42 protein-coding genes and 1 pseudogene are annotated in these 42,755 nt (G+C 73.7%); 29 read left to right on the forward strand and 14 right to left on the reverse strand.

Annotated features, from left to right (window positions below):
* Positions 1–133: 133 nt before the first annotated feature.
* Together ACLQ24_RS14870 and ACLQ24_RS14875 are read left to right on the forward strand one after the other, a co-directional pair.
* Positions 134–319, forward strand: coding sequence for a hypothetical protein (locus tag ACLQ24_RS14870; RefSeq protein ID WP_425892077.1), 186 nt, complete (start codon positions 134–136; stop codon positions 317–319).
* The gene (locus ACLQ24_RS14875; protein WP_425892079.1) at positions 277–1,341 is read left to right on the forward strand and encodes a low temperature requirement protein A; all 1,065 of its coding nucleotides are present in this window, start codon (positions 277–279) and stop codon (positions 1,339–1,341) included. The genes ACLQ24_RS14870 and ACLQ24_RS14875 overlap by 43 nt, the downstream gene beginning before the upstream one ends.
* 12 nt (positions 1,342–1,353) lie before the next feature.
* On the opposite strand, the gene ACLQ24_RS14880 is transcribed toward ACLQ24_RS14875, so the two are convergent.
* The gene (locus ACLQ24_RS14880; RefSeq protein WP_425892080.1) at positions 1,354–2,181 is read right to left on the reverse strand and encodes a hypothetical protein; all 828 of its coding nucleotides are present in this window, start codon (positions 2,179–2,181) and stop codon (positions 1,354–1,356) included.
* A gap of 229 nt (positions 2,182–2,410) precedes the next feature.
* Between ACLQ24_RS14880 and ACLQ24_RS14885 the strand changes: the two genes are divergently transcribed.
* The gene (locus tag ACLQ24_RS14885; RefSeq protein WP_425892082.1) at positions 2,411–2,617 is read left to right on the forward strand and encodes a hypothetical protein; all 207 of its coding nucleotides are present in this window, start codon (positions 2,411–2,413) and stop codon (positions 2,615–2,617) included.
* A gap of 357 nt (positions 2,618–2,974) precedes the next feature.
* Here ACLQ24_RS14885 and ACLQ24_RS14890 read toward each other — a convergent pair whose 3' ends face one another.
* The 4 genes from ACLQ24_RS14890 to ACLQ24_RS14905 all read right to left on the reverse strand — a co-directional run bounded on the left by ACLQ24_RS14890 (position 2,975) and on the right by ACLQ24_RS14905 (position 11,185).
* Positions 2,975–4,483 carry a hypothetical protein gene (locus ACLQ24_RS14890; protein ID WP_425892084.1) on the reverse strand — a complete coding sequence of 503 codons (1,509 nt, stop codon included), beginning with the start codon at positions 4,481–4,483 and terminating at the stop codon, positions 2,975–2,977.
* A gap of 175 nt (positions 4,484–4,658) precedes the next feature.
* Positions 4,659–6,755, reverse strand: a complete 2,097-nt coding sequence (locus tag ACLQ24_RS14895; RefSeq protein WP_425892085.1) for an amino acid transporter — start codon at positions 6,753–6,755, stop codon at positions 4,659–4,661.
* A 625-nt stretch (positions 6,756–7,380) separates the two neighbouring features.
* Entirely contained in the window at positions 7,381–8,151 is a 771-nt protein-coding gene (locus ACLQ24_RS14900; protein ID WP_425892087.1) for a DUF5995 family protein, read from the reverse strand.
* Between the two features lie 133 nt (positions 8,152–8,284).
* Entirely contained in the window at positions 8,285–11,185 is a 2,901-nt protein-coding gene (locus tag ACLQ24_RS14905; protein ID WP_425892088.1) for a helix-turn-helix transcriptional regulator, read from the reverse strand.
* A 192-nt stretch (positions 11,186–11,377) separates the two neighbouring features.
* Here ACLQ24_RS14905 and ACLQ24_RS14910 point away from each other — a divergent pair, with 192 nt between their 5' ends.
* Together ACLQ24_RS14910 and ACLQ24_RS14915 are read left to right on the forward strand one after the other, a co-directional pair.
* Positions 11,378–13,480, forward strand: a complete 2,103-nt coding sequence (locus ACLQ24_RS14910) for an AAA family ATPase (RefSeq protein ID WP_425892090.1) — start codon at positions 11,378–11,380, stop codon at positions 13,478–13,480.
* Between the two features lie 54 nt (positions 13,481–13,534).
* The gene (locus ACLQ24_RS14915) at positions 13,535–13,771 is read left to right on the forward strand and encodes a hypothetical protein (RefSeq protein WP_425892092.1); all 237 of its coding nucleotides are present in this window, start codon (positions 13,535–13,537) and stop codon (positions 13,769–13,771) included.
* Positions 13,772–14,047: 276 nt separating this feature from the next.
* Here the strand turns inward: ACLQ24_RS14915 and ACLQ24_RS14920 are convergent, their stop codons facing one another.
* The 4 genes from ACLQ24_RS14920 to ACLQ24_RS14935 all read right to left on the reverse strand — a co-directional run bounded on the left by ACLQ24_RS14920 (position 14,048) and on the right by ACLQ24_RS14935 (position 17,506).
* Positions 14,048–14,614 (reverse strand): dienelactone hydrolase family protein, encoded by a 567-nt coding sequence (locus tag ACLQ24_RS14920; RefSeq protein ID WP_425892094.1) that lies wholly within the window; start codon positions 14,612–14,614, stop codon positions 14,048–14,050.
* 55 nt (positions 14,615–14,669) lie between these two features.
* A complete protein-coding gene (locus ACLQ24_RS14925; protein WP_425892096.1) occupies positions 14,670–15,779 on the reverse strand; it encodes a nucleotide disphospho-sugar-binding domain-containing protein in 1,110 nt (369 codons plus the stop codon).
* Positions 15,780–15,833: 54 nt separating this feature from the next.
* On the reverse strand, positions 15,834–17,141 hold the full coding sequence (gene paaK, locus ACLQ24_RS14930; RefSeq protein ID WP_425892098.1) for a phenylacetate--CoA ligase PaaK: 1,308 nt from the start codon (positions 17,139–17,141) through the stop codon (positions 15,834–15,836).
* Between the two features lie 77 nt (positions 17,142–17,218).
* Positions 17,219–17,506, reverse strand: a complete 288-nt coding sequence (locus tag ACLQ24_RS14935) for a hypothetical protein (protein WP_425892100.1) — start codon at positions 17,504–17,506, stop codon at positions 17,219–17,221.
* A gap of 39 nt (positions 17,507–17,545) precedes the next feature.
* Here ACLQ24_RS14935 and ACLQ24_RS14940 point away from each other — a divergent pair, with 39 nt between their 5' ends.
* The 6 genes and pseudogenes from ACLQ24_RS14940 to ACLQ24_RS14965 all read left to right on the forward strand — a co-directional run bounded on the left by ACLQ24_RS14940 (position 17,546) and on the right by ACLQ24_RS14965 (position 22,402).
* Positions 17,546–18,022: a fluoride efflux transporter FluC gene (locus ACLQ24_RS14940; RefSeq protein WP_425892101.1), complete on the forward strand. Its 477-nt coding sequence runs from the start codon at positions 17,546–17,548 to the stop codon at positions 18,020–18,022.
* 70 nt (positions 18,023–18,092) lie between these two features.
* Positions 18,093–18,455: a fluoride efflux transporter CrcB gene (gene crcB / locus ACLQ24_RS14945; protein ID WP_425892103.1), complete on the forward strand. Its 363-nt coding sequence runs from the start codon at positions 18,093–18,095 to the stop codon at positions 18,453–18,455.
* Positions 18,456–18,547: 92 nt separating this feature from the next.
* Positions 18,548–19,072 carry a PadR family transcriptional regulator gene (locus ACLQ24_RS14950; protein ID WP_425892105.1) on the forward strand — a complete coding sequence of 175 codons (525 nt, stop codon included), beginning with the start codon at positions 18,548–18,550 and terminating at the stop codon, positions 19,070–19,072.
* Positions 19,069–19,362, forward strand: a pseudogene (locus ACLQ24_RS14955) (ATP-binding cassette domain-containing protein); the annotation flags it as partial. The gene ACLQ24_RS14950 and the pseudogene ACLQ24_RS14955, both read left to right, overlap by 4 nt.
* Positions 19,363–19,558: 196 nt before the next feature.
* Positions 19,559–21,721 carry an RNA polymerase recycling motor ATPase HelR gene (gene helR, locus ACLQ24_RS14960; protein ID WP_425892107.1) on the forward strand — a complete coding sequence of 721 codons (2,163 nt, stop codon included), beginning with the start codon at positions 19,559–19,561 and terminating at the stop codon, positions 21,719–21,721.
* Between the two features lie 18 nt (positions 21,722–21,739).
* Positions 21,740–22,402: a hypothetical protein gene (locus ACLQ24_RS14965; protein ID WP_425892109.1), complete on the forward strand. Its 663-nt coding sequence runs from the start codon at positions 21,740–21,742 to the stop codon at positions 22,400–22,402.
* A gap of 67 nt (positions 22,403–22,469) precedes the next feature.
* On the opposite strand, the gene ACLQ24_RS14970 is transcribed toward ACLQ24_RS14965, so the two are convergent.
* Positions 22,470–23,366 (reverse strand): aldo/keto reductase, encoded by an 897-nt coding sequence (locus ACLQ24_RS14970; protein WP_425892110.1) that lies wholly within the window; start codon positions 23,364–23,366, stop codon positions 22,470–22,472.
* A 73-nt stretch (positions 23,367–23,439) separates the two neighbouring features.
* Positions 23,440–24,738, reverse strand: a complete 1,299-nt coding sequence (locus ACLQ24_RS14975; protein ID WP_425892112.1) for an MFS transporter — start codon at positions 24,736–24,738, stop codon at positions 23,440–23,442.
* A gap of 106 nt (positions 24,739–24,844) precedes the next feature.
* Between ACLQ24_RS14975 and ACLQ24_RS14980 the strand changes: the two genes are divergently transcribed.
* A complete protein-coding gene (locus ACLQ24_RS14980) occupies positions 24,845–25,294 on the forward strand; it encodes a substrate-binding domain-containing protein (protein WP_425892114.1) in 450 nt (149 codons plus the stop codon).
* 76 nt (positions 25,295–25,370) lie between these two features.
* Positions 25,371–26,072 (forward strand): alpha/beta hydrolase, encoded by a 702-nt coding sequence (locus ACLQ24_RS14985; RefSeq protein WP_425892115.1) that lies wholly within the window; start codon positions 25,371–25,373, stop codon positions 26,070–26,072.
* 18 nt (positions 26,073–26,090) lie between these two features.
* Here the strand turns inward: ACLQ24_RS14985 and ACLQ24_RS14990 are convergent, their stop codons facing one another.
* Both ACLQ24_RS14990 and ACLQ24_RS14995 read right to left on the reverse strand, forming a co-directional pair.
* Positions 26,091–27,212 carry an FUSC family protein gene (locus tag ACLQ24_RS14990; RefSeq protein WP_425892117.1) on the reverse strand — a complete coding sequence of 374 codons (1,122 nt, stop codon included), beginning with the start codon at positions 27,210–27,212 and terminating at the stop codon, positions 26,091–26,093.
* 190 nt (positions 27,213–27,402) lie between these two features.
* Positions 27,403–27,585, reverse strand: coding sequence for a hypothetical protein (locus tag ACLQ24_RS14995; RefSeq protein WP_425892118.1), 183 nt, complete (start codon positions 27,583–27,585; stop codon positions 27,403–27,405).
* Between the two features lie 106 nt (positions 27,586–27,691).
* Here ACLQ24_RS14995 and ACLQ24_RS15000 point away from each other — a divergent pair, with 106 nt between their 5' ends.
* The 16 genes from ACLQ24_RS15000 (at position 27,692) to ACLQ24_RS15075 (ending at position 42,113) form a co-directional block, all read left to right on the forward strand.
* On the forward strand, positions 27,692–28,498 hold the full coding sequence (locus tag ACLQ24_RS15000) for an LppM family (lipo)protein (RefSeq protein ID WP_425892120.1): 807 nt from the start codon (positions 27,692–27,694) through the stop codon (positions 28,496–28,498).
* A 147-nt stretch (positions 28,499–28,645) separates the two neighbouring features.
* Positions 28,646–28,981, forward strand: a complete 336-nt coding sequence (locus ACLQ24_RS15005; protein WP_425892121.1) for a hypothetical protein — start codon at positions 28,646–28,648, stop codon at positions 28,979–28,981.
* A 12-nt stretch (positions 28,982–28,993) separates the two neighbouring features.
* Positions 28,994–29,602: a glycine zipper family protein gene (locus ACLQ24_RS15010; protein ID WP_425892123.1), complete on the forward strand. Its 609-nt coding sequence runs from the start codon at positions 28,994–28,996 to the stop codon at positions 29,600–29,602.
* On the forward strand, positions 29,599–30,297 hold the full coding sequence (locus tag ACLQ24_RS15015; RefSeq protein WP_425892125.1) for a carboxypeptidase-like regulatory domain-containing protein: 699 nt from the start codon (positions 29,599–29,601) through the stop codon (positions 30,295–30,297). The genes ACLQ24_RS15010 and ACLQ24_RS15015 overlap by 4 nt, the downstream gene beginning before the upstream one ends.
* Positions 30,298–30,320: 23 nt before the next feature.
* A complete protein-coding gene (locus tag ACLQ24_RS15020) occupies positions 30,321–31,604 on the forward strand; it encodes a phage tail sheath family protein (RefSeq protein WP_425892126.1) in 1,284 nt (427 codons plus the stop codon).
* A 1-nt stretch (position 31,605) separates the two neighbouring features.
* On the forward strand, positions 31,606–32,088 hold the full coding sequence (locus tag ACLQ24_RS15025; protein WP_425892128.1) for a phage tail protein: 483 nt from the start codon (positions 31,606–31,608) through the stop codon (positions 32,086–32,088).
* Positions 32,063–33,394 carry a hypothetical protein gene (locus ACLQ24_RS15030; protein ID WP_425892130.1) on the forward strand — a complete coding sequence of 444 codons (1,332 nt, stop codon included), beginning with the start codon at positions 32,063–32,065 and terminating at the stop codon, positions 33,392–33,394. The genes ACLQ24_RS15025 and ACLQ24_RS15030 overlap by 26 nt, the downstream gene beginning before the upstream one ends.
* Positions 33,394–34,284, forward strand: a complete 891-nt coding sequence (locus tag ACLQ24_RS15035; protein WP_425892132.1) for a hypothetical protein — start codon at positions 33,394–33,396, stop codon at positions 34,282–34,284. Before ACLQ24_RS15030 ends, ACLQ24_RS15035 begins: the two co-directional genes overlap by 1 nt.
* Positions 34,281–35,873 (forward strand): phage baseplate assembly protein V, encoded by a 1,593-nt coding sequence (locus ACLQ24_RS15040; RefSeq protein WP_425892133.1) that lies wholly within the window; start codon positions 34,281–34,283, stop codon positions 35,871–35,873. Before ACLQ24_RS15035 ends, ACLQ24_RS15040 begins: the two co-directional genes overlap by 4 nt.
* Entirely contained in the window at positions 35,873–36,211 is a 339-nt protein-coding gene (locus ACLQ24_RS15045) for a hypothetical protein (protein ID WP_425892135.1), read from the forward strand. The genes ACLQ24_RS15040 and ACLQ24_RS15045 overlap by 1 nt, the downstream gene beginning before the upstream one ends.
* Entirely contained in the window at positions 36,208–36,639 is a 432-nt protein-coding gene (locus ACLQ24_RS15050) for a GPW/gp25 family protein (RefSeq protein ID WP_425892137.1), read from the forward strand. The genes ACLQ24_RS15045 and ACLQ24_RS15050 overlap by 4 nt, the downstream gene beginning before the upstream one ends.
* Positions 36,636–39,281: a putative baseplate assembly protein gene (locus ACLQ24_RS15055; RefSeq protein ID WP_425892138.1), complete on the forward strand. Its 2,646-nt coding sequence runs from the start codon at positions 36,636–36,638 to the stop codon at positions 39,279–39,281. Before ACLQ24_RS15050 ends, ACLQ24_RS15055 begins: the two co-directional genes overlap by 4 nt.
* Complete coding sequence (locus ACLQ24_RS15060; RefSeq protein WP_425892139.1) at positions 39,262–39,804, forward strand: phage tail protein; 543 nt, start codon at positions 39,262–39,264, stop codon at positions 39,802–39,804. The genes ACLQ24_RS15055 and ACLQ24_RS15060 overlap by 20 nt, the downstream gene beginning before the upstream one ends.
* A gap of 9 nt (positions 39,805–39,813) precedes the next feature.
* The gene (locus ACLQ24_RS15065; protein WP_425892140.1) at positions 39,814–40,746 is read left to right on the forward strand and encodes a hypothetical protein; all 933 of its coding nucleotides are present in this window, start codon (positions 39,814–39,816) and stop codon (positions 40,744–40,746) included.
* A complete protein-coding gene (locus tag ACLQ24_RS15070) occupies positions 40,743–41,201 on the forward strand; it encodes a hypothetical protein (protein WP_425892141.1) in 459 nt (152 codons plus the stop codon). Before ACLQ24_RS15065 ends, ACLQ24_RS15070 begins: the two co-directional genes overlap by 4 nt.
* Positions 41,202–41,264: 63 nt before the next feature.
* The gene (locus ACLQ24_RS15075) at positions 41,265–42,113 is read left to right on the forward strand and encodes a hypothetical protein (RefSeq protein ID WP_425892143.1); all 849 of its coding nucleotides are present in this window, start codon (positions 41,265–41,267) and stop codon (positions 42,111–42,113) included.
* Positions 42,114–42,152: 39 nt separating this feature from the next.
* Here ACLQ24_RS15075 and ACLQ24_RS15080 read toward each other — a convergent pair whose 3' ends face one another.
* Complete coding sequence (locus tag ACLQ24_RS15080; RefSeq protein ID WP_425892144.1) at positions 42,153–42,482, reverse strand: DUF6807 family protein; 330 nt, start codon at positions 42,480–42,482, stop codon at positions 42,153–42,155.
* Between the last annotated feature and the right edge of the window lie 273 nt (positions 42,483–42,755).

Here is a 42,755-nt window from a genome sequence, read left to right on the forward strand (position 1 = left end):
CCACCGACCCCGCTCGTGACGAACCCGCCACGCCGAAACCCACCCACGATCAGCCACGCGCGGAATGCAGGGCTAGCGTCGGTCGAGGTGGACCGGACGGTCCGCCGAGTCCACCGGCACCGCAGGAGCGAGCGTGCACCTCCCAGCGCCGGAGCCCGGGCCGGACAGGGCAGCCCGACCACCGGTACGCGACCCGGAGTCCCCCCGCCGGGTGACGCTGCTCGAACTCTTCTTCGACCTGGTGTACGTGGTGGCGCTCGCGCTCATCTCGCGGGCATGGTCACCCAGCTCGACTGGCACCGCGCCGGACAGGCGTTGATCCTGCTGGCCGCCGTTCGGTGGACGTGGGCGATCACCACCCTCGTCACCGACCTGTACGACCCGGAACGAACCGAGATCAAGCTGCTGATCTCCGCCGTCATGTTCGGCGCCCTGCTGATGACCACCGCGATCCCGGAGGCGTTCGGCGCACACGGCATCGTCTTCGCCGGCACGTACGTGGCCATCCACCTCGGGCGCGGGCTGTTCCTGATACCGGCCGTACGCCGCCAACCGCAGACCCAGCGCAGGGCGCTGCGCATCTTCGCCTGGTTCGCCGTGTCGGCGAACCCCTGGATCATCGGCGCGTTCGTCACCGGCGACGGCCGGATGGCGTGCTGGGCCGTCGCGCTGGCCATCGACTACATCGGCTTCCGGCTGGCGTACCCGGTCCCCGGCCTCGGGGTGGTGCCCGAGCCGCAGCGCAACGTCACGGCCGAGCACCTCTCCGAGCGGTACCAGCAGTTCTTCACCATCGCTCTCGGCGACGCCATCCTGACCATCGGCACCATGTTCAATCTGGCGTACACCAGGGCGCCGAACATCGCCTCGTTCGCGGTGGCGTTCGTGACCACCCTGCTGCTCTGGCGGATCTACGTCCACAAGTCCGGCCAACTGCTGCCGTCGGCCATCAAGATGTCCGGGGCGCCGAGCAAGTTCCTGCTCACCGCGCCGTACACCCACCTGCTGATGATCGCCGGGGTGGTGACCACCGCCTCCGGGATCGACCTGGTGCTGCACGACCACCCCGGTCGTCCGCCGCCGGCCTGGGTGGCGGTGATCCTCGGCGGCCCGGCGCTGTTCCTGGTGGGCCGGTCCTCGTTCGAGTACGAGGTGTTCAGCCGGGTGTCGCCGTCACGGGCCGGTGGCCTCCTCGCTCTGCTGACGATCTCGCCCGCCGCGATGTACCTGCCACCGTTGGCCGCCTCGTTCGGTGCGATGGTGGTGCTGGCCGGCGTCGCCTACGCGGACTACCGCCGCAGTCGCGGCAAGCCGCCGGAGTCCCCCGCACCGCCGCACTGAACCGGCGGCCGGTCACACCAACGCGCCCGCGTACCCCCGGGCCTGTAGCCGCTGTCCGGCGGTGTCGCCGAGGCGAACCTGGAGGCCCAGCGGCACGGCGGCCCGGCGGACGTCGTCGACGTGCAGCGAGCCGTGCCGGTCCACGGTGAGCACCGGCGGCTCCTCCAGCTCGCCGACCGGCGCGTGGAAGGAGAGCAGGGTCACCGAGGTGGTGAGGTAACCCGGGTAGGCGGCACGGGCCACCGCCTCGTCCGGGTGGGCGAGCACCACCAGGTCGTCGAGGTGGGCGAAGTCGGCGGCGAGCGCGCCGGCCTTCCAGTGCGGCGGCTCGTCGGCGGCCCCGGTGTGGTGCCGGGACCGGTTCGCGGACGTGATGTAGAGGTGGTCGGTGCCGGAATCGGCGAGCGCCCGCTCGAAGAACGAGTTGGACGGGCAGGTGAGACCGGGAGCGATGACCTGGGCGGTACGCAGGCCGCAGTCGACCTGGGTCAGGTGCTCGGGCAACCGCTCGGCGGCGGGCCCGCGGAAGCCGAACGGCCCGCCCCCGTAGAGGGCGTCCATCAGGGCCCGCACCCGGCCGACCGGCAACCGCGGCGAGATGCGGGACCAGTCGAACATCCCCGGGATCCGCCCGATCACGGTGGTGATGCTGCCGACCTGGTGAGCCGCACGGCCCTTGGCCAGGTTGACCCGGCGTACGGTGACCGGGTCCGGGCGGGCCACGAGGGCGTAGACGTTGGCGAACGCCACCGCGACGACCGCGCCGCCGGCGAGCGCGCGGGCGGCGACCGCCACGTCCTCGGGGCGGTCGATGTAGAGCGACGGTGTCGGGACGTCCATGGGTCCTCCTCGGCGGGCCGTGAGGCAGTTCTACGTCCGCTGCCCGCCGCGGCGGCCGGTCGGTCGGCGATCCGATAGCCGCCCGGCGATACGTGGTGCGGGCGGCCGATGCCGGCATCGGCCGGACGGACGATGCGATGGGGGCGCCCCGCGGTCACCGTTAGCCGCGCGATGCGATTGGGTACAACGCCTGCACCTCAGATCCACCACATTCCTTCAGGAGGCAGCGATGCGCGGCACCTCGATACTCGGAGTCATCGTCGTGATCTGGCTGGTGATCGGCGCGATCGCCGGCGGTCAGCGCGGGTACTACCGCGGCGACGACACCAACTGCGCCGAGGCAGGCACGATCCTGGTCACGATCGTGGCCGGACCGCTGAACTACATCGGGGCCAACCCCAAGGTCGACTGCAAGCTGCCCGAGCCGTCCAAGTAGGACCGAAGCCGTCCAACGGCCCGCGCCCGTGTGGGGCGCGGGCCGTTCGGTGTCCGGGGTTACCGGGTCGATCCCTCCGGCGTCCGGGTCACATGCCAGGAGCAGATCGAACAGACGGTATGACCACGAGCGGCAGGCAGTCCACCGGCATTCGGCCGTACAGGGACCGGAACGAGATCGTGCGGTGCCGGCGTCGGCCCGCGCGGGTGGTGGGGATCGACACCCCGCCTACGCCGTCCTAGGAGGCTGGTTCGGAGGTGCGGCGGCAGGTACAGGCAAGGCGCACGGGACGAGCACGCCCGCCCGGACGCTGTCCGGGCGGGCGGATGTGCTCAGGACGGATGACGCTGTCGGGCCTCAGCGGAAGCAGTGGGCGATGGGTACGGCGCTGCCCTCGCAGTTGGTCGGCTCGTTCTCGACGACGACGCTCTCATCGTCGAGCTTGACCTGGGCGTGCTGCGCGAAGATGCCGCCCGGCTTCACCGTGGCCGCGTTGTGGGTGACCTTGCTCGTGTAGAGCGCCACCGAACCCGCGGAGGCGTAGATGCCCCCGCCCTTGGACGTCGCGCCGACCGCCTCGTTGCCGGTCACGTCGCTGCCGCGCACGAGCACGTTGGACTTCTCGGCGTAGATGCCGGCCCCGATGCCGTGCGTGGTGTTGCCGGCGACCACGCTGTCGTCGAGGGGCAGCAGACCCTTGACGGTCGAGATCCCGCCGCCGTTGACGGTGGAGGTGTTGCCGCGAATGGTCATCTTGCGCATCACCAGCACCGCGTCGGAGTTGGCGGCGCCGCCGCCGACCTGTGCGGTGTTGTTCAGCAACTCGGTGTCGTACACCTTGGTCCGGGCCGAGAAGCTGGCCAGGCCGCCGCCCTGCCCGGCGCTGTTCTCGGCGAGCGTGCTGGTGTCCACGTCCGCCGCGCCCCGGTAGTTGCCGAGCCCGCCGCCGTACCCGTTGGCGCTGTTGTGGCGGAACTCCGAACGCTTGAGCGTCAGCACACCGCCGTTGAGCAGGCCCCCGCCCTTGCCCGCGGCGCCCGAGGCGCTGTTGCCGATGAACGTGGAGTCGGTGACCACCATGTTGCCGTCGTTGAAGATGCCACCGCCGCCGCCCTCGGGCGACAGCGACGTGCTCTGGGTGACGGTGACCCGTTCCACCACCGCCGTCGCGCCGTGCACGACGTGCACGCTGCCGCCCTCGATGGCCGAGCGACCGTTGTGCAGCTCGACGTCGCGCAGGGTCAGCTCGCCGCCGTCACGGACGGTGAAGAAGCGGAACGCCTCGGCCTGGGCGTCCCGGGCGATGGTCGCGCCGGCGCCGTCGATGGTGATGGGCTGGTAGATCACCGGCAGGCCGGCCGTGTCGTCGGCCGGGTTGTGCGGCGGGGCGTCGGCGTCCCCGGGGGTCTCTGCGGCGTCGGCCTGCTCACGGGCGTCACGAATCCCACCGTCGTACTGGTCGGTCTCGTGGAACGCCTCGGTCAGCGTGTACCGGCACCGGGGCGCGAGCCGCAGCTCCCCGCCGCCCTCCGCATTGGCCGTCACCAGCGCGGCCACCAGCTTCGCCGCGTCGCAGGGCACCTCGACCACGCCCCGCTTGCCGGTTCCCGGCGTCTGTGGCCGGGCCCGCTCGGCGTCGTCCCCGCCGCGCTCCGGGGTGGACCGGTCTCCGGACCGCCGGTCGTCGTCGCGATCGGCCGCGGAGTTCAACCTCCCGAGGACCGGGAGGGAGAGGTCACGGTCGGCGGCGGCGGCGACGCCGGCCGCCCCCACCACCAGGCTCCCCGCCAGCAGCCCGCCGGCTAAGAACCATCGGGACCGCCGTCGGGGTCGGGCTGGGCGGTCTCCTGGTCGGTACGTGGACATCCGGTGCCTGCCTTCCTGCGTATGTGCCATGACCACGCCACATCCGGGCGCGGGGGGCCGGACGTGCCGCCGACCACCAGAGGTCACGATATGACCGCAATACGGACAAGAAGGCGTGAACGTGAATAGTGCTGCCATTCATCTTCTTCGCCACCGTCGGCACCGGAGGGCGCGGTTACCCGCCGACGTGGATCCCGGGCCGACGCAGGGGGTCCGGCTCGGTACGGCGAATGATCTCCCGGACCACCGGCGGAGTGTCCCCCCGGCCGAGGATCAGGTAGCGCAGCAGGTGCGCGATCGGGCTGCCCTCCGACCACTCGAAGTGCGCGTGCGGGCGTACGCCGGTCGCGTCCCGCAGCGCCAGCAGGATCGCGGCGATCGCGTTCGGCGCGGCCGGGCTGCTGGCCCGCAGCACCCGGAAGCCAGCCACCTCGACGCCGTGCACCCGCAGCACCTGGCTGAACCCCGACGGGTCCACCACGTCGATCTCCAGGAAGAGCACGTCCGCCGCCCCGGGCACCGGGTTCATCCCCCGCTGCGCCCGCTCCTTGACCGTGTACTCCTTCATCGAGCCGCTCTGCCGCTTGTTCGCGATCAGGTGCAGCTGCCCGTCGTGGGCCAGCGACTCGGCGACGAACCGGCGGGCCGGCTCGTCGAACTCGATCCGCTCGGCGCGCAGCTCGGTGGTCCGGGTGATCCGGGAGATCAGCGACACCGCGATGATGCCGAGGATGAACAGCGCCGAGATGGTGATCCCGTCCGGCTGCTCGACGACGTTCTCCACCAGCGCGTACAGCAGCACCAGCGTCAGCACGGTGAAGCCGACGGCCCCGACGCGGTGGCGACGCCCGATCGCGGAGATGGTCACCGCCACCGCGCCGGAGACCATCATCGCCAGGATGCCCGTGGCGTACGCACCGGCCTGGGCGTTGACGTCGGCGCGGAAGGCGATCGTGATGGCGACGCTGACGACGGTGTAGACGATCACCACGGGGCGGACAGCCCGGGCCCACTCCGGAGCCATGCCGTACGAGGGCAGGTAGCGGGGCACGATGTTGATCAACCCCGCCATGGCCGACGCGCCGGCGAACCAGAGGATGAACACGCTGCTCACGTCGTAGACGGTGCCGAACACCTCACCGAGATAGGTGTGCGCGAAAAAGGCCAGCGCCCGCCCGTTCGCCGCCCCGCCCGGCCGGAACTCGGCGGCCGGCACGAGCGCCGTGGTCACGAACGTGGTCGCGATGAGGTACACCGACATGATCAGCGCGGCGGTCGTGAGCAACCGCCGGGTGTTGCGGATCCGGGCGGCCAGCCGGGCCTGCCGGTCCGGTCCGTCGGCCGCCACCAGGGGCATCATGCTGACGCCGGTCTCGAAACCGGACAGCCCCAGTACCAGCAGCGGGAACGCCAACACGGCGGTGAGCAGCACGTGGCCCGGTCCACCGCCGCTCGCCGTCAGCGCCGCCGTCCAGTCCGACACGATGGCGGGATCACCGACGATCCGGACCACCGCGACCACCACGATCACCGCGTTGAGCACGAGGAACACCGCCACCAGCGGGATCGCGACCACCACTGCCTCACGGAAACCGAGCAGGAACACCCCCCCGAGGACCAGCAGCAGCGCGACGGTGACCAGCACCGGGGCCGCCCGACCGTGCAGGGCGTCCGGCAGGTACGGGTTCTCCAGCAGGTGCACGGTGGCGTCGGCTGAGGACAGGGTGATCGTGATGATCCACGAGGTGGCCACGAACCCGAGCAGCACGAGTACGAAGATCTTGCCCCGCCAGAACGGCAGCAGTCGCTCCAGCATCGCCACCGAGCCCTGCCCGTGCGGGCTCTCCTGGGCCACCCGCCGGTACATGGGCAACATGCCGAACAGGGTCAGCGCGACGATCAGCAGGGTCGCCAGCGGGGACAGCGCGCCGGCGGCCACCGCCGCGATGCCCGGCAGGTACGACAGGGTGGAGAAGTAGTCCACTCCGGTCAGGCACATCACCTGCCACCAGGCGTGCGTGCGGTTCTCCCCCTCGGCCGTCTCCGGGCCCGGCGGCTGCACCTGGTGCTCGAACAGCCACCGGCGCAGCGGGCTGGCCGGGGGCGCGGAGCGGGCCGGACTGTCCACGCGCTCGGGCACCACGACACCCTGGCGACCACCATGGTGCGGCCGGGCCGGGTCGCGGGCGGCGCGCAGCGCCGGGTCCGGCCCGGTCGGCGTGTGGCGTCGTCCGCCCCAGCGTCGCGGTTTCGCCCGGTGCTCGTCAGCCATCGCCCGTCCCACCCTCGCAGGTCCTGATCCGACCGTAGGTGCCAGCCGACAGCCCGAGCGGCGGAACCGGGTAGCTGGATGCCCTGCTCAGGGCAAGTCCGCGCCGGTGGGCGGCCACAGCGGGGCCGCCGCCTCGACGCTGACCGACGGGCGACGGCGTTCGCCACCGGTCGCCCGGGCCGGTGGACGACACGCGGCGGCGATGCGGGTAGGGGCTGCTCTCATCGCGCACCCGGCCGGGCGGCAGGCCGCGAAACCGGGCCGCCCGGGCGCAGAGGGCCGGGCGGCGCGGGACGAGGTCGGGCGGCGGGACGGCGCCGGGCCAGGACGGTCATGGCGCGGGCGTACCCGGAACGGGCCGGCCGACACCCCCGGATGTTCCGTGCCCGCCGCCTACCGGCGTCCCCTGACGTTCCGCGCCCGCCGCTCCCCCGTCGCCGGCCGGCACCCCCCGGGCCGGCCAACGACGGCAGACGGTCGACACCCCCCCCGGGCCGACCGGCTGACTCCCGGCCGCCGCCGGTGGGAACCGGCCGGCTGCGCGGGCAGGTGGAGCGGGCGGGGCGGAATGCGTCCCCGCGCTCCGCCGCCCCCACGGGCGGAGCGCGGGAACCCCCCGTCCCGGCTACTGCAGGAACGCCCCGAGGGGCGAGAGCAGCAACCGTCCGAGCGCCGCGGCGTTGTCGTCCAGCCGCGTACGCTCACACTCGCGGGCGTCCGGATCGTGCCGGCACCGCCAGATCTTCTGCGCGTTCCGCCAGGCGACATCGCGGGTGTACTCGACCAGTTCCCCCTGGTACCAGTCGTCGATGTCGCCGTTGAGCATGTCAATGAGCAGCTGCCACCGCTCCAGGTAACCCCGACGCAGACCGGGGATCTTGTCCGCGAAGATGTTGTTGATCTCGAGGTAGTCGTGGTGCTGGTCGGTGCCGTCGACCGGCTCCGACTCCAGGTGGTCGAACGTCGTCACCAACGCGAACGGCAGGTCGAAGTTGATGTGCGCGTTCACACCTGCCGCCGCCGACGGCAGGGGGCGCGCGTCGGGCCCGCGCATCCGCTCGAACAGACACGACCAGGCCTTCGGCGTGCCCGGGCTGGAGTCGGTCCAGAGCCGCAGGGCGTCGAAGTAGCGGGCCGCGAACTCGACGTCCAGGCGGGAGAGGAACGCCGGATCGACGAAACGGTCGTCGTACAGGCCGTCCAGCACACTGCTGGTGATCGTCAGGTAGAGCTTGTTGAAGTCGGCGAGCGGGCAGCTCGCCTCCAGCGGAGGCAACCGCACCAGCATGTCCTGGAGTTTCGTGAGATGGTCGACCACCGCCGGCACGTCCGCCGGGTGATCGGCGAGCAGGTCGGCGATGTCCCGGTGCACGGGCCCCCAGACGGGTTCGGTCATCTCTCCTCCATGATGGTCGTGGCGCCCCGGCGCCGTCGACGGGGCACAGCCTCTCAGCTGGCAGCCGCCGCCGGGATCAGTAGAACGACGTATCCCCGGCGCACACCGGCGCCGGGGATACGTAGGGGTGTCGTCAGCCGCGCGCGTTGCGCAGGTGGATCGCGCTGGCCTGCACACGGGTACGGACCTGCAGTTTGTCGAAGATGTGCGACACGTGCACGCCGATGGTCCGCTCGCTGATGAACAGCCGCTGCCCGATCTCCCGGTTGGTCAACCCCTCGGCGACGAGCGCGAGCACCTCCCGCTCCCGCGCGGTGAGGGTCGCCAACTCGTCGTCGGGCAGCTCGACCGACCCGGTGACGCGCGTGCCGTCGGCGGTGTCCCGTTCCTCAAGGGACACCCGGGCGCGCCCGGCCAGCTCCCGGATCTCCGAGGTCAGCGGCACCGCGCCCAACCCCTGCGCCACCCGGTACGCCTCCCGGAGCAGCTTGCCCGCAGTGGCCACCCGGCTACGCCGGGCCAGCAGGGCCTCGGCCTGGCGCAGCCGGGAGTACGCCGCCGGGTAGGGGTGGTTACGTCGGTCCCACTCGGCGACCGAGGCGGCCCACAGCTCCGGATCACTACTGTCGAGGCGGCTCACCTCGGCGGCGCACAACGCCAGGAAACCGTCCACCACCGATCGCACCGGCCGGGCCGCGGACGCGCTCTTGCGCGCGACCCGCTCGGCCACATCACGCAGGCGACGTGCCGCCGTCGGGTCCACGTCGACGGTGCGGCTGGCGTGTGCCTCCGCCTCGGCGCGCAGCCCGTGCCACACCAGCGCGGACAGGATCGTCACGTCGTCCGAACGGCTCTCGGTCAGGCCCCGCTGGACGGCCTGCCGCGCCACGTCGTGCCGGCCCTCCCACATCGACAGCCCGGCGCGCAGCGTGAGCAGCGGAATGACGTGCCGCGCCCCGCCGCCGGCCAGCACGGTCGCCACCGCTTCGAGATCCCGGTCGGCGGCGGCGATGTCGCCGTAACCCACCGACAGCCGGCAGCGGGCCAACAGCAGCTCGACGGCGTCCGCGCCGGACGGCCGGTGCCGCAGCGCGGCGGCGACCACCTTCTCCGCCTCGGCCCACTGCCCCACCCGGAACAGCCCGTTCGTGGCGATGGCCAGCAGTCGGGTCTCCCAGGTACGCCCCAGACCCAGCTCGGCGACCCGCTCGGCGCCCCGACGGGCCACCACCACGCCCTCTTCGAGGATGTTGAGTGGCCCGGTCAACAACTCCGCCAGGTGCAGGTACGCACAGGCCACGTCCTCCGGCTGGCCGGCGCGTTCGGCGGTCTCGAGGGCTTGGCGCATCACCGCCAACCCGGCGTCCGGGTCCTCCAGGTACGCGTCGCTGAAACCGAGCGCCGAGCTGGCCAGCACCACCTCGGTCGTCGAACCCTCCACCTCGGCGGCCAACGCCAGCGCCTCCCGGGCGCGCCGGCCCGCGTCGGCATACCGACCCAGGTGCAGCAGCAGCTCGGCGAGTCGCGCGGCGGCGGTGGCCCGGTCCCGCGGCGAGCAGTCCGCCGCGTCCAACGCCCGCTCGTACTCCTTCTCCGCGAGGGCGGAGCGGCCCGCGGCGGCCAGGTAGCGCGCCCGGCGGATGTGTAGCGAGCATTTCGGCCCGCCACCCCGGACCGCGGCCAGCTCCTCCAGCAGCGCCAACGCGCGGGCGTGCTCCCCGCAGTGGTGGGCGGCCTCGGCCGCGTTGCCGAGCAGCTCCACCCGGTCCATCTCCGACGAGCCGGAGTCACCGGCCAGCTGCAACGCGGCCGTCCAGTGGCGGTGCGCCTCGGCGTACCCGTGCAGTCGCTCGGCCTCCTGCGCGGCGCCCACCGCGGCGGGCAACGCCCGGGCGGGCTCGCCGGCCAGCCGCCAGTGGTACGCCAGCCGGGCCTGGTGCAGCTCTCCCGGCGCTGCGGTCAGCGCCTCGGCGTAGCGGCGGTGCAGCCCGGAGCGCTCGGCCGGCAGCAGCTCGTGCGCCAGCACCTCGGCGACGAGCCGGTGCCGCAGCCGGTAGCCGTCGTCGGCGCCGACCAGCAGTCGGTGCGCCACGGCGGCACGGGCGGCGTCGATCAGCTCGTCCTCCGGCAGGCGCAGCACCTCGGCCAGCAGCCAGTGCTGCACGGGCTCGACACCGGCGGCCACGGCGTGCACCACGGCGTGCGCGTGTTGCGGCAGCGCGTCGACCCGGTCGAGGAAGATCTCGCGCAGCGTCTCGGACAGCCCGTCCCGCCCGTCGCGCAGGTCGCGGGCCAACTCCTCGATGACGAACGGGTTGCCGCCGCTGCGCTGCCAGACCTGCTCGGCCGCCTCGGCGGGCAACGCCCGGCCGACCACCGCGGCGGCGAGCTGCTCGGTGTCGGCACGGTCCAGCGGGGACAGGTCGAGCACCCGCACCGTCCGCAGCCGGCGCAGCTCCGTGAGGACCCGGCGCAGCGGGTGCGCGCCCTGCAACGATTCGGCGCGTACCGCGGCCAGCACCGAGAGTTGCAGGTCACCGAGGCCGGCGAGCAGGTAGAGCAGGAGTTGTCGGGTGCTGCGGTCGACCCACTGGAGGTCGTCCAGGATCAGCACCAGCGGTCGCCCCTCGGCGATCAGGTGCAGCCCTCGGGAGACGCGTTCCAGCAGGGTGCCCGCGCCCTCCGGACCACCGGTCTCGTCGGCGAACACCTGCAACAGCCCGCGCACCGCCGAGGAGGTGCGCGCCTGTGCGGAGGACAGGTCGGCGTCGAAGCGTCGCAGCGCCTGTAGCAACGGATGCAGCGGCGAGGCGTCGCCGATGTCCAGACAACTGCCGGTCAGGACCAGCGCGCCCGTCTCGCGCAGTCGGACGCCGATCTCGCCGAGGAGACGGGTCTTGCCCACACCGCTCTCGCCGGTCAGGAAGACGGCGGCCGTCTGTCCCTGTGCCACGTCACCGATCAGCGCCGACCGAACCGTCTGCACCAGCTCGGCCCGGCCCACGAGCGGTGCGGTGTCCACATCGCTGGCCATGCAACGCAGCCTAATCACACGCCCCCGACCGTTCTACGGCCATCTGCCGCTTGTGGTACCTCTCGCGTCGACATTGCGACTAAAGGTTGCGTGTGGCCGACATACGTCGTTCTGCCGATCCCCCGTCAGCCCAGGAATGCCAATCTCCGAGGGTCGTCAGCCCATCACCTGGGAAGGACGGGTGTGCCACCCATGGTCACTATCGTCGCGGACACAACGCGGACCGACCGCCCACACTGGCCGGTGCCCGAGGAACGACGGACAGTCACCGTGCTCTTCGTCGACATCGTCGGCTCCACCGCGCTGGTCGACCAGCTCGACCCGGAGGACATCCGTGCCCTGCAACGGGCCTACTTCGAACGGGTCGCCGCCGTGCTGCGCCGCTGGCACGGTGTGGTCGAGAAGTACGTCGGCGACGCGGTGATGGCACTGTTCGGGGCACGGCACTCCGACGGCTTCGACGCGTACCGGGCGGTGCGGGCGGGGCTGGAGATCCAGGCCGCGCTGGACCGCCAGCCGATCCTCGGCGACATCACCCTGCGGGTACGCGTCGGCATCGCCACCGGTGAGGCGGTGGTCGAGCTGGGTGAGGCGGTCAGCGGCGGCCACGGCGTGGCCAGCGGCGCGGTGATCACCACCGCGGCCCGCCTGCAGGGCTACGCCGCACCGGGTGGCGTCGCGCTGTGCGCGGCCACCGCGCGGGCCACCGCCGGCCTCATCGCCCAGCGTCAACTCGCGCCGATGCCGGTGGCCGGCCGGTTGGCGCCAATGCCCGTGTGGCACGCCACCGGTGTGACGCGCCCCAGCGCCGACCGGCACGACGGCCCGTTGATCGGACGTCGCCGCGAACTGGCCGGCATCGGCGACCAGGTGATGCGGGCCCTGCACGAGCACGAACCGCGCTGGGTCTCCCTCGTCGGCCCGGGCGGCAGCGGCCGCAGCCGACTGCTGCACGAGCTGAGCCGGACGCCGCGCACGGTGGACGGGGTGCCGGTGCGCTGGTGCGTGGTGGGCTGCCCGCCGTACCCCGATCAGGTGCTCGCGCCGGTCGCCGAGCTGGTCCGCGTCATGGCGGGCATCCGGCCGGGCGACGGCCCGGCGGCGGCCCACGACCGGCTGGTCGACGCCCTGACGCCGCTGTACGCGCCCGATCACCTCGCGGAGGCGGTGCTGGCGCTTCGGCGGCTGCTGACGGCCCCGGACGCCTCGGCCGAGGCGCTGGCCGTCGCGATCTGCCGGGATACCCTGCTGCGGCTGGCCGCTCACCGACCGCTGGTCGTTGCCGTGGACGATGTGGACCGTGCAGCCCCGGCCGTACACCGCTTCCTGCACGACCTGTTCGCCGCAGCCACGGTGCGCGGCGTGCCCCTGGCCGTGCTGACCGTGCACCAGCCGCAGTGGGCCGACACCCGACCCGGGCCGGCCCGGCGGGTGCCGATCCGGCCGCTGGCCACGGTGCAGTCCGGGCAGCTGCTGCGCCACCTGCTGACCCGCGCCGGGCAGCCGGTGGCCCTGGTCGACCGGCTGCTGCCGCTGGTCGGTGGTCGACCCGGGCACGCCGCCGCGTACGTGGCGTCGATCCTGGCGGGGGCGGACCCGGCGACGCTGCCCGAGCCGGTACGTCGCAGCACCGGCGCCGAGCTGGACCGGTTCGACGGCGAGCGCCGGGCGGTGCTGATGGCCGCCGGCACCCTCACGGGTGTGCTCTCCGGCCCGGCCATCGACCGGGCGCTCGGTTGGCTGCCGGGGCGGTCCACTCCCCTGCTGCGTGCCCTCGTCGTCGCCGGGCTGCTGCGCGACGACCGCGCCAGCGGGTACGCGTTCGTCGCGCCGGCGCTGCGTCAGGTCGCCGCCGAGCGCCTTCCCCACGCGATGCGCGCCGTGCTCACTCGGCGGGCCGCCGCGATGCCGGCCGCCGACGCCACCAGCGACCTCCGCGCCCGCCCGGCGGTGTCGCCACCCGCCGGTCGGCTCGCGGCGCAGCGGCGCGTCCGCACCCTCGCGGGGCCGGCCACGCCCGCCGCGCGGACATCCGACCGCGCGTCAACCCTCCGCCGCCTGCTCCGCACACCCTCGACGGCTCCCCCGCCCGCCGTGCCGACCCGCCCGGTCGGCCGCGCGCCGCTCCCCCGTCGACTGCGAGCGGTCACGGCCGCGGGTGACGTGCCGCCGACCAGGACGGGCGCGCCCATGCCCGTCGGCCGGACCCGGACGTCGATCCGCACCGGCGGCGCGGACGCCGGGACCCGATTACCGGTGCCGTTCCCGGCGGGCGACCTGGCCGTCCCAGCCTGACGGCGGCAGCGCAGGCGTAGGCGGCCGGCGGCAGCGTGGGCCAGCGTGGCCTCGGTGGCTGACGCCCTGGAGCGTCTGCGCGTGGCGACCACCGAGCACATGGCCCTGGAAGAGTCCGAGATCCTGCCGCTGGCGCAGCGCTACGTCACCGCGGCCGAGTGGGCGAAGCTCGGTGAGCACGGATTGAGCGACACCCCCAAGAAGGACCTGCCGCTGATCTTCGGCATGGCGATGTACGACGGCGACCCCGCAGTGATCAAGGCGGTGCTCGCCTTGGACACTTTCCGTTAGCTGCGAACGGAAACTGTCCAAAATCTCGCGAAAATCGACCACGCCGACGAGGGGGCGGCGTGGTTCCGGGCGCCAACCACCGCCGGCGAGCTGGGGGGACGGCGGGCGACGGGCGACGCGGCGGACGCTGAGCCGGGGCCAGCGTGGGGCAGGGACGCCACCGAGACCGCGTGCCAGCGCCGGGCAGCGACGCCGCCGACCCGGGACCAACACAGGGCACGAGCCCGAGGCCAACGCCGGGCAGCGACGCCGCCGAGACCGCAGGCCAGCGCGCGGTCAGGTATCGGCCAGGAAGGCCAGCACGCGGGGCCAGGCGGCCGCAGCGGCGTCCGGGGCGTACTCGGTGAGGGCCGGGTCGGTGAACAGGTGGCCCACGCCGGAGTAGCGGAACACCGTCAGGTCGACGCCGGCGGCGGTCATCGTCCGCTGCCAGTCGTCGACCTCGTCCGGCGCGTCGTACGGGTCCGGGTCGGCGACGTGCAACTGCACCGGCAACCCGGGCCGGGCCGCGTCGGGCGCGCCACCGGTCCCGTGCAGCAGGAGCAGGCCGGCGGCGTCGGGACGCTCGGCGAGCAGCGCTCCCGCGACGCCGGCGCCCATTGAGAAACCGGCGAGGACCGTCGGCGGCGGCAGGTCGCGCAGCGCCGCGCGGGCCCGGTCGAGCACCACCTCGTGGCCGATCTTGTCGAGCAGCGCGAAGCCCTCCTCGACGGTGTCGGCGGCGGGCACGCCGTACAGGTCGGGGGTGGTGACCTGGTGCCCGGCGGCGCGCAACCGGTCGGCGGCGGCACGGACGGCGGGCCGCAGCCCGTACACGGAGTGGAACAGCACGACGTGTCGCATCCGGTCATCGTGCCGCAGTCGGGCCGCCGACCGGCGGGGGCTCGCGGGGGCGGGGTCAGACCAGCGCCGCGAGCCGGGCCACCAGGGCCACCGGCGGGGGCGTCGCGGCGATCTCCTGGCTGACCTGCACGGCGGCGGTACGCAGGGTCTCGTCGGTGAGTAGCCGGGTCAGCGTGTGCGCGGTGATGTCGGCGGGGCGGGACGCGAGGCCCGCGCCCCGGCGGGCCACCAGTTCGGCGTTGTGCCGCCGGTCCCCCGGCCCGACGGTGGCCAGTTGCGGCAGTCCGGCGGCGAGGGCGCCGAGCGCGCTGCCCGCTCCGCCGTGGTGGACCAGCGCCGCGCTCGCCGGCAACGCCTCGTCGAGCGGGATCCAGTCGACCACCCGGACGTTGGCGGGCAGCGGCCGGGCGGTCGTACGCCGATCCGGTCGGACCAGCACGATCTCGGCGTCCACCCCGGGCGCGACCGCGACCACGGCGGGCATCGGGCCCCGGTCGCCGGGGCCGGTGAGGGTGCTGCGGGTGACCAGGATCCGGGGTCGCCGACCCGGCTCGCGCAGCCAGGCCGGCAGCTCACCGCCGCCCACGTAGGAGGTGTGGCGCATCGGCCAGCCCTCCTGGCTGACGATGCTGGGCGGCGCGACGGCGAGGGCGGCGGCCGGGGCGGGCAGCTCGGTCAGGCCGTGCCGGCGCAGCGCGGCGCCGAGTCGGGCGACGGTGGCGCGGACCAGTTCCCGGCCGTCGAAGAGGCTGTTCTCCTGCCGCACGGCCGGCACGCCGAGCCGCGCGGCGGCCACCGCGCCGGCGACCGCAAACGGCTCGTGCAGGACCAGGTCCGGTTGCCATTGCGCGGCCAGCCTGACGACGGGATCGGTGAGCTGGTCGTTGAGCGCGCCGAAGAGCAGACCCGCACCCCGGGTGCCCGCGGTTCCCGCCAGCTCGGCGCGGGCGACCAGCGGATGGCGGGGGAAGACCCGCAGCGCGATCCGGCCGAAGGCGAAGCCCGGTGCGATGTCGTGTACGGCCAGGCCGGCGTCGGCGGCCGCCAGGCCACCGCCGCCCGTGGCCACCAGCACGTCGTGGCCGGCGTCGCGCAACGCGACCGCCAGCGGCACCAGCGGGAAGGCGTGCCCGACCAGCTGGGCGGAGACCACCAGCACACGCATGGCGGCGATCCTATGTCGACACCAGCGGTTCCGACGTCCCGCCGATCGGACGGGTCAGCCGGCCCGCCGCTGGTCGACGATGCGGCGCATCTTGCCCATCGACCGCTCCACCGCGTCCGGGGCGAGCACGTCCACCGCCACGCTCACCCCGATCGTGTTCTTCACCAGCTCCACCAGGGTCACGCCGGCCCGCTCGGCGGCGTCCACGGCCGCGTCGGCGCGCCGCTCGACCCGCACGGTGAGGGTGTCCAGCCGGCCCCGCCGGTCGAGGACGCACTGGAAGTGCGGCGAAAGCTGCGGCGTACGCAGGATCAGCTCCTCGATCTGCGTGGGGAAGACGTTCACCCCCCGCACGATCATCATGTCGTCCGTCCGGCCGGTGATCTTCTCGATCCGCCGCATGGGACGCGCGGTGCCGGGCAGCAGCCGGGTGAGATCGCGCGTGCGGTAGCGGACCACCGGCATCGCCTGCTTGGTCAGCGAGGTGAGCACCAGCTCGCCCTGCTCGCCGTCGGGCAGCACCGCGCCGGTGACCGGGTCGATGATCTCCGGGTAGAAGTGGTCCTCCCAGAGGTGCAGCCCGTCCTTGGTCTCGACGCACTCGGTGGCCACGCCGGGGCCCATCACCTCGGAGAGTCCGTAGATGTCCAGCGCGTGGATGTCCAGACGCTGCTCCATCTCGCGGCGCATGTCCTCGGTCCACGGCTCCGCGCCGAAGATGCCGACCCGCAGCGAGGTGCTCCGTGGGTCGACGCCCTGCCGCCGCATCTCGTCGATGATGGCGAGCATGTAGCTGGGTGTGACCATGATGATCTCGGGTTCGAAGTCGCGGATCAGCAGCACCTGCCGCTCGGTCATGCCGCCCGAGACGGGGATGACCGTGCAGCCCAACTCCTCGGCGCCGTAGTGGGCGCCGAGGCCACCGGTGAAGAGCCCATAGCCGTACGCGACGTGCACCCGGTCTCCGGGTCGTCCGCCGGAGGCGCGGATGGACCGGGCCATCAGCCGGGCCCAGGTCCGCAGGTCGTCGCGGGTGTAGCCGACCACGGTGGGTCGCCCGGTGGTGCCGGAGGAGGCGTGCAGTCGGGCGACCTGCTCCCGGGGTACGGCGAACATGCCGAACGGGTAGTTGTCGCGCAGCTCCGCCTTGCCGGTGAACGGGAAGCTGGCCAGGTCGGCGAGGTCGCGGCAGTCGTCGGGGTGCGCCCCGACGGCGTCGAAGGCCCGGCGGTAGTGCGGCACGTTGTCGTACGCGTGCCCCAACGACCAGCGCAGTCGCTCGCGTTGCAGGGCGCGCAGCTCGTCGACGTCGGCGCGCTCGATCGGCTCCAGCTCCTCCGGTGAAGGGGTGCGGTCCTGCATCGCGTGCCTCCTTGGTGCGGCGGTCCCGGTAGGGCTGCCGGTACCGTACGCCCGCAGCCGTGCGGCTGACGCGCCGATCAACGCACGGCTGGCAGCCGGTGCAGGGCGTCAACCAGCGGCGCCAACTCGGGGGTGGCCTGCGCCTCGGCGAGCGCGTCGGTGAGCACCCGGTCGTGGGTGGGCCGGGCGCGGTCCGCCCTCACCGCCGCCGGCTTTGCCGAGGTCGGCACGGTCTGGCGAGGCGGCACGGACGCCGCCGTCGCAGCCATCCGCTGACCCGGCCGGGCCCGGACGCCACCGCCGATGAGCCGGGCCCGGACGCCACCGCCGGTAGCCGCGCCCGGACGCCACCGCCGGTGACCCATGCGCGGACGCCACCGTCGGCGGCAGTACGCTGGGAACCCGTGGCAGAGCCGCTGGACCCGCGCACCGACCCCGACGTCGACCTCCGGGTTCCTGCCGACCCGGGCGAGCTGGCCGCGCACCCCGCGACGATCCTCGCCACCATCGCGGCCGGCGGCCTGCTCGGTGCGCTGGGCCGCGCCGGCCTGCAACAGCTCGCCCCGCACGGGCCGGCCGGCTTCCCGTGGGCGACCTTCGGCGTCAACACGTCCGGCTGCCTGTTGATCGGCGCGCTGATGGCGGTGCTCGGGCACCTCGGCGGCGGGCACCCCCTGGCCCGCCCGTTTCTCGGCGTCGGGATTCTGGGTGGCTTCACCACGTTCTCCACCTACGTGGTCGACATCCAGCAGGCGCTGGTCGCGGGCGCTCCGGGCACCGCGCTGGCCTACCTTGCCGCGACGCTGCTCGGGGCGCTCGTCGCGGTCGGGCTGGGCGACACCGTCACCACCCGCCTGCTGCGCCGCGAGGCGGCCCGATGACCGCCCGACTGGCACGCGGGCGGAGCGACCCGATGACCGCCCGCCTACTCAACGACGACGGTACGGCCCGATGACAGTCCTGTTCATCGCGCTCGGCGCGGCTGTCGGCGCTCCGCTGCGCTATCTCACCGACCGGGCCGTGCAGTCCCGGCACACCTCGGCCTTCCCCTGGGGCACCTTGACCGTCAACGTGGTCGGCTCGCTGCTGCTCGGCGTCCTCGTCGGCGTACCGGTGGGCGCGGCGGTGAGCGCGCTGCTCGGGACCGGGTTCTGTGGGGCGCTGACCACCTACTCGACGTTCAGCTACGAGACGCTGCGGCTGACCAGGGGCGGCCACCGGCTGCTCGCGCTGGCCAACGTGGCGGGCAGCGTCGCCGCTGGGCTCGCCGCGGCCAGCGCCGGCTACGTCCTGGCCCGCGCCCTGACGGGCTGACCTCGACCTCACCGGCGCGCCCCGGACCAGGGGCCGCACCCGCATACTCTCAGGGTATATACGCGAGGTATACCCCAGTGCAGTCTCCCGGCATGAGCGTGCCACTGACCCTGCTCGGACTCCTCGAACGAGAGCCCAGCCACGGATACGACCTGAAGCGCGACTACGACGCCTTCTTCGGCCGAGGCAAGCCACTGCCGTTCGGCCAGGTCTACTCCACCCTCAGCCGCCTGGCCCGCGATGGCGAGGTGGTGATCAGCGACGTCGCACCCGGCTCCGGCCCCGACCGCAAGCGCTACGTCATCACCGATGTCGGCGCGACCGAGGTCGAGCAGTGGCTGACCCAGCCGGTCGACCCGGAGCCGCACCTGCAGACGGTCCTCTTCGCCAAGGTCGTTCTCGCGCTGATGCTGGACCGGCCGGCCGCCGGTTACCTCGACACCCAGCGCAGCGCGCACCTGCACCGGATGCGCGAGCTGACCGAGGTCAAACGCTCCGGCACCCTGGTCGACGTGCTGCTCGCCCACCACGGCCTGCACCACCTGGAGGCAGACCTCCGGTGGATCGAGATGACCGGCGCCCGCCTGGACGCCCTGCGCAAGGAGGTGCGACCATGAGCGTCGTCATCGAGGGCCGCGACGTGACGTTCGCGTTCGGCCAGACGCCCGCCCTGCGCGGCGCGAGTGTCTCCGTCGAGGACGGGGAGATCCTCGCCGTCATGGGCCCCAGCGGCTCGGGCAAGTCCACTCTGCTGCACTGCCTGGCCGGCATCCTCGTGCCCGACTCCGGCGAGGTGCTCTTCGACGGCGGGCGGATCGACACCATGTCCGAGAGCGGGCGCAGCGGTCTGCGCCGCGACCGCTTCGGCTTCGTGTTCCAGTTCGGCCAGCTCGTCCCCGAGCTCACCGGACACTCCGACCTGCGCTGGGCCGGGCGCACCGACACGATGGATATCGTCTACGCCGAACGCAAGCCCTGAGGACGGGGACCACCCTCCCGCCATATCCAACATATACCGCATGGGGGGACTTGCGGCAAGGCCCCCGGCGTACCGCAGAATGGCCCGTCCAAGGCCATGACCTGCGGAAACGGGAGCCATGAAAATGAACGTGTCGTCGGCGGCGGCCAGCGTGTTCGACCTCCCCGAGAACCGTGCCGCCAAGGCCGACCCGGCACTCGTCGCCCGCGACGAGCAACACTTCGCCGTGATCGCGGCGAGCCTTCAGCGGTCGATCGCCGACCTGTCCGACCGCCTCGACGCCGAGCGCCGGGCACCCGCCGGCAAGGGTCGCCAGGCGGTCGTCCGGGACGAGGAGGTCCGCCGGTTGAGCGCTCGCCTGCGCGCCCTGCGCCGGTTCGGTCTGGACCTGTGCCTCGGCCGCATCGTCCACGCGGACGACCCCGAGCCCGTCTACATCGGACGATTCGGCCTCACCGACGACGACGGTCGCCGGCTGTTGCTCGACTGGCGCTCCCCCGCGGCCGAGCCGTTCTTCGGAGCGACGCACGCCAACCCGATGGGCCTGGTGAGCCGACGCCGGTACCGCTGGACCCTCGGCCGGATCAGCGACTACTGGGACGAGGTGTTCACCCCGGACGGGTTCGAGGGGCACGCCGCGCTCGACGACCAGTCGGCGTTCATCGCCAGCCTCGGCGGCAACCGGTCGGCCCGGATGCGCGACGTGCTCGGCACCATCCAGGCCGACCAGGACGCCATCATCCGGGCCGGATCGGGCGGCGCGCTCGTCGTCGACGGCGGTCCGGGCACGGGCAAGACCGTCGTCGCCCTGCACCGCACCGCGTACCTGCTCTACTCCGATCCGCGCCTTCGGCAGCGCCGCGGCGGGGTGCTGTTCGTCGGGCCGCACCAGCCCTACCTGGCGTACGTCGCGGACGTCCTGCCGAGCCTCGGCGAGGACGACGTGCAGACCTGCACCCTGCGGGACCTCGTGCCCCAGGGTGCCTCGGCGGGCGTCGAGACCGACCCGGAGGTGGACCGTCTCAAGTCCTCGGCGGACCTGGTACGGGCGATCGACGCGGCCGTTCGCTTCTACGAGGAGCCGCCGACGACGGCGCTGACGGTCCCGGCCGGCGACACTGACATCCGGCTGAGCGCGGACGACTGGGCCCAGGCATTCGAGGCGCCCGGACCGGGCACCCCGCACAACGAGGCCCGCGACGAGATCTGGGAGGAGCTGCTGAACATCCTGCTCGGCAGGTACGACGGCGACGAGCCGGACGAGCGGGTACGCGCGTCGCTGCTGCGCGACGCGGAACTCCGTACGACGGTCAACCGGGCCTGGCCGCTGCTCGACGCGGCCGACATCGTCGCGGACCTGTGGTCGGTGCCCGCCTACCTGCGCAGGTGCGCGCCGTGGCTCGGCCCCGACGAGGTCCGCCGGCTCCAGCGCGCCGACGCCCGCGCGTGGACGATGTCCGACCTGCCGCTGCTGGACGCGGCACGGCAGCGGCTCGGCGACCCGGAGGCGTCGCGGCGTAGCCGCCGTCGCGAGGCCACGATCGCCGCCGAGCGGGCCCGCATGGCGACGGTCGTCGACGAGCTGATCGCGGCACACACCTACGACGACGGCGAGGGCGTGCTGTCGAGCCTGCGCCAACTGGACCTGCAGGACGCGCTGGTCGACGAGGCCGTGCTGCCCAGCGTCGACGCGGATCTGCTGGCCGGCCCGTTCGCACACATCGTCGTGGACGAGGCGCAGGAGCTGACCGACGCGCAGTGGCAGATGCTCCTGCTGCGCTGCCCGTCGCGCAGCTTCACCATCGTCGGGGACCGCGCCCAGGCGCGGCACGGATTCACCGGGTCGTGGCGGGAACGACTCGCACGCGTCGGACTCGACCGGGTGACGCTGACCTCGCTGACCATCAACTACCGGACGCCCCGGGAGGTCATGGCGCAGGCCGAGCCGGTCATCCGGGCCGTACTCCCGGACGCGAACGTGCCGACCTCGATCCGCGGCAATGGAATCCCGGTCACCCACGGATCGGTGCGCGACCTGGATGCGATCGTCGACGGCTGGCTCGCGGAGCACGCCGACGGGATCGCCTGCGTCATCGGCGACCCCACGTTCCGGCCGGCGACGAATCGCGTCCGGTCGCTGAGCCCGGAGCTGTGCAAGGGGCTGGAGTTCGACCTGGTCGTCCTCGTCAACCCGGAGACGTTCGGCGCGGGCATCCAGGGGGCGGTCGACAGGTACGTCGCGATGACGCGCGCGACCCAGCGGCTCGTCGTCCTCACCGGGCCCTGACCTCGTAGGCTGCCGGGCGTGTCGACAGACGTGCGGGAGGCGGCGGCGCACAACAATGCGCAGTGGTGCGACGCCGTGTGCGCCAGCCACGGGCTGGTCGGCCGGATCGACGCCGAGGCGTGGTCGGTGCCGCACCGCTCCCCACCCTGGTATCCCGACGCGGTCACCCTGCGCCCCGGCGTCGCCCCCGAGGCGTTGCTGGCGCGGATCGACGCCGGGGCCGGCGCGTCGGTGAAGGACAGCTTCGCCGACGTCGACCTCTCGACGTACGGGTTCCGGGTGCTCTTCGACGCGCAGTGGATCCACCGCCCGCCCACCGACCCGCCGGCCGGCCCGCCGCTCACTCCGGTCACCACGCCGGAAGGGCTAGCGGCCTGGGCGGACGCGCACGGCGGTGGGGAGCTGTTCCGCCCGGCGCTGCTGGCCGACCCGCGCATCCGGGTGCTGGCTCGTTTCGACCAGCGGGGCGCGGTCGTCGGCGGGGCGGTGGTCAGCGGCGACGACCCGGCCGGCGTCTCCAACCTGTTCTCCCACACCGACGACCCGGACGAGATCTGGCACGCGATTCCCGTCACCCTGCCCGGCGTACCCCTGGTCGGCTACGAGTCCGCGCCCGACCTGCCCGCGGCCCACCGAGCCGGCTTCCTCCCCGCAGGCCCCCTGCGCGTCTGGATCCGATGATCATGAGGTTGTCGGCGCGACACGCCGGCATCGACGGCGATAACTTCATGATCACCGGGAACAAGGGTCACCCCAGGCGGGTCAGGTCCTCGGGGGTGAGGCATAGGGCGGCGGCGGCGATGTTCTCCACCAGGTGTGCGGGGTCGCCGGTGCCGGGGATGGCGAGCACGTGGGGGCCCTGGTGCAGGGTCCAGGCCAGGCGTACCTGCGAAGGGGTGACGCCGTGGTCCCGGGCGACCGCCTCGACGGCCGTGCCCGGCGCGGCGGTCGCCCCCGCCTCCCGAGAAGTTCCGGCCAGCGCGAAGAACGGCACGTAGGCGATCCCCCGCGCACCGCAGTTCTGGACGAAGGCGTCCTGCTCCCGGTACGCGTCCACCCCGTAGTTGTTCTGTACGCAGACCACGGGCGCGATGCCGGCCACCTCGTCAAGCTGCTCGGGCCGGACGTTGGACAGCCCGAGATGCCGGATCAGCCCGGCGTCACGCAGCTCGGCCAGTGCGCCGAACCTCTCGACCAGCGGCACCGCGCCAAGTCCCCGGCCGAGCCGCAGGTTCACCACGTCGAGCTGGTCGCGGCCGAGGCGACGCAGGTTCTCCTCGACCTGCGCGCGTAGCTGCGCGGGAGTGACCGCCTCGGTGAACCCAGCCACCGGGTCGTAGCCGAAGCCGACCTTGGTGGCGATCACCAGATCCTCGGGGTACGGGGTGAGGGCCACCCGGATCAGCTCGGTGGCGTACCGGGCCGCGCCGGTGCCCACCCGCAGCGCCCCGCCGGGCGAGACGTAGAACGCGGCGGTGTCGATGTGGTTGACGCCCAACTCCACGGCGCGGCGCAGCAGCGCGAGCGCACGCTCGCGGTCGGGGTTCGCGGTGATCCGCATCGAGCCGAAGCCCATCCGGTACACCGTGCGGTCGCCCAGGGCCCCGGTGCCCGCCGCGGCGGCGGTGATCTCGTCGGTTGGCATCGGGCGACCGTAGCCAGCGCGGGCGCGCGGCGCACTCGGCCGCGCGCCCGATACCGCCGCGCCGCGACCCGGGTTAGTTTGGTTGTGCTGCCGGAGCCTGCTCGGCGGTGGCGCCCTCCGGCGATGCCGGAGTGTCCTCGGCGGCGCGCGGCGGGCGCAGCGCCGGCACCAGCGCCAGCGTCGGCAGCAGCAGCAGCGGCACCACCAGCAGCGCCCGCAGGACGCCGACGTGATCGCCGAGCAGCCCGAGCACCGGCGGGCCGCCCAGGAAGGCCGTGTAGCCGATCACCGCGACCACGCTGACCCGTACCGCCGCGTGCGACTCCTCGTCGGCGGCCGCGCTCATGCCGACGGGGAAGCCCAGCGACGCGCCGAGCCCCCACAGCGCGACACCGACGATGGCCACCGGCCCCGAGCCGGCCAGTACGGCCAGCGCCGCGCCGACGGCGGCGAGCAGGACCGTGCCGCAGAGCACCGGCACCCGGCCCCAGCGGTCCAGCGCGACCGTACCGGCGGTGCGACCGAGGGTCATGCCGACGACGAACACGCCGAAGACCGCAGCCCCGGCCGCCTTGCTCAGGTCCCGGCCGTCCACGAACGCGACGGCCAGCCAGTCGTTGGCGCTGCCCTCGGCAAACGCCGCCACCAGTACGAACAGCCCGATCAGCAGGGTGCGTGGCTCGCGCCAGGCGGCAAGCTGGGCCCGGCGGCGGACGGCCGCGCTGGTGTCGGTCGACCCGTTGGCCGCGTCGACGACCGGCTGGGGCAGGAATGCCCGGGAAGCGAACACGGTGCCGGCCAGCACCACCACGGCCACCACGGCGAGGTGCGCGCCGACCGGCACGTCCAGCCGGGCCGCGCCGGCGCCGAAGCCCGCGCCGGCCACCGACCCGAGGCTCCAGGCCGCGTGGAAACGGGGCATGACGGTACGCCCCAACCGCCGCTCCACCGCTGCGCCCTCGACGTTCATCGCCACGTCACAGGCGCCGGAGCCGTAGCCGAAGGCGACCATCCCCAGCGCGACGACGGCGGCCGACCCGGCGACCGTCGCGCCCAGCCCCGCCAGAATCAGGCCGACCGCGACCAGCACGGTGGAGAGAGTCACGGTGCGGGCCGAGCCGAGGCGCTGGGAGAGCAGCCCGGACGTCGGCATGGCGAGCAGCGCGCCGACGCTCATCGCGAGCAGCAGCAGCCCGAGGCGGCCGGCGGACAGGTCCAGCGCCTCCCGGACGGCCGGCACCCGGGAGAACCAGCTGCCGACGGCCAGGCCGTTGAGGGTGAAGGTCAGGGCGACGCCGTTGCGGGCGAGCCGGACGACCCGCGCCGGCACGGTGGCGACCGGGGCGACGGCGGGACTGGTGGGGGCGCTCACGGGTGGTCCTCTTCCTTGGGGTGATCTCCTGGCACGATCGCACACCTGAGAGCGCTACCACCACAAGCGGCCCACCGCCCCTTACCGGCAGCCCGCAGGTCGGGGGATGATTCCTGGCAGGCGTACGCCCGCCCGGGCGGGCGCCGGAGGAGGGCACGATGACGGCAGCGGCGCACCGGCCGGCCACGCTGGAGGACGTCGCCCGGGCGGCCGGCGTGTCCCGGTCCACCACTTCACGGCGGCGCGTGGCCGGGAGGCGGCCGGCGAGGCGCTGCGCCGCTGGCCGGACGTCGACGCGATCTACGCGATCAGCGACGAGACGGCCCTCGGCGTGATCGTGGCGCTGCGCGAGGACGGCGTGCGCGTACCCGGGGATGTCGCGGTGGCCGGTTTCGACGACATCCCGCTGGCCGGTATGACCGCGCCGGCGCTGACCACCGCGAGCCACCCCGTGGGCCGGATCGCCGCCGCGGCGGCCGCCGCCGTGCTGGCCGGTCGTCCGGGAGCGCCGGTGACGCTCTTCCCGTCCGCGCTGGTGGCGTGCGACAGCACCTGAGCGCCCCGCCGGTTAACGGGCGGCCGGCCGGGTAACCGCCTCGCACCTCTCGTCGACCGCGAGGAGCTGGTGGCCCGTGTCCGACCCCGCGCCGCCGAGCCGAGGGCCCGCGCCGGGCTCCCGGGACGGCCGGTTGACCACTCGCCCGCACCCGCCGGTGGTGACCGGGCCCACCGGTCTCGTGCCGCTGCCCGGCGGCGACGGCGGTAGGCCGGCGATGGCGTACGTGCCGGAGCCGCCCGCCGACCGCGCCCCCTACCGGCTGGTGGTGCTGCTGCACGGGGCGGGTGGTTCCGCCCGGCACGGACTGGACCTGCTGCTGCCGGTCGCGGACGCGCACCGCCTGCTGCTGATCGCCCCGCAGTCGTCGGCGACCAGTTGGGACCTGATCGCCGGTGACTTCGGGGTGGACGTCGGGCACATCGACGCGTTGCTGGCCAGCGCGTTCGACGGCTACCCCGTACGCGGCGTGACGCTGGCCGGTTTCTCCGACGGTGCCTCGTACGCGCTCTCGCTGGGCCTGGCCAACGGCGACCTGGTCGACGCGGTGCTGGCCTTCTCCCCCGGCTTCGCCGCGCCGCCGGTCATCCGCGGGCGACCACGGGTCTTCGTCTCGCACGGGGTGGACGATCGTGTCCTGCCCGTCGACGTGTGCAGCCGCCGCTTCGTGCCGCACCTGCGCGGCCTCGGCTACGACGTCACCTACGAGGAGTTCGCCGGCGGCCACGACCTCCCCGCCCCGATCCGCGTGGCTGCCACCGCCTGGCTCACCGGATGACCGGATCGCCGATCCGGGTCAGACGGCGGGGAGGCCGAGGGCCTCGTCCACGCGCGCCAGGACGGCGGCGTCGTCGGGGTGCACGCCCCGCAGCAGGTCGATGGCCGTTGCCCGGACCTGGCCGATGATCATGGCGATTGGGAGGGTCTGGGTCGAGCCGAAGAGCTGCCCGGCGGTGCGGACGGCGGCCAGCGCGGCGTCGTCCGCCCGCAGGGCGTGCCGGTCGGCGACCGCCTCCTGCCCGTCCAGGTCGGCGGCGAGCGCCGCGCCGGCCTCCCGGACCGCCTCCACCAGGCAGCGCAGCGCGTCGCCCAGCTCGGACGGGGTGGGGGTCCGCAGTCCGCTGAGCGTCACACCGGCGCGGGCCAGAACGCGGACGTTGCGCACGACGTAGTCGATCTGCCGGACCGACTCGTCCACCGACCGCAGCCGGCCGATGTGCCGACGTCGGCGTACGTTGAACCGCAGGGCCTCGCCGGCGGCGAGCACACCGTCGCGCAGTCCGTCGACCCGGGCGTCCATGCCTCGGGCGCGCGTCAGCGCGGCCACCGCCGCCGGCTCGTCGCGCCCGTCCAGCGCGTCGGCGATCTCGCCCAGCAGACCGGCCAGCTCGTCGAACGTCCGCCGCACCTCGGCGGCGAGCGGCGCGAGCGGGTGCCGAGCGTCGACGAGCAGGCTGACGGCGAGCGCCACCGCGCCGCCGATCAGCGCGTCGACGAAGCGGAACGGCACCAGCGACGCGTCCGGTGGCGCGACCACCACCAGGTAGAGCGCGGAGACCGCGGCCTGCACCAGGGTCACGCCGGTGGCGCCGAAGGCGACCGCGAGCAGGACGGTGAGCAGGATGACGGCGCAGACCGTCCACGTGCTGCCGGGGCCCAGCGCCTGCACGACCAGGTCCGCGACGAGCACCCCGGCGGCCACCCCGAGCACGACCTCGACGGCCCGCCGCATCCGCTGCCCGCGGGCCTGACCGAGGACGATCAGCGCGGCGGCCGGCGCGAAGAACGGCTGCGGGTGCCCGAGCAGGCGGGTGGCGAGCAGCCAGGCCACGGTCGCCGCGACGGTTGCCTCCAGCACCGGACGCCAACCCTGCCGCAGTCGGCGGCCGGCGACCCGCAGGCCCCCGAACCACGCCATCGCCACCTCCCCACCGGTCGACCGACGCCGTGTACGGCCGGGAACGATCACCGGTTCGCGGCCGGAACGCTCCTCGCGTGATCGTCCACCATCGCGCGGCGGAGCCGCCTACCGGGCTGCTCGTCGGCGTCCCGCCTCCGTTCGGCGCGCCGTCCGCCCCGCCAGCTCCGCAGATCGAGGACCGGCCCGCTCAACTCCCGGTCAGGGCGCGCAGCAGCGTACGGACGGCGTCCGCGAGATCGGCGCGGCTGGCCGGGGTACCGGCGGGCCGGGCGGTGAGCGCGCCCGCGCCGACCAGACTGGCGGCCGCCGCAGGGCTGAGACGCCGGCAATCCGGCCGGCGGCGCCAAAACTCCAGTCTATTCTCTGGCACCGCTCACGGCCTCGGTCAAATGCGACAGCATGCCGGTATAATCGGCGACCACCTTGTGACCGATCGCTGACTGCCCATGGTTAAATGGATCACACACACTGAGCGCATGAACAGGAGAGTCAACCGCGGTAGGGCACTCCGCGTCGCGGTGTGTCTCCTTTTTCTCGCCGCGTTGAGCGGCTGCATGCAACTCAACATGGGGCTCACCGTCAACCCCGACGACACGGTCGACGGGCAGTTGCTGCTGACCGCCCAGAAGTCTGTGCTGAGCTCCCAGAACAAGAACATCCCGGCAGCCTTCGCCGAGCTGCGGCAGAACATTCCGGCGCTGCCTCCCGGCGAGGAGACGAGCTACGAGGACAGCAAGCTCTTCGGCACACAGATCAATTACCGCAGGGCGCCGCTGGCGGGCTTCGACAGCGAGAGCGTCAAACTGGTCCGGGACGGCGACTTCTACCGTTTCACGTTGCCGCTGGATCCGAAGAAATATGGCGGAAAAGCTACCCAGCAGAATCCTCAACAGCAGCAGGCATTCCTCAAGCTGATGTCGTTCGAGATCTCGGTGACCTTTCCCGGACGGGTGATCGACACCAATGGCAGCGTCAACGGTCGATCGGTCACCTGGAAGGTCGACTCCAACCAGGACAAGCCGGCGGAGCTGCGCGCCGTCGCCGAGGCGCCGCCCCGCCCCTCGGCCTCGCCGGCAGCCGCCGACACCGACTCGGACGGTTTTCCGTGGCTGCTGGTCGGCGGCGGCGTACTCCTGCTGCTCGTCCTCACCGCTGTGGTCGTACTCCTGCTGCGTCGCCGTCACTCGACGGCGTCGGCGGCACCCGGTCCGGCCGCGCCCGACCCGACCGCTCCCGGCCCGACCCCGCCGGGGCCGCCTGCCGGCGCGCCCGGGCCCGGCTGATCCATCCGGTGGCCGGCCCCGCCGGCCACCTCCCGGCCCCGGCCGCCCCGCGACGACGGCGACCGGCGTCGGTGCTCCTCGATCGGAGCACCGGCCTCACCACCACCACATCCCCGGTCGCACCATCGCAGAAAAGGGGGGATCGCCGTGAACGATCTCTTCACCTGGGCAGCCCTGGGCAGCCTCGCCGGCGCGAGCGCCGCCACCCTGCTGGCCACCAACGTCATCGGCGGGCTGATCGGCCCGAGCGGCGACAAGCTCCGCAAGTGGATCGCCATCGCGATCGCGCTGCTGCTGTCCTACGTGACGGCGGCGTTCGCCGACGACGTCGGCGCCGAGAAGTGGATCATCGCGTTCTTCAACGCGCTGGTGATCTTCTCGGCCGCGCTCGGCGTCAACCAGTTCCCGCCCGGCAACCGGCAGGCGACGCCCACGCAGGTCGCCAGCGGCCGTGAGCCCCGCGTCTTCCGCTCCTGGGTCTGAAGGGGTGACGTCATGATCTTCGGCATTCTCAGCGCGGTCATCCAGATGGCGGTCGGCGCCGTCTTCGGCCTCCTGGCCGGCGGCCCGATCGGCCTGCTCGTCGGCGCCGTCGGGGGCCTGCTGGTCGGGGCGGTGTTCGGGTGGGCGGTCACCTCCGCCGGGGTGTACGCCCCGGACGCCCGCGGCATCTTCCTCTTCGTCGTCGACCACACGTGGAGCCTGCTCAACACCGTGGTCGGGGCCATCTACCTGGCGGCGCACCTCATTTTCGGGCACTCGCTGGACCGGCCCGCTTCGTCCGCCAGCGGCCGGGTCAGCGTGATCGAGGGCGTGTCGCCGCGCTACGCCACCACCATCGGCACCGTCTGCGCCGGCGCCAGCCCCAGCATCCAACGCCACGAGGACGTGCACATCTTCCAGGCGCGCCTGCTCGGGCCGCTCTACATCCCGCTGGTGCTGGCGAACTACGTGCTGTTCACGATCGCGCCGATCTGGCTGCTCTACCACGACCACACCAACGCGCCGATCAACCGTTTCACCCGCTACTTCGAGATCGGCGTCTACCCGCACGTGTGGAACGAGGCCATCGCGTACCGCATCCAGGGGACGCCGCCGCGATGACCGACGACGGGCGCGGACCGATCGAGGCGGCCACCACCGCGCTTGTCGAATGGCTGACCGGCGCGGCAGGGGAACCCGTCCCGGTCGGCCCGCCCCGCGCCGCTGGTGACGCCGACGGGCTGACCCTGTGGCCCCTCGATCTGCGCCCGGCCCAGCAGACCCGGTCCAGCGGCGCGGTCCGCGAGCCGTACCGGTTCACGGTCCGCTACCTGCTCTGCGTGGCCGGGCCGGCCGGGCTCGCCCTCCTGGACCGGGTGCTCGCCGCCGCGACCCGCGACGGCAGCTACCCCGTGGTGCTGGACGCCGGCGCGGCGGAGCTGTGGAACGCGTTGGGCGTCGCGCCCCGCCCGGCGCTGCTGCTCGACGTACCGGCTCAGGTGGACCACCCGACGCCGGCCGCGCCCCCGGTCCTGCAACCGCTGCGGTTGCGGCAGGTCGCGGTGCGCGCGCTCGCCGGCCGGGTCGTCGGTCCGCAGGACCAGCCCCTCGCCGCCATGCACGTCGAGGTGCCCGGCACGGCGTCCGCGACCCGCACCGGGCCCGACGGCCGGTTCCTGATCGCCGGGGTCCCGCACGACCCCGAACACCCCCACCCGGTACGGCTGCGGCTGAGCGGGCGCGGGCTCGTGCTCACCGCCGACGTCGACGCGGACGACGACGACATCGTCATCGTCTGCGCGCCACCGCCCCACTGACGCCCACCCGCACAGGAGGACCGATGCCCAGCTACTTCTCCCCCGGCATCTACGTCGAGGAGGTCCCCAGCGGCGCCCGACCGATCGGACCGGTGAGCACCAGCATCGCCGCGTTCGTCGGCGTCGCTCCGAACCGCGGTGCCCACCTGGGCAAGGCCGTACCGGTCAACAACTGGTCCGAGTTCCTGCGGCTCTTCGCCGACGGCGACGAGGTCGAGAGCACCCCGCTCGCGCGGGCCGTCTTCGGTTTCCTGGACAACGGCGGCGCACGCTGCTGGGTGGTCAACGTCGGCGAGGGCGGCGCGATCACCGGCACCGGGCAGCGACGCGGCGGCCTGCAACTGCTGGAGGCCGTCGACGAGATCTCCATCATCGCCGCTCCGGGCTTCCACGACCCGGTGTCCCACGAGGCGCTGCTCAGCATGGCCGAGCGGACCCGCACCATGGTGGCGATCTGCGACCCGGCCCCGGACATCGACGACATCTCCGCGCTGACCCGGGTCGCCACCCCGTCGTCCGGAAAACCCCCGAAACCCGCCGAGGGTACGGGCGGCAGCGGCGCGGGCGGGTCCGCTGGCGGCTCCGGCGGGTCCGGCGGGTCCGGCGGCGGCTCCGCCGGAGCCGGCGGCGGCGACGGACCCGCGTACCGGCCCCGGCAGTCCGAGTTCGCGGCGTTCTACTACCCGTGGCTGGAGGTCCGCGACCCGATCAGCGGGGAGCTGGAACTCACCCCGCCGAGCGGGCACCTGGCCGGCGTCTGGGCCCGCACCGACGCGCTGCGCGGCGTGCACAAGGCACCAGCCAACGAGCCGGTCCGTGGAGCCGTCGACCTGGGCTACCGGGTCACCCGCCCGGAGCACGACGTGCTCAACCCCAAGGGCGTCAACGTGATCCGCTACTTCGCCGGTGAGGGCATCCGCGTCTGGGGCGCCCGTACGCTCGCCGCCGAGGCCAGCGAATGGCGCTACCTCAACGTACGGCGGCTCAGCATCGCCATCGAACAGGCCATCGCCAACGGCACCCGGTGGATGGTCTTCGAGCCGAACGACTTCACCCTCTGGCGCTCGATCCGGCGCGACATCGGGGCGTTCCTGACCCGGGTGTGGCGCGACGGCGCGTTGCTCGGGCGCAGCCCCGAGGAGGCGTTCTTCGTCAAGTGCGACGAGGAGACCAACCCGCCGGACGTGCGCGACGCCGGCATGGTGATCGCCCACATCGGCATCGCCGTCGTCAAGCCCGCCGAATTCGTGGTGTTCAAGCTCAGCCAGTGGGCCGGCGGCACCGAGACCGAGACGATCGGAGGCTGACATGACCACCCCCGCCACCCCGCAGCCCGGGGCGCCGGTCGACCCGTACCGGGCGTACAACTTCCGGTTGCTCATCAACGGCGTCGCCAACGGCCACTTCACCGAGATGAGCGGACTGGAGGTGAACATCCCCGGGCAGCCGTACCGGGAGCACGGCCCCGGGCCGACGCGGATGGTCCCCGGCCAGGCCGAATACGAGCCGGTCACACTGCACTTCGGTCTCACCGCGTCCCGTGAGCTGTGGGACTGGGTGAACGCCACCGCCAGGGGCACCCTCAACCGCCGCAACGTGTCGGTGGTGCTGCTCGACTCGGTGGGCACCGCCGAGGTGCTGCGCTGGAACCTGATCGACGCGTGGCCCACCCGGTGGCGCGGTGCGCACCTCAACACGGTCGGCCACGAGATCGCCATCGCGTCGCTGACGCTGCGCTACGAGGGCCTCGAACTGGAGGCCGGCGGTGCCGCCGCGCCGACGCCCGCGTAGCTGGCTGGCCGGTCGCCTCCGCTCGGCGGCCGGCGCGGTGCAGCGCCTCGCAGGACGCGTCGAGCCCACCGGCCTCCCCCCGGAACGGCCGGCGGACGTGCCGCGTCGCTTCGGGGAGCCACCTCAGCACTGGCTCGACCTGGTCGCCGCGCACGCCCCCGGCCTGCTCCGCGAGCTGGACCTCGGCGTGGACGTTGCGGTGCCGACGCACGACCAGTTCCCGCAGGCCATGACTCCCCTGCGGTGGGACCGCTCCGGCGGACCGGTCGCAGAGACGTCCCGGCCCAGCACCGACCGGACCGGCGGGCGGGCTGCCGCCGCTCACGGCCGGTCCGACGACCCAACCGGCACGGGCGACCCGCGCCCGGCCGCCGGGCCGCCCGGTGGTGGTCGTGATCATGTTCGGCACGAGCCCGAGGCCGGCGGCCCCGGGAAACCGGAGGGCGACCGACGGCCCCCGGTCATCCGGCCCGCGACCCCGGGCGGCGCGGGGTCGGCCCGCTCCGGCGGCGCGGGGTCGGCCCGCTCCGGCGGCGCGGGGTCGGCGACCGGGTCGGCCCGCTCCGGCGGCGGTGGGGGCGGATACCGTCCCCTGGACGTGGGCGACGCCGGGCGCTCCGGGGGCCCGCGACGCGCTTCCGTCCCCGGACGGCCTGCCACCGCTCGTCGAGCCGCCACGTCCGCCCCCGTCTGCGCCCCAGGCCGAGGTGAACGGACCGCTGCGCCCGTCCCGCCCAGCGGGATCCTGGACGAATCCAGCCCTTCCCGGGGCGCTCCTCCTCCAAAATCCACTGTGGACGAGTCGAGGTGTTCCGGACGCGGCGACGGGGCGTACTGGCCCAGTCTGCCGGGCGAACCGGGTCGGCCGGGCGGGCTCCCCGAGCAGCCCGCCGGCGGGCACTCCCCGCAGCACGCCACCCGGTTTCCCGAGCTCCACGCCAGCCGGCACCGACCCGGCCGGTATCGGGAGCCGGCGAGGGGCGAACCGCAGCACGACCAGCACGCCGCGCCGCAGCACGACCAGCACACCAGCACCCCACACGACCCCCGGAACCCGTACGGCGGCCTGCCGCGCGGCGGCGAGGTGCGGCGGCGGGAACTTCGATCGGGGAACGGGACGGGCCCGGTCGAGGTCGTCAGCAGCGGGCGGTGGCCGGTGAGCGCGGCGTTCCCCTCGGCCGCCGTCGCACCCGGGGTGGACCCGTGGCCGGCTCTGCCGGATGACGGACCGCTGTGGACGGTGCCCGGCGCGGCGCTGGACGCCGGGCACGAGCGCCGGCTCGACCGGGAACAGGCGGGCGGCTGATGGAACGTGTGGCCTTCCTCATCGACTCCACCGGGGAACGGGTGGACTGCCTGCTCAACCCGGAGACCGTCCAGGTGACCCGGCTCGCCGGCGTACGCCATCGGGGTGCGGGCGGCGCGCAGCTCACCGGCCCCGGACTGGCCGACGACCCACTGGTCTTCACCGGCGGCGGCCGTACGGAGCTGGTGCTGGATCTGCTCTTCGACGTCGACTTCGTCCAGGCGCAGGTCCGTCCCACCGACGTACGGATGCTCACCAGGCCGCTGTGGATGCTCGCGGAGAACTCCACCGCCGAGCACGGCTGGCTGCGTCCGCCGCTGATCCGGCTGGTCTGGGGCAAGACCTGGAACGTGCCGGGCGTGATCGTCGCGGTCGCCGAACGGTTCGACGCGTTCACCGGTACGGGCTCACCGCGACGCTCCTGGCTGCGGCTGAAGCTGGTGCGGGCCGCCGAGACGGCCGACCAGGCGCAGGCCGGGTTCGCCGAGGAGCTGGCCGCGGCGAGCACGCCGGCCGCCGCACCGGGTAGCGCCGTGGTCGCCGCGGGCGACGGCGCCGCCGAACCGGGCCACTCCGGTGTGCGCTTCGACCTGCTGGCGAACGACGCGCTCGGGTCGCCGCTGCGGTGGCGGCTGCTGGCCGAACACAACAGGATCACCGATCCGCTCGCGGTGCCGGCCGGTACGACCCTCGCGGTTCCCACCGCCGACCCCGGGCCCGGGTCGACGCTCGGCTCGATGGCGCGGGCGGTGGGCGGTGGGTCGTTCGTGGACGCCGCCGCGAGCTGGGGCGCCTCGGTCGCCACCGCCGCCGCGAGCTGGGCCGCGTCGACGGGCACGACGCCCGCCGCACCGAGCAGCACCAGCCCGGGCGCGGGGGGTACGCCGTGACCAGCGTCGCGCCCCGTGCGCTGACCGTCCTGCTGGACGGCGTCGAGCTGGACAACACGTCCCGCCAGCGGATTCGCTCGCTGCGGGTGGCCGCCCGGCTCGACCAGCCCACCCAGGCCGAACTGGTGCTCGCCACCGCCGCCGGCACCGCGGCCCTCGACCCCGCCGTGCGCCCCGGCACGACCCTCGACGTACGGCTCGCGGACCATCCCGACGCGCTGTTCGTCGGCGAGGTCACCTGCGTGGAGGTCCAGTACGCCGCCGACGGGGCGGCCATGCTGCGGCTGCGGGCGTACGACGCGTTGCACCGGCTGCGCAAGCGGCAGGACCTGCGGGTCTTCACCTCGGTGACGGCGGCTGAGCTGGCCCGGGACCTGTGCGGCGAGGTGGGGCTGACCGTGACGGCCGAGGACGACGGGCCCCGGCTGGAACGGCTGGTGCAGCACCGGCACAGCGACCTGGAGCTGCTGTGCGAGGTCGCCGGGCGGGCCGGACTGCACCTGGCCGCCGACGGCGACGGCGTACGACTGGTCACCCTCGCCGGCTACGGCGAGCCGGTCGCGCTGACCCTCGGCGCGGGTGTGCACACCCTGCTGCTGTCCACGAACGCGGACCAGGCCAGCGGCCCGAGCACCGCCCTGGGGTGGCATCCGCAGCGGGCCGAGCCGATCAGCCAGCGGGCCGACGAGGCGCGCTGCGGTCGGCCGGCCGGTGACCGTCCGGACCCGGCCGACGTGGGGGCCGACGGGGTGCGCACCGCCGTCGACCAGCCGGGGCGCAGTGACGACGAGTTGGCGGCGCTGGCCCAGGCGCGACTGGACCTGCGCGCTGCCGCGCTGGCCACCGCCGAGGGGGTGGCCGAGGGTGATCCGGCGCTGCGGCCAGGCCGGCGGATCGACCTGGCGGGTGTGCCCGGCCCCCTCGCGGGCGCGTACGTGCTGACCGAGGCGGTGCACACCGTGGACGGCGACGGGCACCTGACCCGGTTCTCGACCGTGCCACCGACTGCGGCGCCCACGGCGGCCGGCGGCGCGGTCGTGACCCTCGGTACCGTGACCGACGTGGCGGACCCGGACGGGCTGGGCCGGGTACGGCTGACCCTGCCGGCGTACGGGGACCTGGACGCCGGCTGGCTCGGGGTGCTGTGCCCCGGCGCGGGGCGCGGCAAGGGGCTGGTGGCGCTCCCCGATCCGGACGACACCGTGCTGGTGGTGCTGCCCGGCGGCGAGCCGGCCGCCGGCATCGTGCTGGGTTCGCTGTTCGGCGCCGTCGAGCCGTACGACGCGGGCATCGACGACGGCCGGGCCCGGCGCTGGACGCTGCGCACGGCCGGCGGGCAGTCGATCGTCATGGACGACGTCCAGCGCAGCCTGCGGCTCGGCACCGAGGGCGGTAGTTGGCTGGAGCTCACCCCCGACCTGGCCACCCTGCACGCGGCGACCGACCTGGTCATCTCCGCGCCGGGCCGGGCCATGGTGGTCCGCGCCCGCAGCGTGGACTTCCTGCACGCCGAGGCGACCGAGGACCCGACCACCGCGGCGCAGCAGGCCCGTTCGCTCGCCCGCGCCCACCATGAAGGAGGCGGCTGATGCGTTGGATCCACCGCGACTCCGTGATCACCTGCGACCACGACGGCCGGGTCGAGAACCAGCCCTCGCAGCGCTGGGTGACCGTCACCGCCGCGCCGGTGCTGGTGGACGACGACCCGGAGGGACGCAAAATCGTCGCCTGTCCGAACTACGGCCCGACCATCAAGCCGTGCGCGAAGACGCTGTCCGTCCGGGTCGGCTACAGCGACTGGCTGCGCGTCGACGGGCACCGGCTGGTGCTCGCACACCTGGAGGGATTCACCGACGGCACACCGCCGGGCGCGGTCCACCACACCGTCCGCGATCCCCGGCAGCGGTTCCTGGGGGCGGACCGGTGAGGGCGTTCCGTTTCGTCGGCGCCGGTTTCGACGCCGGCCGTGGCGGCGGGTTGGCGCTCACCGCGGCCGGGGGCCTGGCCATGACCGAGGGCGACGAGAGCGTACGACAGGCGCTGTTCCTGTTGTTGTCGACGACGCCGGGCGAGCGGCTGATGCGACCCGGGTACGGCTCCCGGCTGCACCGGCTGATCTTCGCGCCCAACGACGACACCACCGCCGGGCTGGCGATCCACTACGTCCGACAGGCCATCGCCCGCTGGGAGCCCCGCGTCGAGGTCATCGACACCGATGCCGGGCCGGACCCGGACGAGGAGTGGCGGCTGGTGATCCGGCTGGACTACCGGGTGCGGGCCAGCCTGACGCCCGGTCAGTTGGTGTTCTCCGTGGACCTGCTCCCCGCCGACGATGAACCGGGAGAATCGTCATGACGCTGCCCGTGCCGCACCTGGACGACCGGGGATTCCTCGACCTCGTCACCGAGGCCCGCGAGCGGATTCGCCAGTCCTGCCCCGCCTGGACCGACCTGTCGGCGCACGACCCGGGCATGGCGCTGGTGGAGGCGTTCGCGCACCTGACCGAGGTGATGATCTACCGACTGAACCAGTTGCCGGAGAAGGCGTACGTGCAGTTCCTGAACCTGCTCGGGGTGGCGCGGCACGCACCCACCGCGGCCTGGGCGGACGTCGTGTTCACCAGGAGCGGCACCGACCGCGGCGCGGTGCGGATACCGGCCGGCCTGCGGGTCGCGGCGGCGCGCGGCGCCGATCCCCGGCCCGTCGTGTTCGTCACGACCGAGCCGGCGCTGCTGCCGGCCGGAGAGTCCTCGGTGACCGTCCGCCTGCACCACTGCGAGCCCGTCGACGCGGAGCTGCTGGGCGTCGGCACCGGCCAGCCGGGCCAGGTGCTGCGCGCGGCCCGCGCCCCCCTCGCCCACACCGGCGAGTCGCTGGACCTGCTGCTCGGGGTGGAGGTGCCGACCGGCTCGGTGGAGTTGGGGGCGGCGGCCCGCGAGCACGGGGGCCGCACGTTCGAGATCTGGCAGCCGGTGGACAGCTTCGCCGGGCTCGGCCCGCAGGCCAAGGCGTACCTGGTCGACCGCTGCTCGGGCACCGTCACCTTCGCCCCGGCGCTGGACCTGCGACCGCCCGTCGGCGGGCCGGCCGGGCCGACGCCGGTGGCGGCCGTGCCGCCGGCCGGGCGGCAGGTCCGGCTCTGGTACCGGGCCGGCGGCGGTCCGGCCGGCAACGTCGCCGCCGGCACGCTGACCAACCTGCGCGATCCACTACCCGGGGTACGCGTCGACAACCCCGCGCCCGCGGCCGGCGGTCGGGAGACGGAGGCGTTGGAGTCGGTGCTGCTGCGCGGCCCATACGAGTTCTTCGCCCAGCAGCGCGCGGTCACCGCCCGCGACTTCGAGGTGCTCGCCACCAGCTCCGGCGCGGTGGCGCGGGCCCGTGCGTTCACCCGCTCGGCCGTCTACAGCTTCGCCCGCCCGGGTGAGGTCGAGGTGGTGCTGGTGCCGTACGTGCCGCCGGCGGCCCGCCCGGGTGGTCGACTGTCGGTGACGGTGCTGCGCGAGCACGAGGTGCCCGAGGCCCGCCACCGCGTCGAGACGGACCTGGAGCAGCGCCGCATGGTCGGCATCCGCTCGCGGGCCAGTTGGGCGCGGTTCAAGGCGGTGTCGGTACGGGCCCGCGTGGTGGTACGACGCGAGGAGGACGTGGACGCGGTCCGGCGGCGCATCCACGACCGGCTGCACCAGACGCTCAGCCCGCTGCCCACCGCGCTGAACCCGACCGGATGGCCGTTCGGCGAGCCGCTGCGGGCGTCCAACGTGTACCGGCTGTTGGAGCACGCCGAGCCGGGCGTCCGGTACGTCGAGTCGGTGCGGTTCGTGGTCGACGAGGCGCCCGACGCCGAGGTCCGCGCCCTCGCGGTCGATGCGTACCAGCCGCGCACCTGGTACGCCGGCCGCGGCCCGGTGCTGTTCCGCTCCAGCAACGCGGGCTCGGGCTGGGAACCGGCCGGCCGGTTCGACGACGAGACGGTGCTGCGGGTGGCGCCCGCCCCCGCCCCGGTGCGGCCGGGCATCGTCGCGCGTCCCGGCTCGGTGGCCGTGGTGACGCTGCGCGCCTCGGGCGGCTCCCGGGTGCACCTGAGCACCGACCTCGGTGAGACGTGGTCGCTGCTGACCGACCTGGACTCGCGCATCTCCGACGTGGCGTGGTTGGACCGCGACGGCGCGGGCGCGCTGCTGGTGGCGACCGACACCGGGCTGTACGAGGTGTCGCTGCTGCCCGGCGCGGTCCCGCTGCAGATCCTCGTCGATGCGTCCGACGCCGACCGAGGCTTCTACGCCGTACGCGCCTTCGTCTCCGAGCGCGGCGCGCCGGGTGTGGCGGTCGCGGCGCAGGCCGGCTTCGGGGTGTACCTGTCGACGGCCGGCGGCCGGCCCGGCAGCTTCACGCACGTCGGGCTCTCCAACGTGGACAACCGGGTCCTCGCCGTGCAGTACGACGGCCCGGCCACGCTGCTGTGGAGCGGCGCGGGCGAGCCGGACCCGAAGAAACCCGGCCAGGGCTGTCACCGCACCCGACTGTTCGAGTCGGACGTCCAGTGGCAGTCGGTGCAGGCCGGCTGGCTCGGCGGCACGTGCCGCGATCTCGCGTTCGCCGGGCAGCAGGCGGTGGCCGCCACGCAGAGCGGCGGTGTGCTGCGGCTGGACACCCTGGCCGCCCAGCCGCAGTGGCAGCCGGTGTCGGTCAACTGCGGGCTACCGCTGCGCGACCGGACCCGGTTCGTGCCGGTGGACGCCGTCGCCGTGAGCGGCCCGACGGCGGTCGCCGCGAGCGGTCCTGCGACGACCTCCGGCGGGGGTGGCCCGACGGCGGACCGGCTGGTGCTGGCCTGCGGTGAGCGCGGCGTGTACCGCAGCGCCGACGCGGTCACCTGGACCGCCAGCGCCAACCAGGCCACCGCCGACGTGGTGACGGTCCCGGACACGTGGCTGCTCTGCTCCGGCGAGCACGACATCGAGGTGGTGCGCCAGGATGCGACGCTCGGCGATTGAGCGGCTGCTGCCCGCCGCGTACCAGCGGGCGTGCATGCCGGGCAGCGTGCTCTGGGCGCTGCTGGACGTGATGGAGGGGCTGCACGCTCCGGACGAGGCGATCCTCGCCGAGGTGGACGCCCTGTTCGACCCGTACCGGGCGCCCGACGACATGGTCGTACGCCTGACCCGCTGGGTGGCGATGGACCACGTGGTGGCGTCGCACCGACCGGACGCGCCGCTGCCCCTGCCGGTCGGGCGGCTGCGTGACCTGGTGGCCCACGGCGCGCTGTTGGCCCGCTGGCGCGGCACCCCGTACGGGATGCGACGGGCCCTCGAGGTGGCCACCGGGGTGAGCGGCTTCGCCATCGACGAGCCCGACGAGAGGCCCTTTCACATCGTGGTGCGGGTGCCGGCGGTCGCCGCCGACCAACTCGCCGTGATCACCCGCATCGTCGAGGCGGAGAAACCCGCGGCGGTCACCGCCGAGGTCGTCGTCGCCTCGCGGCCACCGGATCAGCCGACCGCGGCACCGTCCGCTTAAGGAGCCGTCATGACCACCGAATGGGCCGTCGTCGCCGCCGCGTCACAGTTCACCCTGGACGCCGCCAACCACGGCGAGCTGACCTTCACCGTCTCCAACCCGGGTCTCGCGCCGGACACCGTCGTGTTCGACGTGGCGCCCGGCGAGGGCAACCAGCGGGCCTGGTTCACCGTCACCGAGCCGCAGCGGGTGGTGCCCGGGCAGGGTTCGGTCTCGTTCCTGGTCCGCCTCGCCGTGCCGGCTGGCACCGCGCCCCGCCGCTACGACATGACCGGGTTCGCGTACTCGGCGAACACCGCGCCCGAGGAGAGTTCCCGCTCCAGCGGCCGGGTGACGTACGAGGTCCGGGCGGTCGCCGCGCCGAAGCGGACGCCGTGGCCGTGGATCGCGGCCGCGGCGGCGCTGGTGCTCGTGGTCGCCGGAGTGGTCGGCTACCTGCTGACCCGCCCCGATGGCACACCGACGCCCGGCGCGCCACGGGTCGTGACGGCGGAGGCGGAAGGCCTGGTCGACGGCGCTCGGGTGGAGTCCCCGGCGAAGACCGCCGCGGCGGTCGGGGCGCAGCCGAACTGCTGCGACGTGACCTGGTCGGGCGACGCGCAACTGTTCTTCACCGGCCTGGCGCCCGGCGACCGGGTGAGCGTCACCGTCGAGTTGCCCGCCGACGCGGTCTGGCGCTTCTCGACCAGGCGCACCACGAGCTTCGACTACGCCAACACCATCTGGCAGGTCGACGGTGTGCAGCTCGGCGGCACCTTCTTCGGTTTCACGCCGAAGGTCGTCCTGCAGGACTTCACCGATGTGGGCACCGTCCGGCTGGGCCCCGGCCGACACACGCTCACCCTGGTCGCCGTCGGTAAGACACAGGGCTTCGACAGGTACTTCGCCGGCGTGGACCAGATCCGCTTCACCGAGGTCACCGGGGCGGTCGCGCAGCGATGAGCGGTCGGCAGAAGGCCGTGTTGGTGACGCTGGCGGTGCTGCTGGTGGCGTTCTTCGCGCTCGCCGTCGGCGTCGGTGGCGGCAACCAGGGCCGCGCGGACGATCGGCCGGGGATCGTGGAGCGGTTGGGTCGCCTGGCCGGCGCGAGCAGCACGATCGACCCGGCGACCGTGCGGGCCGACTGTGACCGTACCGGCGACGTGCTCACCTTCGTCGGCGGCTGCGCGGTGCGGGTCGCCGACCCGGGTGAACTCCGGACGTTGGTGCTGCGCAGCGCACGCCCGTTCGTGGTGAGCGCGCCGGCGCCCGGCGACGCCGATCTCATTGTGCGCTCGGAGGTCGAGCCGGACGACGGCGGCGAGGCCGTCGCCCGGATCGCCGTCGACAGCGCGACCACCGTGCTGCTGGGCTGCCCGGGAGGTGTCGGATGCACGGTCACCGTCGCCGCCGACTGACAGGTCCACCGGCCGCCCCTGGTGGTGTGCCGGCCGCGCGCCACGACCGCGAGGAGCCTCGCCATGGGTGACCTGCGCAAGCCCTTCCTGTTGCTCGCGTTGGTCGCGATCACGCTGGTGCTCCTCGTCGAGGTGGGCTCGTCGCTGCTCACCGGAGGCGGCGACGCCACCGGCGCGCTGCTGTCCGGCGCGGCGAACCTCGGCGTGGAGGTGGACGCCGCGGGCGTCAGCGAACCGTCCGGACGGGGCACCAGCTACCTGGCGCTGATCGACGCGGTGGCGGTGTGGACCACCGGCCTGTTCTGCCTGAGCCTGGTGGTGCCCGAACGGGTGCAGGGCAGGATCCAGGGCGTCGCGACGCTGATCTTCTCGATCCTGCTCATCCTGGGCTCGCTCGTCCTGCTGATCATCGCGTTCGTGGAGCTGACCATCATGGTGTCGCTGTTCCTGGCCGTGCCGTTCGGCACCCTGGCGTACCTCGCCCTGTGGGGCTTCTTCCCGGTGGGCGAGGCGAGCCTGCTGCTGGGGCTGGCGCTGCTGCTGAAGCTGGTCTGGGCGGTGTTGCTGCTGCTCGCCCAGCCCCGGTTCGCGCAGAACAAGGGCCTGGTGCTGCTGGCGCTGACCACCGGACTCTGCACCGTCGTGCTGGAGTTCCTGCACCGGCTCGTCCCGGTCATCGTGGTGAGCATCCTCGACGACATCGGCGCGCTCGTCTTCGCCGTGATCGCGATCATCTGGGGCCTGGTCCTGCTGATCGGCTCCATCCCGGCGATCGTCAAGTCCGTCCGAATGACCGCCGCCGCCCCGCCCGCCGCCGCCCCGCCCCGTGCTGCCCCGCCCCGTGCTGCCCCGCCCCGTGCTGCCCCGCCCCGTGCTGCCCCGCCCCGTGCTGCCCCGCCCCGTCGATCATGAAGTTAGCGTCACCGCGCCCGGCGTGTCGTGACAACAACCTCATGATCGACGATCGTTGGCGAGGGTCGCGCACCGGTCGGGGTCCAGCGCGCCGTCGCAGATCCACACCTGGTAGCGGCCGTCGCGCGTGCTGCCGGCGGGCACGGCCGCCGGTTCGTCGAACGCGAACGCCACGCAGACACCCGGGTACATCGCGGTCCGCACGAACCACCGGTCGCCCGGCCCGAGGCCCGCGAAGACCAGGGTGTACGCCCCACCGCCCGGCCCGGTGCCGACCAGCGCCAGCCACGGGGCCGCGCTGCCGTTGACCGCCCGCCCGCCTCGGCGGTGAACGCCGTCGCCTCGCCGTCGGCGGCGACGGCCCGCCAGAAGAACCCGCCGTCTTCTCGTCGTAGTCCTCCACCTCGCCCAGCGACTCGGGCACCAACGCGCTCCCCCGGGAACGCGTCCTCACAACGCACGGCGAACCTCGTACCGCCACGCAGAGCCATTGCTCAACCTCCTGATCTCACCTGACCATCCTGACTAGCCAGGTGGTGTGGATCACAGGTGGGCCGGCCTAGCTAGTCCTGGACGCCATCCGGGAACTCCGCGCGGACCCGGCCGGCTGTGTCTTCGTCGGAGATTCCCCCAGCGACATCG

This window comes from Micromonospora sp. DT4, assembly GCF_049841675.1.
Classification (GTDB): Bacteria; Actinomycetota; Actinomycetes; order Mycobacteriales; family Micromonosporaceae; genus Micromonospora.

Bases quoted from the DNA above. Each gene is read 5' to 3' on its own strand.
- ACLQ24_RS14875 (WP_425892079.1), top strand. From the start codon at position 277: ATGGTCACCCAGCTCGACTGGCACCGCGCCGGACAGGCGTTGATCCTG.
- ACLQ24_RS14880 (WP_425892080.1), bottom strand. From the start codon at position 2,181: ATGGACGTCCCGACACCGTCGCTCTACATCGACCGCCCCGAGGACGTG.
- ACLQ24_RS14885 (WP_425892082.1), top strand. From the start codon at position 2,411: ATGCGCGGCACCTCGATACTCGGAGTCATCGTCGTGATCTGGCTGGTG.
- ACLQ24_RS14890 (WP_425892084.1), bottom strand. From the start codon at position 4,483: ATGTCCACGTACCGACCAGGAGACCGCCCAGCCCGACCCCGACGGCGG.
- ACLQ24_RS14895 (WP_425892085.1), bottom strand. From the start codon at position 6,755: ATGGCTGACGAGCACCGGGCGAAACCGCGACGCTGGGGCGGACGACGC.
- ACLQ24_RS14900 (WP_425892087.1), bottom strand. From the start codon at position 8,151: ATGACCGAACCCGTCTGGGGGCCCGTGCACCGGGACATCGCCGACCTG.
- ACLQ24_RS14905 (WP_425892088.1), bottom strand. From the start codon at position 11,185: ATGGCCAGCGATGTGGACACCGCACCGCTCGTGGGCCGGGCCGAGCTG.
- ACLQ24_RS14910 (WP_425892090.1), top strand. From the start codon at position 11,378: ATGGTCACTATCGTCGCGGACACAACGCGGACCGACCGCCCACACTGG.
- ACLQ24_RS14920 (WP_425892094.1), bottom strand. From the start codon at position 14,614: ATGCGACACGTCGTGCTGTTCCACTCCGTGTACGGGCTGCGGCCCGCC.
- ACLQ24_RS14925 (WP_425892096.1), bottom strand. From the start codon at position 15,779: ATGCGTGTGCTGGTGGTCTCCGCCCAGCTGGTCGGGCACGCCTTCCCG.
- paaK (WP_425892098.1), bottom strand. From the start codon at position 17,141: ATGCAGGACCGCACCCCTTCACCGGAGGAGCTGGAGCCGATCGAGCGC.
- ACLQ24_RS14935 (WP_425892100.1), bottom strand. From the start codon at position 17,506: ATGGGTCACCGGCGGTGGCGTCCGGGCGCGGCTACCGGCGGTGGCGTC.
- crcB (WP_425892103.1), top strand. From the start codon at position 18,093: ATGACAGTCCTGTTCATCGCGCTCGGCGCGGCTGTCGGCGCTCCGCTG.
- ACLQ24_RS14950 (WP_425892105.1), top strand. From the start codon at position 18,548: ATGAGCGTGCCACTGACCCTGCTCGGACTCCTCGAACGAGAGCCCAGC.
- helR (WP_425892107.1), top strand. From the start codon at position 19,559: ATGAACGTGTCGTCGGCGGCGGCCAGCGTGTTCGACCTCCCCGAGAAC.
- ACLQ24_RS14970 (WP_425892110.1), bottom strand. From the start codon at position 23,366: ATGCCAACCGACGAGATCACCGCCGCCGCGGCGGGCACCGGGGCCCTG.
- ACLQ24_RS14980 (WP_425892114.1), top strand. From the start codon at position 24,845: ATGATTCCTGGCAGGCGTACGCCCGCCCGGGCGGGCGCCGGAGGAGGG.
- ACLQ24_RS14990 (WP_425892117.1), bottom strand. From the start codon at position 27,212: ATGGCGTGGTTCGGGGGCCTGCGGGTCGCCGGCCGCCGACTGCGGCAG.
- ACLQ24_RS15000 (WP_425892120.1), top strand. From the start codon at position 27,692: ATGAACAGGAGAGTCAACCGCGGTAGGGCACTCCGCGTCGCGGTGTGT.
- ACLQ24_RS15010 (WP_425892123.1), top strand. From the start codon at position 28,994: ATGATCTTCGGCATTCTCAGCGCGGTCATCCAGATGGCGGTCGGCGCC.
- ACLQ24_RS15015 (WP_425892125.1), top strand. From the start codon at position 29,599: ATGACCGACGACGGGCGCGGACCGATCGAGGCGGCCACCACCGCGCTT.
- ACLQ24_RS15020 (WP_425892126.1), top strand. From the start codon at position 30,321: ATGCCCAGCTACTTCTCCCCCGGCATCTACGTCGAGGAGGTCCCCAGC.
- ACLQ24_RS15025 (WP_425892128.1), top strand. From the start codon at position 31,606: ATGACCACCCCCGCCACCCCGCAGCCCGGGGCGCCGGTCGACCCGTAC.
- ACLQ24_RS15035 (WP_425892132.1), top strand. From the start codon at position 33,394: ATGGAACGTGTGGCCTTCCTCATCGACTCCACCGGGGAACGGGTGGAC.
- ACLQ24_RS15045 (WP_425892135.1), top strand. From the start codon at position 35,873: ATGCGTTGGATCCACCGCGACTCCGTGATCACCTGCGACCACGACGGC.
- ACLQ24_RS15055 (WP_425892138.1), top strand. From the start codon at position 36,636: ATGACGCTGCCCGTGCCGCACCTGGACGACCGGGGATTCCTCGACCTC.
- ACLQ24_RS15060 (WP_425892139.1), top strand. From the start codon at position 39,262: ATGCGACGCTCGGCGATTGAGCGGCTGCTGCCCGCCGCGTACCAGCGG.
- ACLQ24_RS15065 (WP_425892140.1), top strand. From the start codon at position 39,814: ATGACCACCGAATGGGCCGTCGTCGCCGCCGCGTCACAGTTCACCCTG.
- ACLQ24_RS15070 (WP_425892141.1), top strand. From the start codon at position 40,743: ATGAGCGGTCGGCAGAAGGCCGTGTTGGTGACGCTGGCGGTGCTGCTG.
- ACLQ24_RS15075 (WP_425892143.1), top strand. From the start codon at position 41,265: ATGGGTGACCTGCGCAAGCCCTTCCTGTTGCTCGCGTTGGTCGCGATC.